Origin of the sequence: Sphingomonas sp. UV9 (assembly GCF_004101245.1) — a bacterium.
GTDB lineage: Bacteria > Pseudomonadota > Alphaproteobacteria > Sphingomonadales > Sphingomonadaceae > Sphingomonas.
On sequence record NZ_SCIN01000002.1, the window covers coordinates 682,854 to 737,964 of the forward strand.

At 66.7% G+C, this 55,111-nt stretch carries 55 protein-coding genes and 2 tRNA genes (2 of these 57 only partly in view); 26 read left to right on the forward strand and 31 right to left on the reverse strand.

Going from position 1 to position 55,111, the window contains the following annotated elements:
• The 3 genes from EQZ23_RS09515 to EQZ23_RS09525 all read left to right on the forward strand — a co-directional run.
• Positions 1-1,047, forward strand: the 3' portion of a protein-coding gene (locus EQZ23_RS09515; RefSeq protein WP_128454193.1) for an efflux RND transporter periplasmic adaptor subunit. 132 nt of this gene lie to the left of the window's left edge; the window shows 1,047 of its 1,179 coding nt (coding positions 133-1,179); the start codon falls outside the window, past its left edge; the stop codon is at positions 1,045-1,047.
• A 283-nt stretch (positions 1,048-1,330) separates the two neighbouring features.
• Positions 1,331-2,875 carry a DHA2 family efflux MFS transporter permease subunit gene (locus tag EQZ23_RS09520; protein WP_128454194.1) on the forward strand — a complete coding sequence of 515 codons (1,545 nt, stop codon included), beginning with the start codon at positions 1,331-1,333 and terminating at the stop codon, positions 2,873-2,875.
• Between the two features lie 129 nt (positions 2,876-3,004).
• Positions 3,005-3,280, forward strand: coding sequence for a hypothetical protein (locus tag EQZ23_RS09525; protein ID WP_128454195.1), 276 nt, complete (start codon positions 3,005-3,007; stop codon positions 3,278-3,280).
• A 12-nt stretch (positions 3,281-3,292) separates the two neighbouring features.
• Here EQZ23_RS09525 and EQZ23_RS09530 read toward each other — a convergent pair whose 3' ends face one another.
• Together EQZ23_RS09530 and EQZ23_RS19790 are read right to left on the reverse strand one after the other, a co-directional pair.
• The gene (locus EQZ23_RS09530; RefSeq protein WP_128454196.1) at positions 3,293-4,345 is read right to left on the reverse strand and encodes a lactonase family protein; all 1,053 of its coding nucleotides are present in this window, start codon (positions 4,343-4,345) and stop codon (positions 3,293-3,295) included.
• Between the two features lie 60 nt (positions 4,346-4,405).
• Positions 4,406-4,558, reverse strand: coding sequence for a hypothetical protein (locus EQZ23_RS19790; protein WP_164913414.1), 153 nt, complete (start codon positions 4,556-4,558; stop codon positions 4,406-4,408).
• Positions 4,559-4,682: 124 nt separating this feature from the next.
• Here EQZ23_RS19790 and EQZ23_RS09540 point away from each other — a divergent pair, with 124 nt between their 5' ends.
• Entirely contained in the window at positions 4,683-4,940 is a 258-nt protein-coding gene (locus EQZ23_RS09540) for a hypothetical protein (protein WP_128454198.1), read from the forward strand.
• 9 nt (positions 4,941-4,949) lie between these two features.
• On the opposite strand, the gene EQZ23_RS09545 is transcribed toward EQZ23_RS09540, so the two are convergent.
• From EQZ23_RS09545 to EQZ23_RS09570, 6 genes are all read right to left on the reverse strand, one after another.
• Positions 4,950-5,225, reverse strand: coding sequence for a hypothetical protein (locus EQZ23_RS09545; protein ID WP_128454199.1), 276 nt, complete (start codon positions 5,223-5,225; stop codon positions 4,950-4,952).
• Positions 5,226-5,308: 83 nt separating this feature from the next.
• Positions 5,309-6,718, reverse strand: a complete 1,410-nt coding sequence (locus EQZ23_RS09550) for a TolC family protein (RefSeq protein ID WP_128454200.1) — start codon at positions 6,716-6,718, stop codon at positions 5,309-5,311.
• Positions 6,719-6,728: 10 nt separating this feature from the next.
• Positions 6,729-9,905 carry a multidrug efflux RND transporter permease subunit gene (locus EQZ23_RS09555; RefSeq protein ID WP_128454201.1) on the reverse strand — a complete coding sequence of 1,059 codons (3,177 nt, stop codon included), beginning with the start codon at positions 9,903-9,905 and terminating at the stop codon, positions 6,729-6,731.
• Positions 9,906-10,079: 174 nt separating this feature from the next.
• The gene (locus tag EQZ23_RS09560; RefSeq protein WP_128454716.1) at positions 10,080-11,258 is read right to left on the reverse strand and encodes an efflux RND transporter periplasmic adaptor subunit; all 1,179 of its coding nucleotides are present in this window, start codon (positions 11,256-11,258) and stop codon (positions 10,080-10,082) included.
• A 95-nt stretch (positions 11,259-11,353) separates the two neighbouring features.
• Positions 11,354-11,752, reverse strand: a complete 399-nt coding sequence (locus tag EQZ23_RS09565) for a hypothetical protein (RefSeq protein ID WP_128454202.1) — start codon at positions 11,750-11,752, stop codon at positions 11,354-11,356.
• A gap of 365 nt (positions 11,753-12,117) precedes the next feature.
• On the reverse strand, positions 12,118-12,732 hold the full coding sequence (locus EQZ23_RS09570; protein WP_128454203.1) for a TetR/AcrR family transcriptional regulator: 615 nt from the start codon (positions 12,730-12,732) through the stop codon (positions 12,118-12,120).
• A gap of 171 nt (positions 12,733-12,903) precedes the next feature.
• Here EQZ23_RS09570 and EQZ23_RS09575 point away from each other — a divergent pair, with 171 nt between their 5' ends.
• Positions 12,904-13,350, forward strand: coding sequence for a phasin family protein (locus EQZ23_RS09575; protein WP_128454204.1), 447 nt, complete (start codon positions 12,904-12,906; stop codon positions 13,348-13,350).
• 105 nt (positions 13,351-13,455) lie between these two features.
• On the opposite strand, the gene EQZ23_RS09580 is transcribed toward EQZ23_RS09575, so the two are convergent.
• Entirely contained in the window at positions 13,456-14,454 is a 999-nt protein-coding gene (locus tag EQZ23_RS09580; protein WP_128454205.1) for an inorganic phosphate transporter, read from the reverse strand.
• Between the two features lie 108 nt (positions 14,455-14,562).
• A complete protein-coding gene (locus tag EQZ23_RS09585) occupies positions 14,563-15,681 on the reverse strand; it encodes a DUF47 family protein (protein WP_128454717.1) in 1,119 nt (372 codons plus the stop codon).
• Between the two features lie 196 nt (positions 15,682-15,877).
• On the opposite strand from EQZ23_RS09585, the gene EQZ23_RS19795 reads away from it, so the two are divergent.
• A complete protein-coding gene (locus EQZ23_RS19795; RefSeq protein ID WP_164913395.1) occupies positions 15,878-16,042 on the forward strand; it encodes a hypothetical protein in 165 nt (54 codons plus the stop codon).
• Between the two features lie 47 nt (positions 16,043-16,089).
• Here EQZ23_RS19795 and EQZ23_RS09590 read toward each other — a convergent pair whose 3' ends face one another.
• Complete coding sequence (locus tag EQZ23_RS09590; protein WP_128454206.1) at positions 16,090-17,415, reverse strand: MFS transporter; 1,326 nt, start codon at positions 17,413-17,415, stop codon at positions 16,090-16,092.
• 115 nt (positions 17,416-17,530) lie between these two features.
• Here EQZ23_RS09590 and pgsA point away from each other — a divergent pair, with 115 nt between their 5' ends.
• Genes pgsA through EQZ23_RS09605 form a run of 3 tightly spaced genes read left to right on the forward strand, consistent with a single transcriptional unit; the run spans position 17,531 to position 18,830 of the window.
• Positions 17,531-18,082, forward strand: coding sequence for a CDP-diacylglycerol--glycerol-3-phosphate 3-phosphatidyltransferase (pgsA, locus tag EQZ23_RS09595; protein WP_128454207.1), 552 nt, complete (start codon positions 17,531-17,533; stop codon positions 18,080-18,082).
• A 2-nt stretch (positions 18,083-18,084) separates the two neighbouring features.
• On the forward strand, positions 18,085-18,345 hold the full coding sequence (moaD, locus tag EQZ23_RS09600) for a molybdopterin converting factor subunit 1 (protein WP_128454208.1): 261 nt from the start codon (positions 18,085-18,087) through the stop codon (positions 18,343-18,345).
• Positions 18,342-18,830 (forward strand): molybdenum cofactor biosynthesis protein MoaE, encoded by a 489-nt coding sequence (locus EQZ23_RS09605; protein WP_128454209.1) that lies wholly within the window; start codon positions 18,342-18,344, stop codon positions 18,828-18,830. Before moaD ends, EQZ23_RS09605 begins: the two co-directional genes overlap by 4 nt.
• A gap of 397 nt (positions 18,831-19,227) precedes the next feature.
• Here the strand turns inward: EQZ23_RS09605 and EQZ23_RS09610 are convergent, their stop codons facing one another.
• From EQZ23_RS09610 to EQZ23_RS09620, 3 genes are all read right to left on the reverse strand, one after another.
• Positions 19,228-19,887 carry a fasciclin domain-containing protein gene (locus EQZ23_RS09610; protein ID WP_128454210.1) on the reverse strand — a complete coding sequence of 220 codons (660 nt, stop codon included), beginning with the start codon at positions 19,885-19,887 and terminating at the stop codon, positions 19,228-19,230.
• Between the two features lie 137 nt (positions 19,888-20,024).
• Positions 20,025-20,657, reverse strand: a complete 633-nt coding sequence (locus EQZ23_RS09615) for a fasciclin domain-containing protein (RefSeq protein ID WP_128454211.1) — start codon at positions 20,655-20,657, stop codon at positions 20,025-20,027.
• 237 nt (positions 20,658-20,894) lie between these two features.
• Entirely contained in the window at positions 20,895-21,797 is a 903-nt protein-coding gene (locus tag EQZ23_RS09620) for a hydrogen peroxide-inducible genes activator (RefSeq protein WP_128454212.1), read from the reverse strand.
• A 147-nt stretch (positions 21,798-21,944) separates the two neighbouring features.
• Between EQZ23_RS09620 and EQZ23_RS09625 the strand changes: the two genes are divergently transcribed.
• Both EQZ23_RS09625 and EQZ23_RS09630 read left to right on the forward strand, forming a co-directional pair.
• On the forward strand, positions 21,945-22,490 hold the full coding sequence (locus EQZ23_RS09625; RefSeq protein WP_128454213.1) for a peroxiredoxin: 546 nt from the start codon (positions 21,945-21,947) through the stop codon (positions 22,488-22,490).
• Positions 22,491-22,633: 143 nt separating this feature from the next.
• The gene (locus EQZ23_RS09630) at positions 22,634-23,152 is read left to right on the forward strand and encodes a carboxymuconolactone decarboxylase family protein (protein WP_128454214.1); all 519 of its coding nucleotides are present in this window, start codon (positions 22,634-22,636) and stop codon (positions 23,150-23,152) included.
• 158 nt (positions 23,153-23,310) lie between these two features.
• On the opposite strand, the gene EQZ23_RS09635 is transcribed toward EQZ23_RS09630, so the two are convergent.
• Complete coding sequence (locus tag EQZ23_RS09635) at positions 23,311-24,084, reverse strand: sulfite exporter TauE/SafE family protein (RefSeq protein WP_128454215.1); 774 nt, start codon at positions 24,082-24,084, stop codon at positions 23,311-23,313.
• Between the two features lie 165 nt (positions 24,085-24,249).
• Between EQZ23_RS09635 and epsC the strand changes: the two genes are divergently transcribed.
• Together epsC and EQZ23_RS09645 are read left to right on the forward strand one after the other, a co-directional pair.
• Entirely contained in the window at positions 24,250-24,954 is a 705-nt protein-coding gene (gene epsC, locus EQZ23_RS09640; RefSeq protein WP_128454216.1) for a serine O-acetyltransferase EpsC, read from the forward strand.
• Between the two features lie 16 nt (positions 24,955-24,970).
• Positions 24,971-25,312 (forward strand): DUF2794 domain-containing protein, encoded by a 342-nt coding sequence (locus EQZ23_RS09645; RefSeq protein ID WP_128454217.1) that lies wholly within the window; start codon positions 24,971-24,973, stop codon positions 25,310-25,312.
• Between the two features lie 145 nt (positions 25,313-25,457).
• Here the strand turns inward: EQZ23_RS09645 and pncB are convergent, their stop codons facing one another.
• Positions 25,458-26,762, reverse strand: coding sequence for a nicotinate phosphoribosyltransferase (gene pncB, locus EQZ23_RS09650; protein ID WP_128454218.1), 1,305 nt, complete (start codon positions 26,760-26,762; stop codon positions 25,458-25,460).
• 83 nt (positions 26,763-26,845) lie between these two features.
• On the opposite strand from pncB, the gene EQZ23_RS09655 reads away from it, so the two are divergent.
• Positions 26,846-27,433, forward strand: a complete 588-nt coding sequence (locus tag EQZ23_RS09655; protein ID WP_128454219.1) for an isochorismatase family protein — start codon at positions 26,846-26,848, stop codon at positions 27,431-27,433.
• A 167-nt stretch (positions 27,434-27,600) separates the two neighbouring features.
• On the opposite strand, the gene EQZ23_RS09660 is transcribed toward EQZ23_RS09655, so the two are convergent.
• Positions 27,601-28,896 (reverse strand): glycoside hydrolase family 130 protein, encoded by a 1,296-nt coding sequence (locus tag EQZ23_RS09660; protein WP_128454220.1) that lies wholly within the window; start codon positions 28,894-28,896, stop codon positions 27,601-27,603.
• A gap of 503 nt (positions 28,897-29,399) precedes the next feature.
• Between EQZ23_RS09660 and EQZ23_RS09665 the strand changes: the two genes are divergently transcribed.
• Complete coding sequence (locus EQZ23_RS09665) at positions 29,400-29,942, forward strand: Spy/CpxP family protein refolding chaperone (RefSeq protein WP_128454221.1); 543 nt, start codon at positions 29,400-29,402, stop codon at positions 29,940-29,942.
• 70 nt (positions 29,943-30,012) lie between these two features.
• Here EQZ23_RS09665 and EQZ23_RS09670 read toward each other — a convergent pair whose 3' ends face one another.
• The 10 genes from EQZ23_RS09670 to aroA all read right to left on the reverse strand — a co-directional run bounded on the left by EQZ23_RS09670 (position 30,013) and on the right by aroA (position 39,761).
• Entirely contained in the window at positions 30,013-30,771 is a 759-nt protein-coding gene (locus tag EQZ23_RS09670; RefSeq protein ID WP_164913415.1) for an EF-hand domain-containing protein, read from the reverse strand.
• A 76-nt stretch (positions 30,772-30,847) separates the two neighbouring features.
• Positions 30,848-32,173, reverse strand: coding sequence for a HAMP domain-containing sensor histidine kinase (locus EQZ23_RS09675; protein WP_128454223.1), 1,326 nt, complete (start codon positions 32,171-32,173; stop codon positions 30,848-30,850).
• Positions 32,174-32,217: 44 nt separating this feature from the next.
• Positions 32,218-32,943 (reverse strand): response regulator, encoded by a 726-nt coding sequence (locus EQZ23_RS09680; protein ID WP_128454224.1) that lies wholly within the window; start codon positions 32,941-32,943, stop codon positions 32,218-32,220.
• A 79-nt stretch (positions 32,944-33,022) separates the two neighbouring features.
• Complete coding sequence (locus EQZ23_RS09685; RefSeq protein WP_128454225.1) at positions 33,023-33,448, reverse strand: DUF4112 domain-containing protein; 426 nt, start codon at positions 33,446-33,448, stop codon at positions 33,023-33,025.
• A gap of 5 nt (positions 33,449-33,453) precedes the next feature.
• Entirely contained in the window at positions 33,454-34,893 is a 1,440-nt protein-coding gene (locus tag EQZ23_RS09690; RefSeq protein WP_240663454.1) for an ABC transporter substrate-binding protein, read from the reverse strand.
• Between the two features lie 14 nt (positions 34,894-34,907).
• Positions 34,908-34,991: transfer RNA gene (locus EQZ23_RS09695), tRNA-Leu, on the reverse strand.
• A gap of 110 nt (positions 34,992-35,101) precedes the next feature.
• A complete protein-coding gene (locus tag EQZ23_RS09700) occupies positions 35,102-35,380 on the reverse strand; it encodes an integration host factor subunit beta (protein ID WP_128454226.1) in 279 nt (92 codons plus the stop codon).
• A 160-nt stretch (positions 35,381-35,540) separates the two neighbouring features.
• Entirely contained in the window at positions 35,541-37,259 is a 1,719-nt protein-coding gene (rpsA, locus tag EQZ23_RS09705) for a 30S ribosomal protein S1 (RefSeq protein WP_056060414.1), read from the reverse strand.
• Positions 37,260-37,786: 527 nt separating this feature from the next.
• Positions 37,787-38,425: a (d)CMP kinase gene (cmk, locus tag EQZ23_RS09710; protein WP_128454227.1), complete on the reverse strand. Its 639-nt coding sequence runs from the start codon at positions 38,423-38,425 to the stop codon at positions 37,787-37,789.
• A gap of 1 nt (position 38,426) precedes the next feature.
• Positions 38,427-39,761: a 3-phosphoshikimate 1-carboxyvinyltransferase gene (gene aroA / locus EQZ23_RS09715; protein ID WP_128454228.1), complete on the reverse strand. Its 1,335-nt coding sequence runs from the start codon at positions 39,759-39,761 to the stop codon at positions 38,427-38,429.
• Positions 39,762-39,859: 98 nt separating this feature from the next.
• On the opposite strand from aroA, the gene EQZ23_RS09720 reads away from it, so the two are divergent.
• Together EQZ23_RS09720 and EQZ23_RS09725 are read left to right on the forward strand one after the other, a co-directional pair.
• Entirely contained in the window at positions 39,860-40,186 is a 327-nt protein-coding gene (locus EQZ23_RS09720) for a TIGR02300 family protein (RefSeq protein WP_128454229.1), read from the forward strand.
• A gap of 82 nt (positions 40,187-40,268) precedes the next feature.
• Positions 40,269-40,344: transfer RNA gene (locus tag EQZ23_RS09725), tRNA-Ala, on the forward strand.
• A 59-nt stretch (positions 40,345-40,403) separates the two neighbouring features.
• Here the strand turns inward: EQZ23_RS09725 and EQZ23_RS09730 are convergent.
• Positions 40,404-41,279 carry a LysR family transcriptional regulator gene (locus tag EQZ23_RS09730; protein ID WP_128454230.1) on the reverse strand — a complete coding sequence of 292 codons (876 nt, stop codon included), beginning with the start codon at positions 41,277-41,279 and terminating at the stop codon, positions 40,404-40,406.
• A gap of 109 nt (positions 41,280-41,388) precedes the next feature.
• Here EQZ23_RS09730 and EQZ23_RS09735 point away from each other — a divergent pair, with 109 nt between their 5' ends.
• From EQZ23_RS09735 to EQZ23_RS09755, 5 genes are read left to right on the forward strand one after another with little or no spacing between them, the layout of a single operon-like run.
• Positions 41,389-42,555: an isovaleryl-CoA dehydrogenase gene (locus EQZ23_RS09735; protein ID WP_128454231.1), complete on the forward strand. Its 1,167-nt coding sequence runs from the start codon at positions 41,389-41,391 to the stop codon at positions 42,553-42,555.
• A 34-nt stretch (positions 42,556-42,589) separates the two neighbouring features.
• Positions 42,590-44,191: a carboxyl transferase domain-containing protein gene (locus tag EQZ23_RS09740; RefSeq protein ID WP_128454232.1), complete on the forward strand. Its 1,602-nt coding sequence runs from the start codon at positions 42,590-42,592 to the stop codon at positions 44,189-44,191.
• A 4-nt stretch (positions 44,192-44,195) separates the two neighbouring features.
• Positions 44,196-44,681: a nuclear transport factor 2 family protein gene (locus EQZ23_RS09745; RefSeq protein ID WP_128454233.1), complete on the forward strand. Its 486-nt coding sequence runs from the start codon at positions 44,196-44,198 to the stop codon at positions 44,679-44,681.
• The gene (locus EQZ23_RS09750) at positions 44,678-46,516 is read left to right on the forward strand and encodes an acetyl/propionyl/methylcrotonyl-CoA carboxylase subunit alpha (protein ID WP_128454234.1); all 1,839 of its coding nucleotides are present in this window, start codon (positions 44,678-44,680) and stop codon (positions 46,514-46,516) included. Before EQZ23_RS09745 ends, EQZ23_RS09750 begins: the two co-directional genes overlap by 4 nt.
• Entirely contained in the window at positions 46,516-46,977 is a 462-nt protein-coding gene (locus EQZ23_RS09755) for a MaoC family dehydratase (protein WP_128454235.1), read from the forward strand. The genes EQZ23_RS09750 and EQZ23_RS09755 overlap by 1 nt, the downstream gene beginning before the upstream one ends.
• Here the strand turns inward: EQZ23_RS09755 and EQZ23_RS09760 are convergent.
• Complete coding sequence (locus EQZ23_RS09760; RefSeq protein ID WP_128454236.1) at positions 46,971-48,773, reverse strand: IlvD/Edd family dehydratase; 1,803 nt, start codon at positions 48,771-48,773, stop codon at positions 46,971-46,973. The two genes, EQZ23_RS09755 and EQZ23_RS09760, sit on opposite strands and share 7 nt — an antisense overlap.
• 39 nt (positions 48,774-48,812) lie before the next feature.
• Positions 48,813-49,958 (reverse strand): aldose epimerase family protein, encoded by a 1,146-nt coding sequence (locus tag EQZ23_RS09765; RefSeq protein WP_128454237.1) that lies wholly within the window; start codon positions 49,956-49,958, stop codon positions 48,813-48,815.
• A gap of 155 nt (positions 49,959-50,113) precedes the next feature.
• Here EQZ23_RS09765 and EQZ23_RS09770 point away from each other — a divergent pair, with 155 nt between their 5' ends.
• Positions 50,114-51,421: a sugar MFS transporter gene (locus EQZ23_RS09770; RefSeq protein WP_240663540.1), complete on the forward strand. Its 1,308-nt coding sequence runs from the start codon at positions 50,114-50,116 to the stop codon at positions 51,419-51,421.
• Positions 51,422-51,556: 135 nt separating this feature from the next.
• Here EQZ23_RS09770 and EQZ23_RS09775 read toward each other — a convergent pair whose 3' ends face one another.
• Positions 51,557-52,342: a FadR/GntR family transcriptional regulator gene (locus tag EQZ23_RS09775; RefSeq protein ID WP_128454239.1), complete on the reverse strand. Its 786-nt coding sequence runs from the start codon at positions 52,340-52,342 to the stop codon at positions 51,557-51,559.
• A gap of 108 nt (positions 52,343-52,450) precedes the next feature.
• On the opposite strand from EQZ23_RS09775, the gene EQZ23_RS09780 reads away from it, so the two are divergent.
• The 3 genes in view from EQZ23_RS09780 to EQZ23_RS09790 are tightly spaced (at most 54 nt apart) and all read left to right on the forward strand, a layout consistent with a single transcriptional unit that may run on beyond the window.
• On the forward strand, positions 52,451-54,001 hold the full coding sequence (locus tag EQZ23_RS09780; protein WP_128454240.1) for an aldehyde dehydrogenase (NADP(+)): 1,551 nt from the start codon (positions 52,451-52,453) through the stop codon (positions 53,999-54,001).
• Positions 54,002-54,055: 54 nt separating this feature from the next.
• A complete protein-coding gene (araD1, locus tag EQZ23_RS09785; RefSeq protein ID WP_128454241.1) occupies positions 54,056-55,048 on the forward strand; it encodes an AraD1 family protein in 993 nt (330 codons plus the stop codon).
• 2 nt (positions 55,049-55,050) lie between these two features.
• Positions 55,051-55,111: the 5' portion of a Gfo/Idh/MocA family oxidoreductase gene (locus EQZ23_RS09790; RefSeq protein ID WP_128454242.1), read on the forward strand. Its footprint extends 866 nt past the window's final position; only the first 61 of its 927 coding nucleotides appear in the window; its start codon is at positions 55,051-55,053; its stop codon lies beyond the right edge, outside the window.

Below are 55,111 nucleotides of genomic sequence, written 5' to 3' on the forward strand. Positions count from 1 at the left end.
GTGTTCCATTTCCTGCTCGCCGCGCCCGAGCAGGAAACCGACGATGCGTATGTCGCCGGCGACGTGGTGGCGATCACCGCGCGCGATCCGGGGCAGGTGACCGCGATCCATGCCGACAACACGCAGGTGGTGAAGGCCGGGCAGCCGTTGATCGACCTCGACGCCGCGACCGCAGACGTCGGCCTGGCGTCGGCGGAGGCGGAGCTGGCGCGGGCGGTACGCACGACCCGGTCGGACTTCTCGAAGGTGAACGAGACCGGCGCGGCGGTGGTCCAGGCCGAGGCCGAGCTGGCGCGGGCGCGGAACGATCTTGCGCGACGTCGCGGGGCGGCTGCGGAAGGCGCGATCTCGGGCGAGGAACTGAGCCATGCGGCGGATCAGGTGAAGGTGGCGGCGGCAACGCTGCAACTCGCGCGCAGCCAGCAGGCGCAGTCGCGCAGCGGCGTTGCGGGCACGACCGTGTCGAACAACCCGGCGGTGATGGCGGCGATCGCGGCGTATCGGCGCGCGGCGATTACGCGCAGCCACATGCATGTGGTCGCGCCGATCGACGGCGTGGTGGCGCAGCGGACCGTACAGCTCGGGCAGCACGTTGCGCCGGGGATGCCGCTAATGTCGGTGGTGCCGCTCGACCGCGTGTGGGTCGATGCGAACTTCCGCGAGACGCAGTTGCGCGATCTGCGGATCGGGCAAGCAGCGACGGTGACCGCGGACATGTACGGCGACGACCTGGTCTATCACGGGCGTGTCGTCGGGCTGGGCGCGGGCAGCGGCAACGCGTTCGCGCTGCTGCCGCCGCAGAATGCGAGCGGCAACTGGATCAAGATCACGCAGCGCGTGCCGGTGCGGATCGCGCTCGACAAGGGCGAGTTGCGGCGCAATCCGTTGCGGGTCGGGCTGTCGGTCAACACGATCGTCGATACCGCGGACAAGTCGGGGACGATGGTCGGGCGGCCGGCGACGGCAGCGTATAAGGGGCTGGCAACCGGCGCGGGCGATGCTGCGGTCGAGGCGAAGATCCGGCAGATCATTGCGGCTAACCGGTGATGATGGGGTGTTATCAAGGAGCGGCGTGCCGGACTGAACTCGGACTGCCCTTCCTTGTTCTCCCGCGAAGGCGGGAGCCCAGACTGGGCTCCCGCCTTCGCGGGAGAACAAGGAGCGGGCGTTACGCTGTTTTAGGCGCACCACCCCGGCGGAGGCCGGGGCCCAATTGGGGGACGACCGTGACTGCGCGCGTCCCTTCGTCACCTTGGCTTTCCCAATTGGGCCCCGGCCTTCGCCGGGGTGGTGTTGGCGTCGCGTATCGCTCTCAGCGGAGCGCCGCATAATGGCCGCGCCCTCGGGACCCGGCCCGGCGCCGCTGGTCGGCGGTTCGCTCGCGCTGACCGCGTTCGCGCTGGCGCTCGGCACGTTCATGCAGGTGCTGGACACCACGATCGCCAACGTCTCGTTGCCGACGATCGCCGGCAACCTCGGCGTCTCCAGCGATAATTCCACCTGGATCGTCACGGCGTTTGCCGTCGCCAACGGCGTGGCGGTGCCGCTGACCGGCTGGCTGATGGGTCGGTTCGGGGTGGTGCGGACGTTCTGCGTGTCCGTCTTCCTGTTCACGATCGCGTCGTTCCTGTGCGGCATCGCATGGGACCTGCCGTCGCTGATCGGCTTTCGCATTCTCCAGGGTGCGGTGTCGGGGCCGATGATACCCGGCAGCCAGGCGCTGCTGATCGCGATCTTCCCCGTCCACAAGCGCTCCACCGCGCTCGGCATCTGGTCGATGACGACGTTGGTCGCGCCGATCATGGGGCCGATCCTCGGCGGCTACATCTCCGACAATTATCACTGGAGCTGGATTTTCCTGATCAACGTGCCGTTCGGGATGTTCTGCGCCTTCGTGTGCTGGAACAAGCTCGGCAAGCGCGACACGCCGACGCGGAAATTACCTATCGACCAGGTCGGGTTGATCCTGCTGGTGGTGTGGGTCGGTGCGCTGCAGATCGTGCTCGATCTTGGCAAGAACGACGACTGGTTCGCGGCCGACCGGATCGTCATCGCCGCGGTCGTCGCGACGATCGGCTTTATCGGCTGGATCATCTGGGAGCTGACCGACGCCAACCCGGCGGTGAACCTGTCGCTGTTCAAGAGCCGCAACTTCACGATCGGGACGATCGCGTTCTGTCTCGGTTATGCGGTGTTCTTCGCCAACACGCTGTTGCTGCCACTCTGGTTGCAGACGCAGCTTGGCTACACCGCGACCTGGGCGGGGCTGGTCGCGGCACCGTCGGGTGCGGTCGCGGTGATCCTGACGCCGTTCGTGGCGCGGCTCAGCGGCAAGATCGACGCGCGCATCCTCGCCACCGTGGCGTTCGCGTCGTTCGGCTACTCCTATTATCTCCGCTCGGGCTACACGACGGGGGCGAGCTTCTATGATCTGATGCTGCCGCTGATGGTGCAGGGGATCGCGATGAGCACGTTCTTCCTGGCGATGCTGACGATCTCGCTCGATCGGATCCCGGCCGAGCGGCTGCCGTCCGCGACCGGGATCTCGAACTTCGCGCGCATCACCTCGGGCAGCTTCGCCGCGTCGATCATCACGACGGCGTGGGATCGCCGCGAGACGCTCCACCAGAGCCGGCTGTCGGAGGCGATCGGGACGGGTTCGCCCTACCAGATGGCGCAGGGTGCGTTGACTCGGATGGGGCTGACCGACGTCCAGGCGGCGGGCGCGATCACCCGGCAGATGGTCGCGCAGGCGTATCTGCTCGCGTCGACTGACCTGTTCCGCATGTCGGCCTGGCTGTGCCTGGCGATGGTGATCATCGTGTGGTTCACGCGCCGTGCCAGTCCTCCGCAAGGGCCGATCGCGGCGGACTGATCGCGAACTGTCATTTCCTTATGACCGGCGGTCGGCGGAACGATCGCCGAGAATAGAAACGTTATTGCAACCACTTGCCCCTAATGGTGTGTTTACCAGATACGAACTGCCTGTGGGGGGCCAGAAACCATGACGATCAAGAATACCGCTTTGCGGGCCGCAGCCTTGTGCCTTTTGTCCAGCGCGGCGCCGGCCTGGGCCAGCGCGCCCGTGACCTGCACCCAGTCCATCAGCAAGCCACGCCTGGTCTGCGACGAAGGCGCCTGCGTCCGCGTCTCGGTCGACGACCTGTGCGATGCGGTGCGCGCCTCCTATCCGGTCAAGCGCCGGACGCTGAAGCCGCTCCGGATCGATGTGAACCCGGTGCGCGACGAACTGACGCTGTTGATCGCCAGCGTCAGCTGACTCGGTTGAGCGTCAGCTAAGGAGGGCGAACGCGGCACCGGGAACGGTGACCGCGTGGTCGGTCGGGGCGAGCGTCCCGTCCGGCAGGATATCGAGCATCGTGACGCGGTGATCGCGTTCGTGGACGACGATCATCCGGCGCTCGGCCTCGACGATCAGAAAGAACCGCGGCGACGTGCCACCGCTGGCGACATGCTGGATCGGTGTCGCGTCGCCGTGCGTATCCAGCGCGAAGACCGTGATGCTCTCATGCCCGCGGTTGGACACGTACAGCCGATCGCCCGCGGCGTTGGCGCCGATATGCGCCAGGATGTTGGCACCCTGCCATCCGGCCGAGAGCGTCGACAGCGTCGCACGCGCGCGCAAGTCCGCATCGTCGACATCCAGCACGACCAGCGTGCTCGTGAGTTCGCAGGCGAGATACGCCGTGTGCGGATGGCGTGGATGAAACAGCATATGACGCGGACCCGATCCGGGCGGCGCGGCGAACGCCGTACGCGGCGGACCGAGCGTGCCCCGATCGACGTCGAAGGCGAAGGCGCGGACCTCGTCGGTTCCCAGGTCGGTGGCATACATCGTCCGGTTGTCGGGGCCGAAGCCGACCCAGTGCGCGTGCGGCGATTGCTGGCGGTCGGCGTTCGGCCCGCTGCCGCTGTTGGCGTGCACGATCGGCGGTGCGATCGGCATCCCGTTCGCATCCAACCGGTACAGCGCGGTGCTGCCGCTCGCATAATTGGCGACCGCGACGCAGGATTGGGCGGCGTCGAGCGCGACATGGCAGGGTGCCGAGCCGCCCGTGCTCACCTGCCCGAGGCAGGTCCACCCCGAATCCGCGCGCCGATACACACCGAGCATCCCGTCGTCGCGCTCGTCGACCAGATAGTGCAGGTCGAACCGCGGCGCATACGCACCGAACGACGCGTTGGCCGCCGCGGCGTAGGGCGCGCCGGCAGCGAGCCGACCCGCGTCATCCAGCAACGGATAGAGCCCGGCGCCGCCGCCGCCGGCATAGGTACCGATCCAGCAGGAGGCGGGCAGGGCGGGGAGTGTCTCGGGCGCGGTCATCCGGCGCGTCTAGCCCCGTTTCGCCGCTCCGTCACAGGTGCGCGCTGTCGGTCCGCGCGGTCACGCCTTGAGCACGGCAATCAATTGTTCGCGGTAAAATCGCGCCAGATCCTCGTGCATCCGAGCGACGTCGGCGTTGAGGGCACGGTGGGCAAGGACGGATTGATCGTCCATGCGGCGTTCGATCACGGAAGGGGGCGGCAGCATGTCCATCGCCACCCTGCTGAACTTGTTGTGTTGCAGTCGAATTTCGGGAGAGGGTTAATCGCCCGGCGTTCCGTCCAAAACCGTGTTCCGCGGGCTGGCATTGCCGTCGACCTTGGCCTACCGATCCGACATGGGCGATCTGGATAGACTGGTTCCTTCGGGGATCATCGAGCAATGGGTCTATCACCTGCGACGGCAGCGTTCGCGGGCGTCGGACGCGATCTGGCTGATAGACCAGGGTTTCACGCTGCACGACGGACAGGACGGCGTGCCGCAGAACGACGCGACCGCTCGCTGGCGCGCCGAACAGGAAACCGTCGTCGAGGAGGTGACCTCCCTGCTCGCGCTGTACGACGGGATCAACCTCGGCAAGGTCGATCTGGACTAAGCCCAAGGCTTAGTTGGCGTCGCGGTAGCTTTCCCGCATCAGCCAGCCGGTATGCTGGAGCGCCGAACTCTGCGGTGGCGCGGCGTCGGGCATTACGGCGACCTGCTCGGCCGACGCGGCAAGGAGCAGATGATGCTCGCGCAAAAGACTATGCGCCTTTCGCGCGGCATCGGACTGCGACCGGCGCGCAAGCCCTTGCTCCTGCTCGGCGCGATCCTGATGGTATCGAACCTGCGCGCGCCACGCCTGCACACACTCGGTCTCGGGTAGGCCCTGGTCGGTCATGATGATCTCCATCTGTCCCACCTGCTTGATGTACCTTAGTTGCTGGCGTGTTTCAAAAGTTAGTTAACGCGCCCGTTCGATCGTTATGTGGGCGTGGATGCGGCCTGCCAGCCGCCGCCGAGGGCGCGGAACAGGTCGACCTGCGCGCCGGCGATCCGTGCATCCGCCGCGGCGAGGTCCGTATCTGTGTCGGCCAGTGTCCGTTCGGCGTCGAGGACGTCGAGAAAGTCGATCTGGCCTTCGCGCTGGCGGGCGCGGGTGATGCGCGCGGCGGTGGCGGCGTTGTCGTGCGCGGATTGCAGCTGCGTGCGGCGATCGAGTTCGCGCGCGTAGTTGGACAGCGCGGTCTCGGTTTCCTCGAGCGCGGTCAGAACGCTGCCGTCGAAGCTGGCGAGTGCGCCGCGCGTGTCGGCTTCGGCGCCGGCGATGCGGGCGCGCGCGGCGGATTGGTTGACCGACCAGTTGAGCAACGGGCCGAGCAGCCAGCGGATCGGGCCGCCGGTGAACACGTCGCCGACGCTGAGCGCGGTCGAGCCTATCGATCCGCCGAGCGCAATCTGCGGATAGAGTTGCGACGTCTGGACGCCGATCCGCGCGGTGGCGGCGGCGAGCCGGCGTTCGGCGGCGTGGACGTCGGGGCGACGCGCGAGCAGACTCGCGCCGTCGCCGATCGGGATCGGCCGGTCGAGCCGCGGTGTGGTCGTGCGCGCGCCGGCGCTGGCGGGGAGATCCTGCGGGGTGCGGCCAGTGAGCGTGGCGAGGCGGAAGAGCGCGGCCTGACGCTCGGCTTCGATCTGCGGGATGTTCGCGGCGCGCTGATCACGCAGGGCGGCGATCCGGACCTGGTCGAGGCGCGCGGCGCGGCCGGCGTCGACACGCTTGCCGGTCAGCGTGTTCGACTTGTCGAGAAGGTCGACGATGCGCCGGGCGACCGCGAGGCGTTCGGCGGACGAGGCGGCGTCGACATAGGCGCGCGTGGTGGCGGCGACGATCGAGACCCGCACCGCGTCGGCATCGGCCTGCGCCGCGCCGACGTCGCCGCGGGCTGCCTCGACGTTGCGGCGGACGCGGCCGGCGAGATCGACCTCGTAGCTGACGTCGAGGCCGACATCGTAGGTGGCGCGCTCGCGGTCGAAGCCGGGCAGGTTCTGGAGTTGCGAGGTGCGCGCGTAATTGCCGCTCGCGCCGGCGTTCACCTGCGGCTCGCGGTCGGTCTTGGCGCCGCGCAGCGACGCGCGGGCACTGTCGAGGCGGGCGACGGCGACGCGCAGGTCGGTGTTCGCGGCCAGCGCATCCGCGACGAGGCCGTCGAGGACCGGGTCGCGGTACATCCGCCACCAGTCGGTGTCGGGCGCCGTCGCGACGGTCGCCGTGTTGGCGGTGACGAACGATGCCGACGCCTTGGGCGGGGTGATCGGCGGGACATAGTCGGGGCCGGCGGCACACGCGGCGAGCGTCAGCGCCGAGAGGCTCGCGAGAAGCAGGGACTTCATGAGGCTGGTCCTATTCGGCTGGCTGAAGCGTCGCGGCGGGAGCAGGGCGGCGGCGTTCGAACCGCAGCGCCAGCGCCCGTGCGACGACATAGAAGGTAGGGGTGAAGAGCAGCCCGAAGCCGGTCACGCCGATCATCCCGAAGAACACCGCGGTGCCCAGCGCCTGGCGCAGTTCGGCGCCGGCCCCGTCGGCGATCACCAGCGGCACCGCGCCGAGGATGAACGCGAAGCTCGTCATCAGGATCGGCCGCAACCGGTCCTTCGCGGCGCGCACCGCCGCCTCGACCGGGGACAGGCCATCCTGTTCCTCGGCCTGCTTGGCGAACTCGACCACGAGGATCGCGTTCTTCGCGGCCAGCGCGATCAGCACGACCAGCCCGATCTGCGTGAGGACGTTGTTGTCCATACCCCGCAGGTTCACCCCGGTCATCGCCGCGAGCAGGCACATCGGCACGATCAGGATGATCGCGAGCGGTAGCGTCAGGCTCTCATATTGCGCGGCGAGGACGAGGAAGACGAACAGCACCGCCATGCCGAAGACCAGCGCCGCGGTGCTGCCGGCCGCCTTTTGCTGGAACGCGATGCCGGTCCAGTCATGCGCATAGCCTGCCGGGAGCGTCGCATCGGCGAGCTTTTCCATCGCCACCAGCGACTGGCCCGAGGAATAGCCCTTGGCGGTGTCGCCATCGACCTCGACCGCGGGGAAGAGGTTGTAGCGCACCACGCGGTACGGACCGGTCTTGTCGCGGAACGTCGAGACCGAGCCGACCGGGACCATCTGGCCCGAGTTGGAGCGCGTCTTGAGGTTGGCGATGTCCGCGGTGGTGTTGCGGAACGGTGCGTCGGCCTGCGCGGTGACGCGGTAGGTACGGCCCAGCAGGTTGAAGTCGTTGACGAACGCCGAGCCGAGATAGACCTGCAACGCCTCGAACACGCGCTCGGGGGGGACGCCGAGCAGATTGGCCTTGGCGCGGTCGACATCGGCGAAGATGCGCGGCGTGGCGGTGTCGAAGAAGGTGTAGACCTGCGCGAGGCCCTTGGTCTGGTTCGCCTTGCCGATCAGGTCGTAGCTCGTCTTGCCGAGCTCGCCATAGCCGTGGCCGCCCTGGTCCTGGACCATCAGGCGATAGCCGCCGGCCGAGCCGATGCCCTGGATCAGCGGCGGCGGGACGATCAGCAGCCGCGCTTCGGTGATGTCGCCCGTCGCCTTCTGCGATTCCGCCATGATGCTGGCGAGCGTGACGCCGAGCTTCTTGCGCTCGGCAAAGCTCTTGAGCGGGATGTAGGCGGCGGCCGAATTGGGGGCGAGCGTCTGCGACGGGCCGTCGAACCCGGCGAGCATGACCGCGCCCTTGACGCCGGCGAGCGGCAGGATGCGTTTCGCGACCTTCTGCATCACCGCGTCGGTGCGCTCGACCGAGGAGCCGGGGGGCAGCTGGATGACGGTCAGGAAATAGCCCTGGTCCTGCGCGGGGACGAAGCCCGACGGGGTGACCATGAAGACGCCGACCGTGACCGCGATCAGCGCGGCATAGGCGATCATCATCCGCTTCGGCGCGGCGACGAGGCGCGCGGTGAGGCGGCCATAGCTGTCGCTCATCCGCTCGAACCCGCGGTTGAACGCATCGCCGGCCCGCCGCAGCGTGCGCGTCACGCGGTTGCCCGAGCCGGCAGGGGCGGTGGGCTTGAGCAGCATCGCGGCGAGTGCCGGCGACAGCGTCAGCGAGATGAGCAGCGAGATGATCGTCGCGGTCGAGATCGTCACCGCGAACTGGCGGTAGAACGCGCCGGACAGCCCGGTGAGGAACACCGTCGGGATGAACACCGCGCACAGCACGAGCACGATCGCGACGAGCGCACCCGACACCTCGTCCATCGAGGTGCGCGCGGCCTCCAGCGGCGAGAGCCCGTGTTCGAGGTTGCGCTCGACATTCTCGACCACGACGATCGCGTCGTCGACGACGATCCCGATCGCGAGGACGAGACCGAACAGCGAAAGGTTGTTGAGGCTGTAGCCGAACGCGGCGAGAACCGCGAAGGTGCCGATCAGCGAGACCGGGATCGCCACGATCGGGATGATCGCCGCGCGCCATTTCTGCAGGAAGACGAGGATGACCAGCACCACGAGGATCATCGCCTCGAACAGCGTATGCTTCACCGCGTCGATCGACTGCGCGATGAACTCGGTCGGGTTGTAGATGACCTTGTATTCGAGGCCCTTGGGAAAGCGCTTCGACATGCTTTCCATCTCGGCGGTGACGGCCTGCGCGGCGCCGAGCGCGTTCGAGCCGGGGCGCTGGAAGACCGCGGCGATGACCGTGGGCTTGCCGCTGAGATAGGTGTTGGCGCCGTAATCCTGCGCGCCGAGCTCGACGCGCGCGACGTCCGAGACGCGGACCTGGCGCCCTTGCGCGTCGGTGCGGATGACGACATCGGCGAACTGCTTGGGATCGGTCAGGCGGCCTTGCGTCTCGACGTTCAATTGGAACGCGCTGTTGCCCTTGTCATAGGGGGGCTGGCCGAGCGTGCCGGCGGCGACCTGGACGTTCTGCGCGCGCAAGGCGGCGACGATTTCGCCTGCGGTGAGGTCCAGCGCGGCGGCACGGCCGGGGTCGATCCACACGCGCATCGAATAATCGCGTGCGCCGAACAGCTGCACGTCGCCGACGCCGTCGATGCGGCTGAGGCGATCGCGGACCTGCGTCAGCGCGTAGTTCGAGATGTAGCCGCGATCGAGCGAGTTGTCGGGCGAGACGAGGTTCACGACCATCAGGAAGTCGGGCGAGGTTTTCCGCGTGACGACGCCCAATCGCTGGACGTCCTCGGGAAGGCGCGGGACCGCGACCGCGACACGGTTCTGGACGAGGACCTGCGCGGCATCGAGGTCGGTGCCGATCTTGAAGGTGACGGTAATCGTCACCTTGCCGTCGCCGGTCGATTGCGACGACTGGTACAGCATGTTGTCGACGCCGTTGATCTCCTGCTCGATCGGCGCGGCGACGGTTTCGGCGACCGTCTCGGCCGATGCGCCCGGATAGGTCGCGCTGACGGTGACGGTGGGGGGGACGATGTCGGGATATTGCGACACCGGCAGCGACATATAGGCGATCGCGCCGACGATCGTGATGATCACCGCGATCACGCCCGCAAAGATCGGCCGGGTGATGAAGAAGCGCGAGAAGCGCATGGTTTGTGTCCTCGAAGAAGAGCGACGCGCGCGCCACAACACCACCCCGGCGGCAGGGCCCCATCGAAGTATTACTTCGATGGGAACCCAGGCCGGGGCCCAGTTGGGCGAACCGCAATGATTAGGTCGAAACGCTATCCCACCTGGGCCCCGGCCTTCGCCGGGGAACGGTGGTTACTTGGAGAGCGTGGCCTCACCCGAGATGGGCTGGGCCGAGGCCGGCGCAGCGGCACCCGTCGCGACCGCGATCCGTCCTGCCTTCGGCGCAACCGTGGCACCCGGCATCGCCATCTGCGTGCCCTGGATGATGACCCGGTCGTTCGGCCCGATCCCCGAGCGGACGATCCGCAGGCCATCGACCACCGGCCCCAATTCGACCGGCTTCTGGCTCACGACGTTCTTCGCATCGATCGTCAGCAGGACCTTGCGCGCCTGATCGGTCTGGACCGCGTCGTCGGGCACCAGCAACGCCTGTCGCGTCCCCGCACTGGCGAGGCGCATGTTGCCGAACATCCCCGGCGTCAGGAAATAGCCGGGGTTCGCAAACACCGCGCGGCCACGGATCGTGCCCGAGCGCTGGTCGAGCCCGTTGTCGGTGAAGTCGAGCTTGCCCTTCCAGCGATGCTCGGTCTCGTCCTGCAGCTGGATCTCGACCGCCGCCGGTGCCGCACCGGGTTGCCGCGCGCGCTGCGTCTTGAGGTAGAGCGCCTCCGACCCGTCGAAGTTGAAGTAGATCGGATCGAGCGCGTTGATCGTCGTCAGCACCGTGCCACCGGTGCCTTCGCCGCCCGCGACCTGGTTGCCCGCATCGACTCGGCGATCGGAGATGCGCCCGCCGATGGGCGCGCGAACCTGCGTGAAGCCGACGTCGAGTGCGCGGGCGCGTTCGCGGGCCTGCGCGGCGGCGAGCGCGGCGGTGGCGGCTTCGAGCTTACCGCGCAGCGCGTCGACTTCGCCCGCCGAGACGGCCTCGTCGGCGACCAGTCGCTGCGCGCGGCCGAGGTCGGTACGGGCGAGCGACAAGGCGCTTCTTGCACTCGCGACGTTGGCGTGCGCTTCGGCCAGCGCAGCGGCGAACGGGCGCGAGTCGATCGTGAAGAGCAGCTGTCCCTTGCGGACGATATCGCCGTCATGGAAGTGGACGCCGGTGACTTCGCCCGCCACGCGCGGCCGGATCTCGACGCTGCGGCTCGGCGCGAACCGGCCGACATAATCGTCCCACTCGCTGACCTGTCGCACCAGCGGCGAGGCCACCGTGACCGCGGCGGGCGGGGGCGCGGCCATCGCCGCGTCGGGATGATCGAACAGCTGCACGCCAACCGCACCGAGCAGCGCGATCGGCACGAGCACCATCGCGCCGCGCTGCCATGCCGGGCGTCGATGACGATCCGAGGGCGGCGTCGACGCGATGTCCGCATCGTTCGCCGCGGTGGTCGTTGTAAGTTGGTTCACGCCGCGATGCTCCGCTTCTGCTGCGCGCCGACGCGCATGCCGGTGACGCTCTCGACGAGCGTTTCGATCTGAGCCTCGGCAAAGCCGGCGGCGAGGAAGTTCTGGATCTCGGCCATCGGCAGCGCGAAGCCGCGGCGCCAGGCGTACACCGCCATCCGCCGCAACGCCTCCAGCCGGGGATCGGCGAGCCGCGACGCGGTGCTCAGCCCGAACAGGCTGCCCATCGCCCGGGACACGCGGCTGGGACCTGCAAGGCTGCGCAACGTGTCGCGCTTGGCGAGCGCGATGACGCTCCATTCCAGCGGGGAAAAGCCGGTCGGGGCAGCAGCCGCCACGGTCTGTGCGCGGCTGGTGACGGGCGAGGCGAACATGTTGTCGAGGTCGAGATAAGCCATGGGATTGTCCCCCTTTTGATTTTTCGGGCAAGCGCCGGCCTTCGTCGGTGGACGGTCCACCGACGTCAGCTGATCGCAAGGCGTGCGCGGTCGTTGCCGGCACATCGTCATGCCGCGCTTGCCCGCTTGAATTTTTGTGAGTCCGGTCGGCCGAAGCCGTCTGCGTGTTAAGTGGTGACCGTGGTCATGGGTTGCTGTCCCCGGTTGCCCCTTCCGAAGTAGGAAGGAGCTTCGATACCAGTCGGTATATAAACCTGAGGTTCATCTCGTCAACAGACTTTTGTACCGGACGGTATTTTTTATTGAGACCGTAGCAAAGCGTGGCTTGAATGTCGGCCGGCCTGACCTGCATTACGCCAGCGGATTTACTTGGTCGGCCACACCGAAAGGCTGGTCTCGACGAGCTGGTTGAGCTCGGTGCAGGTGGCACCCGATCCGGCCTGGATCGACAGGCCCTGCATGATCGCGAACAAATACCGCATCAGCGCGTGCGACTCGAGGCCGTCGGGGAACTCGCCTGCGGCCTTGGCTTCGTCGAAGCGCTTCATCAACGCGGCTTCGGACGACGCGCGACGCTTGGCGACTTCGGCCTTGATCGGCTCGGCTTCGGCGCTGCATGCGACGCTGCTGATGACGCTCAGGCACCCCTTGGGATCGCAGGTGCTCATCTGCATCTGCAACGCGCCCCGGAGCAGCCTTTCCGCTACGGCACGTGCGGTCGGCGCCTCGAGCGCGGAGGTCATATAGGCCAGCTTCTCGCGCTCGTAGAGGTCGAGCGCCTTGTGGAACAGCGCCTCCTTGTTGCCGAACGCCGCGTAGAGACTGGGCTTGGTGATGCCCATCTCCGCGGTGAGTTCGGCCATCGACGCGCCCTCATACCCGTTGCGCCAGAACACGCGCAACGCACCCGCCAGCGCCACGTCGAGATCGAACTCGCGGGGGCGGCCCTTGGGGGCGGTGAGCGTGCAAAGCCTATTCATACCGTTCGGTATATAGGGTAAATGCGCAAAAGGTCCAGTGACTGGAACATGTTGCCGGGGCATTTGTCCCCTGACCGACGCCGGCGTGCTGGAGGGGCGATTTGTGCAACCAAAAGCCGGGGCACCGGTTGAAACTTCGACCAAACGGCAACGCAACATAGGAGAGAGACGATGGCGGACGATTTCAAGCAGGCAGTCGACGATGGGGCAAAGGCCAGCAAGGCGGCGACCGACCGCGCGGCGAATGCGGCCAAGGGCGCGGCGGATACCATGCGCGAGACTACCGAGAAGGCGCGCGATGCGTTCTCCGAAAAGGTCGTCGATCCGGCACGGCGCGCCGGTGAGGCGATGACGGAGACGGGCGGCAAGATCGCCGAGGGCGGTGCGACGATCGGCAAGACGATGATCGACCAGGCCGAGCAGAACGCGCGCGAGGCCTTTGCGGCGATGCGCGAGGCGGCCAGCGCCAAGGACCTCACGCAGGTGATGAAGATCCAGGGCGATTATCTACGCGAACAGAGCCAGCGCAGCATGAGCCAGGCGCGCGAGATCAGCGAACTCATCATGAAGTTCGGCAAGGATGCGGTGGCGCCATTGCGCGGCGACGGACCGAAATAGGCGGGACGTTGCAACCGGGGTGGAGCGGCGTACGGACGAGCAAGAACGCCGCCGCTCCGTCGATATGACGGAGACGGCGGCATCAAGCCTTAACGATATCGGTGGTCAGACGAACAATCCGACCAGCAGATACGTGCCCGCACCGATCAGCCCCGCGGCTGGCAGCGTCAGTGTCCAGGCAACGACGATGTTGCTCGCGACGTTCCAGCGGACGGCGGACAGTCGCCGCGCGGCACCCACGCCGACGATCGAGCCGGTGATGGTGTGGGTCGATGACACGGGGATGCCCCAGAAGGTCGCGGCGAACAGCGTGATCGCGCCGCCGGTTTCCGCGCAGAAGCCCTGTGCCGGGGTCAGGCGCGTGATTTTCGAGCCCATCGTGTGGACGATCCGCCAGCCGCCCGACAGCGTACCCAGCGCCATCGCCGCCTGGCAGGACAGCACGACCCAGAGCGGCACGTGGAATTCGCCGCCGAGCAGGCCCTGCGAATAGAGTAGCACGGCGATGATGCCCATCGTCTTCTGCGCGTCGTTGCCGCCGTGGCCGAGCGAATAGAGCGCGGCGGAGATCAGCTGCAGCTTGCGGAAACGCTTGTCGACGCCGAGCGGGGTGAGCTTGAGGCTGGTCCACGCGACCGCGAGTACCAGCACCAGCGCGAGCATCAGGCCGATCGCGGGTGACGCGAAGATCGCGACGACGGTCTTGATGACGCCGCTCCAGACGATCGCGCCGAAGCCGATCTTGGCGATGCCGGCACCGAGCAGACCGCCGATCAGCGCATGGCTGCTGCTCGAGGGAATGCCGAGCACCCAGGTGATGACGTTCCACGCGATCGCGCCCATCAGCGCGGCGAAGATCACCTGCGCATCGATGACGTGCGCCTGGACGATGCCGGTGCCGACGGTCTGCGCGACGTGGAGCCCGAAGACGGCGAACGCGATGAAGTTGAAGAACGCTGCCCAGAGCACGGCATATTGGGGCTTCAGCACGCGCGTCGAGACGACGGTGGCGATCGAGTTCGCCGCGTCGTGCAGGCCGTTCAGGAAGTCGAACAGCAGCGCGATGCCGATGAGGCCGATGAGAAGCGGGAGCGAGAGGATCATGCGGGCAAGTCCCACTTATCCTGTTCTCCCGCGAAGGCGGGAGCCCAGGGTACCAATCGATGTGGTGGATGGGATTCCTGGACCCCCGCCTTCACGGGGGAACTGCAACTACGCATGGTCGATGACCAGCCCCTGGATCTCGTTCGCGACGTCTTCGAAGCGGTCGACGATCTTTTCCAGGCTGCTGTAGATTTCGCGGTTGATGATGAACGTCATCGGGTCCGCCGAGATCTTCGAGGCCTGGAACAGCGCGCGCAGGCCGGTGTCGTGGATGTCGTCGGCATGGCCCTCGATCTGGATCAGCCGTGCGGTCAGGTCATGCAGCCGGCCCGAATTGGTGCCGAGCGAACGCAGCAGCGGGATCGCCTCCGCGGTGATCCGCGCGGCCTCGACGATGATGCCGGCCATGTCGCGCATTTCGGCCGAAAATTCGGTCACCTCGTACAGCGCGATCGCGTTGGCGGTGCCGTTCATCTGGTCGATCGCGTCGTCCATCACGCCGATCAGATCGGTGATCGCGCTGCGGTCGAACGGCGTCACGAACACCCGGCGGACGTCCTGCAGGACCTCGCGCGTGATATCGTCGGCCTCGTGCTCGCGCTTGACGATCTCGGCGATCTGACCCTCGATCGAGCCTTCGCCGTGAAGCAGCCGTGCGAGCGCATCGGCGCCTGCGACCAAAGTCGCGGCATGCGCGTCGAACAGTTCGAAGAACCGCCCCTGCTTCGGCATCAGCGACTGGAACCAGCCCAGCATCGGAATTCTCCTTTTCGCACTCTTGCGCACGACGGGTAAAATACGTTGCGCGAACGACCCCGGGATCGGCGGCTCGCGGAAAGCAGCGATCAGCGCCTTCAGGCCGGGCTCATTGACAGCGTCTGCGGCGCGATCAAGCGTAAACCAGCGGGTATCGCGCTGATGGCGCTCGGGCCAATCGTCCACTTGTTCGACGAATGCGAGCGGAAACACCGTCACGACCATGTCGCGGTAGCGCCCTGTGCGGCGGCGTTTGCGATAGGCAAACTGACCGACGGGGGAGGGGCAGGGGATGCCGCGGATACCGGCTTCCTCATACGCCTCCTGCGCGGCGGCCTCGTGGCTGGCGAGACCGACGATCGGATTGCCCTTGGGGATCACCCAGCGACCGGTGTCGCGTGAGGTGATCAGCATCACGCGGGCATGGCCGTCGCTGTCGATCACATAGGGAAGTGCCGCAATCTGCTGGATAATTCTGGTCCTTCTGGCCGCGGATTCGCGCGGTATCGGGGGCAAGCTTAGACGGCGGGGGGTGGCATGCACAGGGGGCCGCGGGCAGGGCTGGGCGTGTCGTCGGCGGCGCGATTCCGTCCCATTCCCGGACGGGGCCTATTTAACCATTTTTGCGACTGGTCGAAGTAGTAAACGCCGCGTTAACGTTTGCATCATGACCAGACGCCTAGTCCTCACCAACGAAGCCGCTCGCCATCCGCTGCGTCGGTCGTTGCCGCCGCCGGTGATCGTGGTTGCGAAGAACGACGATCAGGACGTGAAGCTGTTTTTCCTGAGCTTCGCGGCGTTCTTCACGTGCTTCTACAGCTTCATTTTCTGAGGTGACGGGCGACCAATCCTCCCCCTAGCGGGGGGGGCGTTCGGTAGTTACTGCTTCAGCGTCGGCAGGCATCCGGCGGCATCATCGTCGCATGCCCGGTGCAGTTTCTGCGCGAGCCATGCCGAGACGAGACACATCGCAGCGACCAGGAACAGCATGTCCTCCGGCGAAACGCCCATCGCGGTGATGCCGATGACCAGGATCGAACCGATCGTCATCGCACCCGAATTGACGACGTTGTTCGCGGCCACGGTGCGCGCGGTCTGGTCCTTCTCCACGGTCGTCGTCAGGAACGCATAGAGCGGCACGACGAACATCCCGCCGGTGATAGCGATCGCCAGCAACGTTCCGAGCACGGGCAGCGCGCCGGGCTGACGAATAAAGCCCGCCCAGTCGTAATATTGCCCGGCAGGAGCAGGCGTCCAGGTCCGCGCGAGGAACGAGAACAGCACGACGAAACCGCCCATCGCGATCACCGAGGCGGGCGAGAACTTCGCGGAAATCCGCCCGCGCAGCATCGAGTTGATCACCACCGAACCGATCGCCACGCCGACCGAGAACACCGCGATCACGAAGCTTGCAACTCGCTCGTCGGCGGTCAGCACATTCTTCACCAATGGCGGGAAGACGATGATCAGCACCGCGCCGATCGTCCAGAAGAAGCTGATCGCGACGATCGCCAGGAACAGCCGCGGGATGTGCAGCGTCGCGCTGATCAGTCGCCAGGACGCCGTGAACGGGTTGTAGTCGAGCTTCAGCGGCGGGCCCTCGCGCGGTGCCGGCGGCACCTGACGACCGGCGAACCAGCCGACCAAAGCGACGATCAGGACGCTGGCGGCGGCGCCCTCGATCGGGATCCAGCCCGCCGTCACCGTGCCCAGCAGGATCGCGAGATACGTCCCCGCCTCGACCAGTCCGGTGCCGCCCAGCACGTCGCAGGGCTTCAGATGCTGCGGCAGGATCGCGTATTTGATCGGTCCGAAGAACGTCGAATGGACGCCCAGGCACAGCACCGCGCCGAGCATCAGCCCGATCCCCAGCGACGGGTGTCCGGCGCGCGCGACCATCAGCCCGGTCGCCCCCAGGATCATGATGCCGATCTCGACCGTCTTCACGATCCGGATGATCCGCGCCTTGTCGTGGCTGTCCGCCAATTGCCCGGCCAGCGCGGACAGCAGGAAGAACGGCAGGATGCCGAGTCCCGTCGCCAGCGCGTTGAAATTCGCCTCCATCTTGGGGTCGTTGAAGACCGCATAGGTGGCGAACAGGACCATTGAAGTCTTGAACAGGTTATCGTTGAACGCGCCGAGAAACTGCGTGGTGAACAGGGGCAGGAAGCGACGTTGCTTCAGCAACCCGAGGGCATTGAGCATGACGGGAAATAGCCCTGACCGTTGCGAAAATACGACAAACCCTTAGCCCAGCGTCATCCGCGCGCCAACGTTTAAACCGGTTTCGCCGCGCGACCGACCGGTATAGAGGTGGCGGGTGCTAAGCTTGCCTAACCTCCTGACATTGTCGCGGATCGTCGCGGTGCCCCTGCTGGTCTGGTTCCTGTGGTGGCCCGACTGGGAGGCCGGCTACGGCATCGCCTTTGTGCTGTACTGCCTGATGGGCATCACCGATTATTTCGACGGCTATCTCGCGCGGTCGAGCGGGGCTGTATCGCGGCTGGGGATCTTCCTCGATCCGATCGCCGACAAGATCATGGTCGCCGCGGTGATCCTGATCCTGGTCGGCACGCGCGATATTCCCGGCGTCCACGTGATCGCCGCGCTGGTGATCCTGCTACGCGAGATCGCGGTATCGGGGCTGCGCGAGTTTCTGGCGCAGGTGCAGGTGTCCGTCCCCGTGTCGCAATTGGCGAAATGGAAGACGACGCTGCAACTCGTGTCGCTCGGCGGCATCATTCTCGGCGGCGCGGTGCCCGAGATGGTCTGGGTGCATAATGTCGGCATCGTCGCGCTGTGGGGCGCGGCGGTCCTTACCGTGTTGACCGGGTGGGATTATCTCCGCGTCGGCCTAAAGCACATGGACTGACGATGGCGAAGATTCGGATGGTGTATTTCGCCTGGGTGCGCGAGCGCATCGGCACAGGCGAGGAAATGGTCGAGCCGCCCGCAAGCGTGGTGACGGTCGGCGATCTGGTCGACTGGCTGGCGGAGACGAGTTCCGGACACGCCGAAGCGTTCGAGAACCGCTCGCGGTTGCGCGCTGCGATCGATCAGGATTTCGTGCCGCTGGATACGCCGATCGGTCGGGCGCAGGAGATCGCGATCTTCCCTCCGGTGACCGGCGGATGATCCACATCTCGGTCCAGCAATCGCCGATCGATATCGCGGCGGAAATGACGCGCGCCGAGGCGGCAGGGGCGGGGGCGGTCGCAACCTTCACCGGGCTGGTCCGCGCGGACGACGGCGTCGGAACGCTCGAGCTGGAGCATTATCCGGGGGCTACCGAAGCGACTTTGCTGAAGGTTGCCGAGGGAGGGGTCGCGCGCTGGCAGCTTAGCGCGGCGATCATCGTCCACCGCGTCGGGCCAATGCATCCGGGCGAGCGGATCGTTTTCGTCGCGGCGACGGCGGCGCACCGTGGCGCTGCGCTGGAGGCGTGCGCGTACCTGATCGACCGGCTGAAGACGGATGCACCGTTCTGGAAACGCGAGACCCGTGGTGCGGATGCGCAGTGGGTCGAAGCGCGGGATGGCGACCATGCGGCCGCGGCGCGGTGGGAAGCGCGGGATGGCGACCATGCCGCCGCGGCGCGGTGGGAAGCGCGGGACGGCTGACTGAGAGGTCGTGCCGGCCTGGCTTCGGAATCCCCCGAGTTGCTGATCGCATTTCCGAGCCAGCAGCTCACAGGCGGAGGTGCACCTCCCCGGCGGAGGCCGGGGCCCAAATGGGGGCCGGCTGTAACGGTGGACGGCCCCTAATGACAAAGACGTTCCCAATTGGGCCCCGGCCTTCGCCGGGGAGGTGGACTTTGTTGCAGCGAAAACAGAGCTGACCGGCGCGCTCGTGAGGCCACCCTTGGCAAATTCCAAAACTTGTTCTCCCGCGAAGGCTGGAGCCCAGTCTGGATCTCCGCCTTCGCGGGGAAACAATCTCTTAACAGGCAGATACAATTCGGGCCGCCGCCCCTTTTCAGAGACCGCGGCCCGCAGAGTAATCAGCTTAGCTTCGTACTTAGCCGAGCTTCGGAACGCTCATGCCGTTGGTCAGGTGGACGACGCCGTTCGTCTCCTTGATGTCGGCCGTATCGACGTACGACTTGATCCCGGCGGTGTCGGTCAGCTCGATATTGCCATTCGGGCCGATCGAGGCGATCAGCGGCTGGCCGGCGAGCGTCGTCAGCGTGGCCTTGCCACCGCCGGCCGTGATCTGCGCCTTCAGCTGCTCCGACGTCACCGCACCGGCAACGACGTGATACTTGATGATCGTCGCCAGCGTAGGCGCCGACTCAGGCTTCAGCAGCGAGTCGAGCGCGCCGGCCGGCAGGCGGGTGAACGCCTCGTCGCTCGGCGCGAACACGGTGAACGGGCCGGGGCCTGCCAGCGTCGTCTGCAGCTTGGCCGCAGTCACCAGCTTGGTCAGCGTCGCGCGGTTCGGCAGCGTCGGCAGCGCAGCGGCGATCGTGGTGGTCGGCGCTGCGGTCGGTGCAGCGGGGGCTGCGGTCGCCGTAGCGGGGGCTGCGGTCGGAGCCGCTGCTGCTGCGGCGGCCGGTGCGGCTGGCGCTGTCTGTGACTGCGTCGCGGTCGTTTCGACCGGTGCGGTCTGGGCAGTCGCACCGGCAGCGAAGATCATGCTCGATGCGGCGGCAATCAGAAGGTTGGTCTTAACAGTCATGTGCGACTCCAAATATAGTGGATGGTGCGATTAAAAACTCGAACGAAAAACCTAGGTATGAGATCGGCCCGTCTTCAATGTTTAGGCGGGCAAGCCGCGCCATCGATGCGACGAACCGAGCTCGGTAGCCGTTCAAGTTAACTTAGTTTGGGCACGATTACGCCGTTGACCACGTGCACGACGCCGTTCGACTGGCGGACGTCTGCGGTCTCGACATAGCTCTTGTTGCCGTTGACGTCGGTCAGCGTGATGACCGCGCCGACCAGCGTCGCGGTGATCGGATCGCCCTCGACCGTGGTCAACGTCGCCGTGCCACCGCCGGCGGCGATCCGCTGGCGCAGATCGTCGGCGGTGATCGCGCCCGGGACAACGTGATACGTCAGGACCTTCGCCAGCGAGGCCTTGTTTTCCGGCTTCAACAGCGTGTCGACCATGCCCGGTGCCAGGCGGCCGAACGCGTCGTTGGTCGGCGCGAATACTGTGAACGGGCCGGGTCCCGACAGCGTGCCGACCAGATCGGCGGCCTTCACCGCAGCGACCAGCGTCGACAGATTGGGGGCGGCCGACGCGTTGTCGACGATCGTCCGGGTGGCCATCATCGGCACGCCGCCGACGGTCGGGTTGGCGTAAGCGGGCGGACCGTTCGGCACCGCCAGAGCAGGGTTCGCAGGATCGGTCGCCGCACTGGCCACGTCGTCCTTCGATTTGCCACTGCATGCAGCAAGCGCCAGCGCGCTCGTGATCAGCAGTAGCGGAAGCGTCTTCGACATTATCGGGTCTCCAGCGGGAACTCGAGAAAGATACGATCGAACGCGGAGTTGGTTGCGCAAGCGTGTCGATCTCGTGGGAGCGGGTATATACCGGCAATGACCACTACAGTCCCCCATCCCTGAAAGAGAGGGGCAGGCGGGGTGTAGGCCCGCTCGTGTCGCTAACGTCGCCTGATACGGAAGCCGACCCACCCCAACCCTCCCTTTCAGGGATGGGCGGAAAAGGGAGAAGCAGTCTTATTGCACGTCCGCCAAGGCTTTCGCCATCAACCGGAAGTCCTTCTCCCGCGGACTCGCCCGGCGCCAGACCAGTGCGATCCGCCGCACCGCATTGATCTCGTCGAGCGGCCTCGCGGTGATGTTGGTGTTGTCCAGGATGCCCGCCTTCAATGCCATCTCGGGCAGCATCGTGATGCCGAGGCCGTTATCCACCATCTGCACGATCGTGTGCAGCGACGTACCGAGCATCGTCGCCTCCGCGCGCAACTCCGGTCGGTTGCACGCGCCCAGCGCATGATCCTTGAGGCAATGCCCGTCCTCGAGCAGCAGCAGCCGGGTCTCGTCGATCGCGGACGCCGGGATCGCCGGCAGCGCGGACGGTACCTCGCCCGATGGATAGGCGACGAACAGCCGATCCTCGAACAGCGTCTCCGACGTCACCTCGCCGCATGCATAGGGAAGCGCGAGCAGCACGCAGTCGGTCCGGCCATTGTGGAGCCCCTCGCACGCCGGCCCGCTCGGCTCCTCGCGCAGGAACAGTTTCAGGTCGGGATAATCCTTGCGCAGCCGCGGCAGGATGCGGGGGAGCATGAACGGCGCGATCGTGGGGATGACGCTCATCCGCATGTCGCCCGACAGCGGCTGGCCGGCGGCACGCGCCATGTCGCCCAGTTCCTCCGCCTCACGCAGCACGCGCCGTGCCTTGTCGGCGATCGAATCGCCCAGCGGGGTGAACCGCACGACCCGCCGCGTGCGCTCGACCAGCACAACACCGATCAGCGTCTCCAGTTCGCGCAGGCCTGCGGACAGCGTCGATTGCGTCACGAAGCACGCCTCCGCCGCGCGGCCGAAATGGCCGTGATCCTTCAGCGCAACCAGATATTGCAACTGTTTCAACGTGGGTAGATAGGTGGCTGCCATTAATCGCCTCAATCGATCATCGGATGATAAATAGAGTGTTGGATCGATAACACCAGTCCCCATATACCGCACTGCACAACAAACGAGCGGGCCACCCGCCGCCCTTGAGGATGCCTGGAGCCAAAGATTTTTCAGGAGGCTTCCATCATGTTGACCATCGGCGACCAGTTCCCATCGATGACCATTCCCGTCCAGCAGGGCGTTGCCGCGCTGCCAGCGGGTGAGACGCTCGACCTGACGACCGCCTATCCCGGCAAGTGGAAGGTTCTGTTCTACTGGCCGAAGGACTTCACCTTCGTCTGCCCGACCGAGATTGTCGGCTACAGCGACATCCGCAGCGATTTCGAGGATCGCGACGCCGTCCTGATCGGCGCGTCGACCGACACCGCGCACGTCCACCTCGCCTGGCGCAAGTCGGACGCGGATCTCGCCGCAGCGGACTTCCCGTGGCTGGCGGATAACGGCGCCAAGCTCGCCGACGCGCTCGGTATCGTCGACAAGAACGAGCATGTCGCATTCCGCGCCACGTTCATCATCGATCCCGACAACGTCATCCAGGCGGTCCAGGTCAACGGCCTGAACGTCGGCCGCAACCCCGCCGAGACGCTCCGCGTGCTCGACGCGCTGCAGACCGACGAGCTCTGCCCGTGCAACTGGAACAAGGGCGACGACGTCCTCCAGCTGGCCGCGTAATTCTATCGAGCGGGGCGGACTTCTATTCTGGGAAGCGCCGCCTCGCTCCTTATTCCGTCACCCCAGCGAAAGCTGGGGTCTCTTCGTAACGGGGAGACCCCAGCTTTCGCTGGGGTGACGCTTTTCTGGACGGGAATACCATCATGTCGCTCAAGGAATTCGCGGGCACGCTGCCCGACTACGCCAAGGATATCCGTCTCAACGTCGGCTCGCTGCTGAACGAGACGCACCTCAGCGACCAGCGCAAATACGGCCTGCTGCTCACCTGCGCGCACGGCTCGGGCTACAAGCCGCTGGTCGAGGCCGCCGAGGCCGAATGCGCGCCCAAGCTCTCGCCCGAGGCCGCCAACGCAGCCCGCGCCGCCGCCGCCGTGATGGCGATGAACAACGTCTATTACCGCTTCACGCATCTTGCCGGAAACCAGGAATACCGCAACATGCCGGCCAAGCTGCGCATGAACGTGATCGGCCAGCCCGGCATCGACAAGGTCGATTTCGAGCTGTTCAGCCTCGCGGTATCGGCGATGAACGGCTGCGGCATGTGCATCGACAGCCACGAGCAGATCCTGAAGAAGGCCGGCGTTACCGCGGAAGCGATCCAGACCTCGGTCCGGATCGGCGCGGTAATGGCGGCGGTAGCCACGGTCCACGCCACGTTGTGAGCTGACCGCGGCACCAGATACTTCGTCATGCCGGGCTCGTTCCGGCTCCACCGTTCCGCACATGTCTCAAGGTGTTGGTTTGCGGCATGGTGGACCCCGGAACAAGTCCGGGGTGACGAGGTATTCGGGGGAGCGTCCCTGACGGCCCCCTCTGGCGCTTAGTGCCAGATCGCGCGGTACAGGCCGAACAGGCTCGTGATCGTCAGGATCACGCCGACCATCAGCATCAGCGTCTTCGCCGGTACGCGCTTGGCCAGCATCGCCCCGAACGGAGCCGCCAGCACGCCGCCGATCAGCAGCCCCACGGTAGCCTGCGTAAACGCCGCCCAGCCGAGCTGCGTGATGAACGTCGCCGAGATCGTCGCGGTCAGGAAGAACTCGGCGGTGTTGACCGTGCCGATCGTGGTCCGCGGGCTCGCGCCCTGCACAAGCAGGTTCGACGTCACCACCGGGCCCCAGCCGCCGCCGCCTGCCGCGTCCAGAAAGCCCCCGACCAGCCCGAGCGGCTCGACGATCTTCGGCTCCTTCTGCTTCGGCGGATAGCGAAGCCCGCGATACAGCAGGTACACACCGATCGACGTCAGATACGCCAGGATGAACGGTTTCGCCGTGCTCGCGTCGATGTTCGACAGCACATACGCGCCGAGCACCCCGCCGATCACGCCCGGGATCATCAGCCGCAGGAAGAGCGTCCAGTTGACGTTCTTGTGGAGCACATGGCTGATCCCCGATACCGCGGTCGTGAATGTCTCGACGGTATGCACCCCCGCCGACGCCGCGGCGGGTGGCACGCCGACCCAGAGCAGCAGCGTGTTCGAAATCACCCCGAACGCCATCCCGAGCGCGCCATCGACGATCTGCGCGGCGAACCCGACCAGGATGAACGGCAGCAGCGTTTCGAAGCTCAAGGTTGTCAGGTCGAACATCGGCATCCTCTCGATATCGCCGCAAACTGCAACGCGCCGGCTTATCCCACAACAAAGATAGGCTTTACCCCGATCCCGATGGCCTAATCGGGGCGACTCGTCGCCGCGGGGCCGGTTCTGGAAATCAGCCGGTTGATACCCTAGATACGGAGATCGCGAAGGGGACTGCCGATGTCGAGCGGATTACTGGCCTATCTGGATTCGATCCGCGCCCGCGATCCGGCCCCGCATTCGCGCGCTGAGATCATGCTGTATCCCGGCGTCTGGGCGCTCGGCTATCACCGCATCGCGCACCGCCTGTACAAGGCGAAGCTCTATTTCTTCGCGCGCTGCGTCAATCACTGGTCGCGCTTCACGACCGCGATCGACATCCATCCGGGCGCGACGATCGGTCGCAATTTCTTCATCGACCACGGCTTCGTCGTGATCGGGGAGACCGCGGAGATCGGCGACGACGTCACGATCTACCAGTGCGTCACCTTGGGTGGCACCAGCCCCGACAACGGGGTGCAGGGCAAGCGCCACCCGACCATCTCCGACGGCGCGATCATCGGCTCTGGTGCGCAGGTGCTGGGGCCGATCACGCTCGGCAAGCGCTCGCGGGTCGGCGCCAACGCGGTTGTCACGCGCGACGTGCCCGAGGGCACGACCGTCGTCGGCATCCCCGCGCGCGCGACCACGATCGAGGGGGGCAATGCGCCCGAGATGCCGCGATTCGTGCCTTACGGTACGCCGTGCAGCGAGATGTTCGATCCCGCCACGCAGAAGATGGAGATGATGCGCTGCGAGCTGGAGACGATGCGCAAGCGGCTCGACGCGCTGCTCGCCGACGGCCAGGTCGAGGACCGCCTAGAGGACCGCCGCGACCGCGCATGATGAAGCAGTATGCCTGATGGGTATCGTCACCCCGTTCCCGACCCCTTCCAAAGCGACCCAGATCGGCTTCGAGCGCCTCGAACTGACGCGCATCCTTGACCTTTACGGCCGGATGGTCGCGGCGGGCCATTGGCGCGACTATGCGATCGACCTCGGCAAGGATGCCGCCGTCTTTGCCGCCTTCCGCCGCGCCGCTGAACGTCCCGAATTCAGGATCGAGAAGCGACCCTCGCTGCGTAACAAGCAAGGCATGTGGGCGCTGATCGGCGAAGCGGGGGTGGTACTGAAGCGGGGGCACGAGCTTGGGCCGGTGCTGGCGCCGATCGAGCGGCGGTTCATGAAGCTGGTCGAAGACTGAGGCAACCCATCCATCCTCCCCCGCCAGGGGGAGGTGGCTGGCGTTTGCCAGACGGAGGGGGAGGAAAGGAAAACCCTTGTTCCGTGTCCTCCCCCTTCGTCGCCTTCGGCGCCACCTCCCCCTGGCGGGCGAGGATTCTAGACATTTAGACCAGGACCGGCGCCGCGGCCCGATCCGCTTCCCCGAACACCCGAAGATAGCGTGCGATCTCCGTCGGTTCGCCCGTCGCCTTGGCGGGATTGTCCGATAGTTTCACCGCCGGGCGGCCGTTGGCCGCGATCACCTTGCAGACCAGCGAAATCGGCTCCAGCGCGGTCGCCTCGTCCGGATCGCAGCCGCGGAAGTCGTTGGTCAGGTTGGTGCCCCAGCCGAAGCTCATGCGTACCCGGCCGTGGAAATGCCCGTACACCTGCTCGATCGTGTCGATGTCCATGCCGTCCGAAAAGATCAGCAGCTTGGTCTTCGGATCCACACCCTGTTCCTCCCACCACCGGATGATCTGCTCCCCCCCCGCGATCGGCGGCGCGCTGTCGGGGCGAAAGCCGGTCCACTCGGCCAGCCAGTGCGGCGCGTTGCGCAGGAACGCGGTCGTGCCGAACGCGTCGGGCAGCGCGATCAGCAGGTTGCCGTTATAATGCTGTCGCCAATGCTCGAGCACGCGGTAGGGCGATTCGGCCAGTTCGGCGTCGCTCTCGGCCAGCGCGGCGGTCACCATCGGCAGTTCGTGCGCGTTCGTCCCGATCGCCTCGAGGTCGGCATCCATCGCCAGCAGGACGTTCGACGTGCCGATGAACCGGTGCCCAAGCCCTTCCTTCAGCGCCTCGACGCACCAGCGCTGCCACAGAAAGCCGTGCCGCCGCCGCGTGCCGAAGTCCGACAGCACGAGGTCGGGCAATTCGCGCAACCGCTCGACCTTCTCCCACAGCTTGGCCTTGGCGCGCGCATAGACGATGTCGAGCGCGAACCGCCCCCGATCGCGCAGGGCCGCGCGCGACTTCAGTTCGTTGATGATCGTCAGCGCCGGGATTTCCCACATCGTCGTGTGCGACCATGGGCCCTCGAAATGGAGCTCGTACTGGCCGTCGACTTTGCGCAGATCGTACGCCGGTAGCTGGAACTCGGCGAGCCAACCCAGAAACTCCGGCCCGAACATCTTCTGCTTCCCGTAGAAGCTGTTGCCCGCGAGCCAGATCAGCTCCTTCTTCGCAAACCTGAGCGTCCGCGCGTGATCGAGTTGCGCGCGCAGTTCGGCCTCGTCGACGATCTCTGCCAGCCGCACGGTCTTCGTCCGGTTGATCAGCGCGAAGGTGGCGGTGACGTCCGGATATGCCTGGCGGATCATCTGCAACATCAGCAGCTTGTAGAAATCGGTATCGAGCAGGCTGCGCACGATCGGATCGAGCCGGAAATTGTGATTGTACGTCCGGGTGGCGATATCGGTCACGGCCATGCGCGTGGGCTCCTGCGTTGCTTGGCGCTGCGGGTGTCCGAGAAGACGCGAGTGTGTCAAGCAGCGGCCAAAGGAGACGGGCGATGGCGCGGTTCGTGGTCGTGGTGGATACGCAGTGGGATTTCATGGCGGAGCAGGGCGCGCTGAGCGTGGCGGGAGCGGCGGCTCTGGTCGCGCCGATGCGGGCGTGGCTAGCCGCGCTGGAGCCCGGCGATACCGCGGGCGTCCTGTTCACCTTCGACACGCATTTCGTCGAGACCTATCCGACATCGCCCGAGGCGGAGATGTTCCCGATCCACTGCGTTCGCGGCACGCAAGGGTGGGGCAACATGCTCGATGTGGCATCGGTCGATGCGGCGATTCCGGCGTGGCGGATCGAGAAGGGGGTGTTCGACATGTGGGCCGAGCCGGGGCTGGCGATCGAGGACGCGCGCGATGCGGGACGGCCGACGATCCCGCGGGACGAGTTTTTTGCAGGGCTCGCCGCCAAGGGGATCAACGAGGTCACGGTGATCGGTGTCGCGGCGGACTATTGCGTCCGCTGGGCGGTCGAGGGACTGATCGCCCGCGGCTTTGCGGTCACGGTTCCCGCCGGGCTCACGCGGGGTATCGAACGCCAGATCGACGTGGTCGCGTCAGAGGATTTCGCCGGCAAGGTCGTCGTCGTTTGACCTGCAGAAACGATGGATGAACGATCCTCCCCCGCCAGGGGGAGGTGGCAGGCGGAGCCTGACGGGGGGGGCGGTAAGGGAGAACCGCTGCTCCGTGTTCTCCCCCTCCGTCTGGCAAGTGCCAGCCACCTCCCCCCGCCAGGGGGAGGATTGGTGGAGTCCGGTGCTTACGCCATCGCCGCAATCAACCGCCCGACATCGACCGTCGCGAACGAGGCGAAGTTGTCGGCCACGCCGAACGGCAGCAACAGCGTGCGGCCATGCACGATCCCGCCACAGCTATAGACGACGTTGGGCACATAGCCGTCGCGTTCCTTGGGGCTCGGCACGATCAGTGGCTCGGTCATCCGCTTGAGCAATTTGGTGGGGTCGGCCTTGTCGAGCAGGCACGCACCGACGCAGTAATTGCGGACGCTGCCGACGCCGTGGGTCAGCACCAGCCAGCCCTCGTCGATTTCGATCGGTGAGCCGCAATTGCCCATCTGGATAAATTCCCACGGCCATTTCGGCTCGACGATCCTGGTGCCGCCCTCCCAGGTCAGCAGATCGTCCGAGGTGAGGTACCAGATGTTCTCGTTGTCCTGCCGCCCGAGCATCGCATAGCGGCTATCGATTTTCCGGGGGAACAGCGCCATGCCCTTGGTACCGGCGACCGCGCCGCGCATCGGTTGCATCTCGAACGTCTTGAAGTCCTCGCCGCGGAGCAGTTCGCAGCGCGTCTCCGAGCCGCTGAACGCGGTGTAGGTGCCGAGATACTGGACCTCGCCGGCATCCTCGAACCGGACCAGCCGCAGATCCTCGATCCCCTGGCGCTGGCTCGGCAGGATCGGGAAGAGCACGGTCTCGGACACCGCGCGACTGTTGCCGCATTGCAGGCGGGTGGGGCCGCCATCGGTCGCGCCCTGGTCCGACGGCTCGATCCGCGGCGGCACCGCGGTCCGGCTGGCGGGATCGACCGAAAAGCCGTCCTGCGGCGACCAGCTGCCGGTGCGGAACGTGACCGACGATACGTGACCCTCGCCGATCCCGCGCAGCGACAGGATAAAGCGGAGGCCATCGTCGGGCGCACCTGTCTGGTCGGGATGCAGGACCATGCTCGGGTTGAACAGCGCGGCGGCCTCGAACGAGTATTCCTCGCTCAGATACGCACCGATCAGCACCTGCTGGTCGCGCGTGATCGCGCGCGTGTCGTGCACCACCGCCATGACCTCGCCGAAGCGGTGGAGCAGGAGGTCGTCGACGTCGCGGTGACGCTCGTCGAGCGACTCCGTGACACGCTTGCGTTCGGCGTGAAGCTCGTCGTGCGTGAGCGACAGGACGCGGTCGATCACGCGCTCGGCACGGGGATGGCCCTCGACCTTGAACGGGCCGGGATATTCGACGTTGAACGGGCGGATCACGGTCCGCGATGGATCGGGTCGAAGCTGGATGCTGGAGAAGGCGACGAGATCGGGTTCGGCCATAAACGGCTCCGGTTTGGCGGACAGACGCGAGGTGGTGAGGCACGAACGTGTCCGCCATGAACGTCGAAACCGGTGGCATGGCTACATGAAAACGACGTCACGCAGCCGCGCCCGGCGGTATCGGCAACGTAAGCGAAACATGGGGGACAAGTTTGGCGGCCAGACCGCGGGTCCGATCTTTCGGCGATCGACGCGGACGGGGGCAGAGCTTGCAGACGCTAACATCACGGGCGCGAACATCACGGGCGCAATCATCACGGGCGCAATCATCACGGTCGGGGTCCTGCGCGCTCGGCCAGCATGCACCGCGATCGCGGCACCGCGACATCAAGGAAGAGCCGATCCAGCGCTCGGCCTGCCGGCGTTGCGGCGCGACGATCGTCAAGTCCGCGGTCAGCCGCCGATGGATCGTTTCCGGCTTGCTCGGCTGAGCCGACGGCCTTGACAGTACCAGGGCCAACACGAGGGCCAACACGAGGGCCAACACGAGGGGGAGTATCAGCATGAAGACGACGAAATGGGTGGGGCCCTTGATGGGCGCGGCGATGCTGGCGTTGCCGGTGTCGGCAGCCGCGCAGGATCATGGCGGACATGGAGAACGCGGCCCGATCTCGAGGACGATGATGGCGCAGATGCAGGCGCGCGAGGCCGATGACATCGCGCTGCTGCTGAACCTGCGCGCCAACCAACGCCCGGCCCTTGCCGCATTCCTGGGCTCGATGACGCCGCCGCCGCCGCCATGGGTAGGGGAGGGCCGGTCGGCGCGGGACGGGCCGCAAACCATGCCGCCAAGGGAGGGTTTCGCCCAGCACCTCGACCGGATGACGCAGGATACGGCGCGGCATTCGGCCGAAGACCTGCAACGCATTGCGGCGGCCCGCAAGTTCTACGATGCGCTCGATCCGACGCAGCGCCGGGCGTTCGAGGCGCTGCTGCGATTGCGGCATGGCAGGGGCCCGGGGTTCGGTCCGATGGGGCAGGATCCAATCAGGATGGGCGGGGACGGTCCACCTCACCCGATGGGCAGGATGCCGCCGCGACCTTGATCGGTGGGGCCTGACGAAGTCGCGTCGGTGTCGCTCTTCGTCATAACGCTCTTCGTCAGAAGCGGCGACGTCAGGGCTCGCGCGGTTCCGGTGGCGGGACGACCGGCTGGTCCGAGCCATTCCGCCACGTCTCACCGCCCGCGCGTGGCAGTTCGCCGCGGGTCAGCGCGCCGTCGCGGTTCCGGTCGAGCGCCGCGAACCGCGTCGTCGCAGCCTTGGCGAACTCGCCTCGATCGACGCCCCGGTTGAGATTGACGTCTGCCGCGATCACCGGCTCGGGCAGGTCGAAGAATCCAAAGCGGGCCGCGCCGATGCGCTCGTGGACGATCGCGCTCTTCTTGCCGTTGCCGTCGCCGCTGCCGAACTGCATGGCTTGGCCCGCTGCCCCGCCACCACCGGGGCCGCCACCGCCGCGACCTCTTTCGCCGCCGCGTCGCCCGCCGCCCTCTGAGGCGGGGCCACGCCCACCCGATCCGACCCGAATTTCGGGAACCAGGACATTCTCGTAATAGGCGATATCGTCGGGATCGATCTCGCCGTCCTTGCCGCGATCGAGCACCGCGAAGAACTGCGCGGCGTCGCGCTGGAACTCGGCCAGTGTGATCCGTCCGTCGCCATCGGCATCGGCGCCGGTAAACCACAGATCCTGCGCCGCCCCCGATCGCAGCGACGCGCGAAACGGCTCGCCCATCGGGCTGATGAAGAGCTGGCCCCTGCCACGTTCGATACCGCCATGGGCGCGGTTGCGCCCGCTCCCGCGAGCCGGCGGACCCGGCGTGGCGCATCCCGCGAGCATAGCGGCGACGCCGATCATCAGGACGATACGCATGCAAACTCCCGTGCTGCCAGATGGTGCGTCAGACACGCCGATCATTGCCGCGATGTGTCCGGCGCAGACGGCCGGCTCAGACGGGAAGCGTCACGACCGCGACAAGCCCGCCGCCGGGCCGGTTGGCGATGGTCGCGTCGCCGCCATGCCCGCGTGCGACCGCGCGAACGCTGGCGAGGCCGAGACCGCTGCCGCCGGTGTCGCGGTTGCGCGAGTGTTCGGCGCGGAAGAACGGTTCGAAGGCGCGCGCCAGGTCTTGCGGCGCCATCCCCGGTCCGGTGTCCGATACTTCGATGATCGCGAGACCGCCGTCGCGGCGCAGGCGCACATCGGCATGTCCGGCATATTTGACCGCATTGCCGACCAGATTGGCGAGCACGGCCTTCAACGACGGCGCATCGCCTTCCATCGTCAGCGCAGCGCCGGGATGCAGGACGACGGAATCGCCGCGGTCGGAAAATTCGTCGGTGACGCTTTCCGCGAGCGATCGCAGATCGAGCCGCTGACGGCGGACATGGCGGGTCATGTCGCGGACGAAGGCCATGGCGGAGCCGATCCGCTGGCTCATTTCCTGGATATCGATCTCACTCGACGCGCGAATGTCGTCCGGCGCCTTTTCCAGCCGCAGCGACAGCCGCATCAACGGCGTCCGCAGATCGTGCGCGACCGCGGCGATCAGCGTCGTCCGATCCTCGACATACCGGTTCAGCCGTTCCTGCATCAGGTTGAAGGCGCTGGCGGCCTCGGCGATCTCCGGTGGACCCGTCACCCGCAGCGGCTCGGCGCGCGGATCGCGCCCGAGCCGCTCGGCGGCGGCGGCGAACAGCCCGATCGGCTTGGCGGCGCGACGAGCCGAGGCCCAGGCGATCGGCGCGGCGACCGCCATCGCGACGAGGAACCACAGGATGATCCGCATCCGCCAGGGCCCGATCGTGCTGCGCGTCGGGCGTATCACCAGCCACCGTCCGTCCGGTGCCTCGATCGAGACGACGAAGGGCCCGAACAACGCGTTGTCGAACGACGGCGGCAGGCCCGGCCGGCGGGCGATGCCGATCGGCAATGGCGGGCGCAGGGCGCCGGCGAACAGCGGCATCGCCGACCGTTCGGTCTCCACGGTCACCTTTGCGAGCGGCAGCCCGAGATCGGTGGCGATCGAAGCCGCGAGCCGACCGTCTCTCGGGTTGTCGGTCGGGCGCGGTGGACCGGTCGAGATCTCCGCCTTCAGCAATCCGCCCGGATCATGGCCCGTTCGCGCGACCGCGGCGACCCGGCTCGCCGTGAAGATCACCGGCATCGGCGGCGGGATCAGCAGGACGACCGCGAAGTTCAGCACCTGCACCAGCATGACCGTGCCGAGCATCAGGGTGAAGATGCGCAGGAACAACGGCCAGGGGCGCTGCATGCTGCCTTTGGCCGCCGGGCCCCCCTCCGGCGAGCGGCGCTGAGTCACTGGCGCGCCACGCGGGGAACGAAGAAATAGCCTTCGTTGCGGATCGTCCGGATGATCTCGTCGCCGCGCGACCGGAGCTTGCGTCGCAACCGGCTGACCTGGACGTCGATCGCGCGATCGAACGCCTCGGTGTCGGGGCCGCGGGCCGCCTCCAGCAACGCGTCGCGTGCCAGCACGCGGCGCGGGCGCTCGACGAAGACGCGCAGGACCGCGAACTCGCCATCGGTCAGGTCGATCAGCGTGCCCTCGGGATCGAGCAATTCATGCGCGGCGAAATCCACCCGCCAGCCGAGGAACCCGAACGACCGGCCCTCGCCCGCATCCTGGATCTCGCGTGACCGCAGCGCGGCGCGGACGGTCGCCAGGATCTCGCGCGGGCTGCACGGCTTGGACAGGTAATGGCTCGCGCCGATCTCCAGCCCGAGGATCCGGTCGGGTTCGTCGCCCAGCGCGCTCAGCAACACAACCGGCGGCGCGCCCGGGCCCGTCAGCCGACGGCAGACGGACAGGCCGTCTTCGCCGGGCATCATGACGTCGAGTAGGATCAGCGACACGGTGCGCCGGGCCAGCACCGCGTCCATGTCGCGGGCGTTCGTCGCGGTTTCGACCTGATAGCCGTGCATGCCGAGGCTCTCGGCGAGCAGGGTGCGGATCATCTGGTCGTCGTCGACCACCAGCAAGACGGGCTTGGCCGCATCGGGAAGAACGGAATCGGGAGACATAACCTGATCCTAGTCCCGGCATGTGTTCGGTATGTTTCCGCCCGGACACACCGCAAGCGTCGAGCCGGCCCGCTCCCGATCAGCCGTCGAGCGTAGTGGTCGAGGGGTAATGCTTGTCGAGATGGCGCTTGATGATCCGCAGGTTGCGGGTGTTCGAGCGGAAGAAGAAGTCCGGCACCGCGCCGACGAACGGAATCATGCCGAGCGCCCAGTCGACGCCGATATTGCCGAACATCCGCGCCATCTGGAGCTTCGACATGCCGATATTGCGCGCTTCCCATGCCATCCAGCCGCCGATCGCCGCGGCGATCGTGCTGCCGGCGAACGGGATGAGATCAAGGATCACGTCCATCCCGACCCTGCGGTTGGTGCCGGGAATGACGAACAACCCTTCCATTACGCGCTCCATCGCCTCGACACGGCGGCGGACGGACAGGGCATCCTTGCCCATCGGCAGGGTTTCCAGGATCGAGCCTGAGGTGATGCGGGTGACGCGCGGGTTCATGACCTTTAGTTGGTATCGGCGCGCAACCGGTTCAACGGGTGCCAAGCGCGCACATTGGCCTGCCACTGCCGCAGCCGTGGCGACACCAGCGACCAGCGCAGCGGCCGGGCCAGCGGAATGAACGCGACGTCCTCGTTCAGCGCCGCGTCCGCCGCTGCGATCCGCGCGCCGCGCTCCCCCAGCGAAGGCGCCTCCCGCGCCGCTTCGAGTGCCGTCTGTGCCGCATCGCCGCAGACCACGCATGCCGTCGCCAGATACCAGCGCGCGCTGTCATAGGGGGCGACCGCATCGACGAGCTTCAGGTCGGCGGCGTCGCGCATGCCGACCCGCGTCGGCGTGATCCCAATCGCGATCAGCGATGCGGCGACGTGCGCATAGAGCAGCGTGGCGCCGGGACCGGCGGGCAGCGCGATCCGCATCGCGATCGGCCCCCCGGTCCAGGCCGCGACCCGTTGCCGAGCCGCGGCGCGGCGCTCGTCCTGCGTCAGTAGCGTCCAGGCGGGAACCTGCGGCAGCGTGGCGGAGTCCAGACTGTCCGGCAGGATGCGATCGGCGGGGTCCCAGGCGGGGGCGATCGCCGCGGTCAGCGCGGTGCGATCGATCGCCTCGGCCACCGCCGTGCGGTTCGCCGGGTCCGCCAGAAAGCCGTCGCGGCGGACGATCGCAAGACCGAACAGGCCGGCGGCGGGATCGACGCGGACGTTGGCTGCTGCGATGTCGGTCGTCGCCAGCAACGGCCAGTCGACGAAACTGCCACCGCTCACCAGGTCGGAGTCGCGATTGGCGAACCGGGCGATCGCGCGCGCGGCGCGTTCGCCGATCAACCGGACGTCTTCCTCGGGCTTGGCCTCGCGCTGGTCGTCGGGATCGGCCTGGTTGGGATCGAACGCGGGGCGCAGCAACGGTGCGCGGCCACGGCGCAGGACGCGGAACGGACCGCTCCCGCCTGTGGGTCGCAGGCGCAGCAACGCGAGTTCGGGTTGCGCGAACAGCTTCAACAGGTCGGGGCGGGGGCGCGACAGCCGCACTTCGATCACCTGCGGCGTCATCACGACGATCTCGTCGATCGCGGTCAGGAACGGCGCGAGCGGATTACGCGAATTCGGCGCGATCTGGCGTTCCAGCATCGCCACCACCTGATCCGCGGTCACCGGCGTGCCGTCGCCCCAATCGCCTTCGCGCAGGCGGAAGATGTAGCTCATGCCGCCGTCGATCACGATCCAGCGCTCGGCCAGACCCGGTTCGATCTGACCACCGGCGTCGAACCGCACGAGCCCCTGCGCGGTGGAGTCCATCATCAGTCGGGAGGGGGTGTCGAGCAGGACTCGACTGGCGTCGGCGACGCGGGGTGGCGCGCCGATCGCACTCGCGACGACGACGCCGGTATCGGGTCGGCGATCGCACCCACTCAGCGCAGCGGCAGACAACGCGATCGCGCCCGTCAAAAAGGCAGCACGAATGGTGCGGACGGCGGGACTCGAACCCGCACTCCTAGGGAGGGAGATTTTAAGTCTCCTGCGTCTACCGGTTTCGCCACGTCCGCACACAGTGCCAACAAGACGAGGTCGCTCGCCGGGTCAACCCATGTCGGGCATATTAAGCGCTGTCAGGCGTTATCAGGGGACTCACGCGCCCCACGCCTGCACGTCCACGTCACACGTTGAGGCGGGCGCGCATTTCCTTGCCGGGTTTGAAATACGGGACGCGCTTTGCCTCGACGTCGACGACTTCGCCGGTGCGGGGGTTGCGGCCGGTGCGGGCCTCGCGTGCGCGCGTCGAGAAGGCGCCGAAGCCGCGCAGTTCGACCCGGCCGTCGGCGGCCAGTCGCTTGGATATCTCGTCGAAGAACGTGCTGACGATCAGCTCGACTTCGTTCGGTTGCAGGTCCGGATGCGCCTCGGCGATCTTCAAGACCAATTCAGATCGAATCATTCGAGCCCCCGCCCATTCTAAGAGCTTGAAAGTTGATACAAGTCAATCTGCGAGTCATTAGCACCAATTGAGGGACAGTCAAAAACCAAAGTGTCCCAAACAAGAAAAAGCCCGGCATGTTCGCGACATGCCGGGCCAAATCTTCGCTAAGCCGTTGAGCTTACTTCTTCTCGGCGTCCGTGCGAGCCTTGAGAGCCTCGCCCAGGATGTTGCCGAGGGTCGCGCCGGAATCCGACGAACCATACTGAGCGACAGCCTGCTTCTCTTCGGAGATCTGCATCGCCTTGATCGAGAAGGTCGGCTTCTTCGAACGATCGAAGCCCGTCACCATCGCGTCGAACTTCTGGCCGACCTGGAAACGCTCCGGACGCTGCTCGTCGCGATCGCGACCCAGATCCGTGCGCTTGATGAAGCCGGTCGCGCCATCGTCGCCCTGCTGCACTTCGAGGCCCGCGTCGCGGACTTCGAGAACGGTGACCGTGACGATCGCGTTCTTGTTCAGCTTGTCGCCTGCTGCTGCGATGCCGCCGGCCGAAGGCCCGCCACGCTCGAGCTGCTTCATGCCGAGCGAGATACGCTCCTTCTCGGCGTCGATGTCGAGCACGACGGCCTCGACGGTCTCACCCTTGCGATGCAGGTTGAGCGCGTCCTCGCCCGAAACGCCCCAGGCGATGTCGGACATGTGGACCATGCCGTCGACGTCGTTGTCGAGGCCGATGAACAGACCGAATTCGGTCGCGTTCTTGACTTCGCCCTCAACGGTCGAGCCGATCGGATGCGCGGCAGCGAAGGCCTCCCACGGATTGGCCTGAGCCTGCTTGAGGCCGAGCGAGATGCGACGCTTCTCGGAATCGACTTCGAGGACCATGACGTCGACTTCCTGCGAGGTCGACACGATCTTGCCCGGATGGACGTTCTTCTTGGTCCAGGACATTTCCGACACGTGGACCAGGCCTTCGATGCCCGCTTCCAGCTCGACGAACGCACCATATTCGGTGATGTTCGTGACGCGGCCGGTGAGCTTTGCGCCGACCGGATACTTGACCATCGCGCCATCCCAGGGATCGCTCTCCAGCTGCTTCATGCCGAGGCTGATGCGCTGGGTGTCCTTGTTGATGCGGATGATCTGCACCTTGACGGTGTCGCCGATGTTCAGGACTTCGCTCGGGTGACCGACGCGCTTGTAGCTGAGATCGGTGACGTGCAGCAGGCCATCGATGCCGCCGAGGTCAACGAACGCACCGTAATCGGTGATGTTCTTGACGACGCCGTCGATGATCTGGCCCTCGGCCAGGCTCAGGATCAGGCCCGAACGCTGCTCTGCGCGCGTCTCTTCCAGAACGGCACGACGCGACACGACGATGTTGCCGCGCTTGCGGTCCATCTTCAGGATCTGGAAGGGCTGGGGGATGTCCATCAGCGGGGTGACATCGCGCACGGGGCGGATATCGACCTGCGAACCGGGCAGGAACGCGACGGCGCCGTTCAGATCGACGGTGAAGCCACCCTTCACGCGGCCGAAGATCACGCCCTCGACGCGGGTCGTCTTCGAGAATTCGGTTTCCAGCTTGTCCCATGCGGCTTCGCGGCGCGCACGATCGCGGCTGAGCATCGCTTCGCCGTGGACGTTCTCGACGCGGTCGACATAGACTTCGACTTCGTCGCCGACCTTGAGGTCAGCCTTCTGGCCCGGCGCTGCGAATTCGCGAAGCGGCACGCGGCCTTCCGACTTCAGACCGACGTCGATGACGGCCATGTCGTTCTCGATGCCGGTCACGGTGCCATGCACCACGCGGCCCTCGAAGCTGTCGGCGTCGCCGAGCGTTTCGTTCAGCATCGCCGCGAAATCGTCGCGGGTCGGCATTACCTGGGTTGCCATAGAATTCAGTAATCCTAGTCTGTTTCCGGCCAAGCGGTTGGGTCCGCTGGTCTTGGCCTTCGTTGCCGCGACGACCGAACGTCGACCGCGGCATCCGGACGGCACGAGGTGCGGAGGACGTAGACGCTGAATGCGAAAACGGCGCGTGAGACTCGTAAGTCTCCGCGCCTTCCTCCACGAGCATCGCTCGCCGGACGTTTCCGTGTAGACGAAACCGGCTCTCGGAGCAAGTTCGCCTCGTAGGGAGCCGCCGCGCTACAGGTCGCAATAGTGGGGGCGCTGGAATCGAAGCGCCAACGCCCGCGTCCTTGTTCTCCCGCGAAGGCGGGAGCCCAGTCTGTTTCCCCGCCTTCGCGGGGAAACAGACTGGTTCACGGTAGCTCACCCCAACGCCGGCACCACCCCGGCGGAGGCCGGGGCCCAATTGGGGGGGGCGCCAGTTGCGGACCGCGCTTGGTTACTGCGGACGTTCCAATTGGGCCCCGGCCTTCGCCGGGGTGGTGCGCTCGCCCAGGTGGGCAGAAACCTTAAACCGAAGCGGCCTTCTTCGCCCGCTGTGCCTCGACCAACGCCACCGCCCGCTGCACGGACGCCTCGATCGACAGAAAGCTCGTATCCAGCAATGCCGCATCCGCCGCCATCACCAACGGCGCGGTAGACCGCCCGCTATCCCGCGCATCCCGCGCCCGGATATCCGCCAGCACACGATCCTTGCTCGCCGTCCCGCCGCGCGCCTGCAACTCGGCATGCCGCCGCTGCGCCCGGATGTTCGGCGTAGCCTTCACGAACAGCTTTGCGTCCGCATCCGGCGCGATCACCGTGCCGATATCGCGCCCGTCGAGAATCGCGCCACCCTCCTGCGCCGCAAACCGCTTCTGCCGGTGCAGCAACGCCGCGCGCACTAGCGGATGCGCCGACACCACCGATGCGAGCGCACCGATATCGTCATCGCGCAACGCCGGATCGCTCAGCACCGCATCGCTGAAATCGCACGCCGCCACCGCGTCGGCTTCGGCTTCCGGATCCAGCCCCATCCGCGCGACGCTCAGCGCCACCGCGCGGTACAGCAGCCCGGTATCGAGATACGGCAGCCCATAATGCTTGGCCAAGGCCCGCGCGATCGTGCCCTTGCCCGATGCCGCCGGACCGTCGACTGCGATGATCATCTTAATTCCCCTGGCCGGTCAGCACGTCGAGCGACCGGAAGAACACGGGATAGCTCGTCGCCACCGGCGATACGTCATCGATCGTGATCGGCTCCGCGCTCCCAAGTCCAGCCACGACCATGCTCATTGCGATGCGGTGGTCGAGTTTCGAGGCGATCCGAGCGCCGCCGCGGATCGCAGCGCCACCGGAGCCGGTGATCGCCATGCCGTCCTCATATTCCTCGCACGCCACGCCGCACGCTTCGAGCGCGATCCGCATCGTCGTGATCCGGTCCGATTCCTTGACGCGCAGCTCATGCGCCCCGCGGGCGACGGTCGTGCCGGTCGCGAACGCCGCGGCAACGAACAGCACCGGATATTCGTCGATCATGCTCGGCGCGAGATCGGCCGGCACCTCGATCGCAGTCAGCGGAGCATGCCGGACCCTCAGGTCCGCGACCGGCTCGCCGCCGACGGTACGCGGGTCCAGCTCGGTAATGTCCGCGCCCATCATGCGCAGCGCGGTGACGATCCCAATCCGCGTCGGGTTCAGCCCGACATTGCGCACCACGATATCCGATCCCGGCACGATCGACGCCGCGACCAGCCAGAAGGCGGACGACGACGGATCGCCCGGCACGACGATATCCTGCGGCCGCAACTCCGCTTCGCCGGTGATCGAGATCACCCGGCCCGCATCGGTCTCGTCGACCGTCAGCTTCGCGCCGAACCCGGTCAGCATCCGCTCGCTATGATCGCGCGTCGCGACCGGCTCGATCACCCGCGTGATCCCCGGCGTATTGAGTCCCGCCAGCAGGATCGCCGACTTCACCTGCGCCGACGCGACCGGCAGCGTGTATTCGATCGGCACCGCGGGGCACATCCCGCGCACCATCAGTGGCAGCCGCCCGCCCGGCGACGACGTGATGTCCGCGCCCATCTGCGACAGCGGCTCGATCACGCGCCCCATCGGTCGTCCTGACAGCGAGGCGTCGCCGGTAAAGGTGCAGGTGATCGGATGGCTCGACACCAGCCCCATCAGCAGCCGCGTCGACGTGCCAGAATTGCCCATCTCCAGCGCGGTCTCGGGCTGGAGCAGACCGCCGACCCCGACGCCGTCTACCGTCCAGATGCCATCATCGCCGCGCTCAATAGTAGCACCCATCGCCCGCATCGCCGCCGCAGTGGCGAGCACGTCCTCGCCCTCCAGCAAGCCTTCGATCCGACTGGTGCCGACCGCCAGGCTCGCGAACATCAGCGCGCGGTGGCTGATCGACTTGTCGCCGGGGACCGCGATCGAACCGGTCAAAGGACCGCGCGAAACCACGTCTAAGGGTTGGGGAAGGGGGTGTGCCATGGGGCCGGGCTTTTGACAGTGGCCTTGCTCTATGGCAAGGCGCGCCCACTTTGCGAGGGCATCCCTCACAATCTATCCATTCGAAAGGTTCTATCGGCATGATCAAGCCGGAATGGGGCACGAAACGTTCGTGCCCGAAATGCGCGACGCGTTTCTACGACCTCGAAAAAGCCGACCCCGTGACCTGCATCGAATGCGGGTATGCGTGGGAGCCCGAGCCTATCCTGAAGTCGAAGCAGCCGTTGCCGTTCGAAGTCGCCAAGCCCGACACCAAGAAGCCGGACGCGGATCTCGAGGATGACGAGGAAGAGGACATCGCCTCGATCACCGGCGAGGACGAAGAGCCTTCGGCCGACGACGAAGTCGATCTCGGCGGCGACGACGACCTCGGCGTCGAGACGCCGCAGGACGAGCACGAGCGTTGATCTAGAATATTTTGGCAGGCGGTGTTTACGCCGCTTGCCAACCCGGGCGGGTCCGGTTAGTGACCCGCCTCCCAACGGGAATGGGGCCGTAGCTCAGCTGGGAGAGCGTTCGCATGGCATGCGAAAGGTCAGGGGTTCGATCCCCCTCGGCTCCACCATTTCCGTTGATGACCGGTCCGCCGGTACGCCTTAAATCTAGAGACCGACGTCGCCCGGATCACGCCGACGCCGCGTGCATTTCCCGGAACGCGTCCTCGATCGCCTGGACCATCGCGCTTCCCTCGATCCGCGAGCCGGAGTCCGGCGCCACCAGCAAACCCAGCCGTCGCGTCGTGTCGAAGCCGGTCAGCGGGATCATCGCGATCCCCTCGCTCGCAAAGCAGCGCGGCATCACCGTCATCCCCAGCCCGGCGCGGACATAGGTCAACGCGCGGTCGTCGCTGACGGTACGCGCGGCCATGAACGGGCGGACGCCGCGCGCGGTGAAGAAGCGACTCGTTTCGGCCAACGCTTCGCAATGGCGGCGGACGATCATCGTTTCCTCCGCCACGTCGGCGACCGCGAGCGTGGTGCGTCCGGCCAGTCGGTGGTCGTTCGATACCGCCACTGCGAACCCTTCCTCGAACAGCACGAAGCCGCGCGCATCGTCGCCGATCGCACCGAGCATCACGTCGATCCGTCCGCGATCGAGCAGCGCGACCAGTTCGCTGCTGCGTCCTTCGACCACTTCGAGGCGCTCGGTGGCAGAGGCTCCCCGTGCCCGGCCGAGTGCAGCCGCGATCCACGACGGCGGCAGCGTGGTCGCGATCCCGAGGCGGACGAGTTTGGTCGGAACAGTGTCCTGCAAGTCCCGCTCGGCCGCCGCGAATTCGGCCTCGATCCGGCGGGCATGCACCGCGAACCGGGTGCCCGAGGGGGTGAGCTCGATCCGCCGGTTGGTCCGCAAGAACAGCGTCTGGCCGAGCGCCGTCTCCAGCTTGGCGATGCCGACCGACAGCGTCGGCTGCGAAATCCGGCACTGGGCGGCGGCGCGCGTGAAATTGCCCTGGTCGACGACCGCCAGGAAATAGCGCACCACGTACCGTTCAATCATAGCCGGATCACCATAGACCGGATCTATCGCATGTGTTCGGTCGTATCAATTTCTCGACACGCGCCCAGTGGAGTATCAAGGTCGCAACACAAGGTCTGGAGAGGCTGCAATGATACCCGATTTCGATTTCGCGCTCGGCGAATCCGCGGACATGATCCGCGAGAGCACACACCGCTTCGCCACCGACAAGATTGCGCCATTGGCGGCCAAGATCGACGCCGACGACTGGTTCCCGCGCGAGTTGTGGCCGGCGATGGGCGAACTCGGGTTGCACGGCATCACAGTCGAGGAGGAATATGGCGGCCTCGGCCTTGGTTATCTCGAGCATGTCGTCGCGGTCGAGGAAGTCAGCCGCGCCTCCGCGTCGATCGGCCTCAGCTACGGCGCGCATTCGAACCTGTGCGTCAACCAGATCCGCCGCTGGGGCAACCCGGAGCAGAAGGCGAAGTATTTGCCCAAACTCGTCTCGGGCGAGCATGTCGGCAGCCTGGCGATGTCCGAAGCGGGCGCCGGCTCCGACGTCGTCTCGATGAAGCTGAAGGCGGTCAAGACCGACACCGGCTATATCCTCAACGGCACCAAGTTCTGGATCACCAACGCCGCCTATGCCGACACGCTGGTCGTCTATGCGAAGACGGGTGAAGGTTCGCGCGGGATCACCGCGTTCCTGATCGAGAAGGACATGCCCGGTTTCGCGATCGGCCAGAAGATCGACAAGATGGGGATGCGGGGCTCGCCGACCGCCGAACTCGTCTTCACCGATTGCGAAGTCCCGGCGGAGAACGTCATGGGGCCGGAGAATGGCGGCGTCGGCGTGCTGATGTCCGGCCTCGACTACGAGCGCGCCGTACTCGCGGGGATCCAGCTCGGCATCATGCAGGCGTGTCTCGACGTGGTGATCCCCTACGTCCGCGAGCGTAAGCAGTTCGGGACGCCGATCGGCCAGTTCCAGCTGATCCAGGCGAAGGTCGCCGACATGTACGTCGCGCTCAGCTCGGCGCGCGCCTATGTCTACGCGGTCGCCAAGTCGTGCGATGCGGGCAAGACGACGCGGTTCGACGCGGCGGGCGCGATCCTGCTGGCGAGCGAGAGCGCGGTGAAGGTGTCGCTTGAGGCGATCCAGGCGCTCGGCGGGGCAGGATATACCAAGGACTGGCCGGTCGAGCGCTTCATGCGCGACGCGAAACTGCTCGACATCGGCGCAGGCACGAACGAGATCCGCCGCATGCTGATCGGCCGCGAACTCATCGGCGCCGCGCCCAAGGTGATGCAGTGAGGGCGATCCTGAACCCCTGCAGGGTAAAGGGTAAGTGACCGCCCCCGTCCTCACCTCCGCGCTGTCCCCCGAGAGCGAAACCTTCCGCACGAACGCCGTCCACAACCGCGCGCTCGCCGAGACCCTCCGCGATGACGTCGCCCGGACAGCGCTTGGCGGCAACGCCAAGTCCCGCGAGCGCCACACCGCACGCGGCAAGCTCCTCCCCCGCGACCGCGTCGAGCGCCTGCTCGACCCCGGCTCGCCGTTCCTAGAAATAGGTCAACTCGTCGCCAACGGCCTTTACGACGATGAAGTCCCGGGCGCAGGCGTGATCGCCGGGATCGGCCGCGTCTCCGGTCGCCAGTGCATGATCCTGTGCAACGACGCGACGGTGAAGGGCGGCACGTATTTCCCGCTCACCGTGAAGAAACATCTGCGCGCCCAGGAGATCGCACAGGAGAATCTTCTTCCCTGCATCTACCTCGTCGACAGCGGCGGCGCGAACCTGCCGCATCAGGCAGAGGTCTTCCCCGACCGCGATCACTTCGGCCGCATCTTCTTCAACCAGGCGCAGATGTCGTCGCTCGGCATCCCGCAGATCGCCTGCGTCATGGGCAGTTGTACCGCGGGCGGCGCGTACGTTCCCGCCATGTCCGACGAGACGATCATCGTCCGCGGGCAGGGGACGATCTTCCTCGCCGGCCCCCCGCTGGTGAAGGCCGCGACCGGCGAAGTCATCTCGGCCGAGGAACTGGGCGGCGCGGACACGCACGGCCGCCGCTCGGGCGTGGTCGATCACGTCGCCGAGAATGACGAGCACGCGCTCACGATCGTCCGCGATATCATCTCGACGCTGCAACCGCAGGCGCAGACCGTGGTCAATCTCCAGCACCCCCGCCCGCCCAAATTTGCGGCCGAAGAGCTGTACGGCATTGTGCCCTCGGACGTCCGCGCGCCCTACGACGTCCACGAAGTCATCGCGCGCCTCGTCGACGGCAGCGAGTTCCACGAGTTCAAGGCGCTCTACGGCACGTCGCTCGTCTGCGGCTTCGCGCATATCTGGGGCATCCCCGTCGCAATCCTCGCCAACAACGGCGTGCTGTTCAGCGAGAGCGCCCAGAAAGGCGCGCACTTCATCGAACTCGCCTGCCAACGCCGCATCCCGCTGCTGTTCCTCCAAAACATCTCGGGCTTCATGGTCGGCGGCAAGTACGAGGCGGAGGGCATCGCCAAGCACGGCGCCAAGCTCGTCACCGCCGTCGCCACCGCCACCGTCCCGAAGATCACCGTCCTGATCGGCGGCAGTTTCGGCGCGGGCAATTACGGCATGTGCGGCCGTGCCTATTCGCCGCGCTTCCTGTTCACCTGGCCCAACAGCCGGATCAGCGTGATGGGCGGCGAGCAGGCAGCCTCGGTCCTCGCCACCGTCCACCGCGATGCCGACGGCTGGACGCCGGAAGAGGCCGAAGCCTTCAAGGCGCCCGTCCGCGCCAAATACGAGGACGAGGGCAATCCCTGGTACGCCACCGCGCGGCTATGGGACGACGGCATCATCGACCCCGCGCAGACCCGCGACGTGCTCGGCCTCGCCTTTGCCGCGACGCTAAACGCTCCCATCCCCGAACGCCCCGCGTTCGGCGTGTTCAGGATGTAACCCGATGATCCTGCTGTCACTTCTCCTCGCCGCCGAACAAGTCACCCCGGTCCAGCCGATCGTCAAGGGCACCGGCCTTCCCCCCGCCGTAATGACCGAGGAGGCCGGCGTCATGGCGCCGATCGACGCGCTCTTCGCCGCGCTTGCCGCCCGCGACGGCCAGGCAATCCTCGCGCAGGTCCGCCCCGACGGCGGCGCCACGGTCGCCGAGGAAAAGCCCGACGGCACCCGCTCGGTCCGCCGCATGAGCTGGCCCGAGTTCGCCGCCTCGATCAAGCCGGGCCCCGAACGCTACGCCGAACGCCTGACCGATCCGGCGGTCGATATCGACGGCGACATCGCGATGGTCTGGTCGCCGTACGTCTTCACGATCGACGGCAAGGTCGCGCATTGCGGCACCGATCATTTCGACATGGTCCGCGAGGCCGGCCGCTGGAAGATCGCCAACGTCACCTGGTCGTCGCGCACCACCGGATGCCCCGCGCAATGATCGCGTCGCTCCTGATCGCCAATCGCGGCGAGATCGCCTGCCGCATCATCCGCACCGCGCGGGCGCTCGGCATCCGCACGATCGCGGTCTATTCCGACGCCGATGCAAACGCGCTCCACGTTCGCCAGGCCGACGAAGCCGTCCACATCGGCGCATCCCCCGTGCGCGAAAGCTATCTCGTCGGCGACCGCATCATCGCCGCCGCGCGAGGCACCGGCGCCGAGGCGATCCACCCCGGCTACGGCTTCCTCTCGGAGAATGCCGACTTCGCGCAAGCCGTGCTCGACGCCGGGCTGGTCTGGGTCGGCCCCAATCCCGACAGCATCCGCGCAATGGGCCTGAAGGACGCCGCCAAACAGCGCATGATCGCCGCCGGCGTGCCCGTCACGCCCGGTTATCTCGGCGAGGACCAGTCCCCCGAAAAGCTCCAGCGCGAGGCCGACGCGATCGGCTATCCCGTCCTCATCAAGGCGGTCGCGGGCGGTGGCGGCAAGGGCATGCGCCGCGTCGACACCGCCGCGGAGTTCGCCGACTCCCTCGTCTCGTGCCAGCGCGAGGCGGCGTCGTCGTTCGGCAACACCGACGTCCTGATCGAGAAATACATCCTCTCGCCGCGCCATATCGAGGTGCAGGTCTTCGGCGACACCCACGGCAACGTCGTCCACCTGTTCGAACGCGACTGCTCGCTCCAGCGCCGCCACCAGAAGGTGATCGAGGAAGCCCCCGCACCCGGCATGGACGCCGCGACCCGCGACGCGATCTGCGCGGCGGCGGTGAAGGCGGCCAAAGCGGTCGATTATGTCGGTGCCGGCACGATCGAATTCATCGCCGATGCCAGCGAAGGCCTGCGCGCCGACGGCATCTGGTTCATGGAAATGAACACCCGGTTGCAGGTCGAGCACCCCGTAACGGAGGAGATCACCGGGCAGGACCTCGTCGAATGGCAGCTCCGTGTCGCCAGCGGCGAGCCGTTGCCGAAGCGCCAGGACGAACTGGCGATCGACGGCTGGGCGATGGAAGCGCGGTTGTACGCGGAGGACCCCGCCAAGGGTTTCCTCCCCTCGATCGGGACACTCGAACGCTTCGATCTCGGGAGCAGCGCCCGTGTCGATACCGGGGTGGAGCAGGGCGCCGAAATCTCGCCCTTCTACGACCCGATGATCGCCAAGGTCATCGCGTGGGGCGAGGACCGCGAGACAGCGCGCGAAGCCTTGGCGGACGCACTTGATGGCGCGGTCGTCTGGCCGGTACGCTCCAACGCGGGGTTTCTCGTCGAGGCGCTCGACCACCCCGACTTCGTTGCCGGCACGCTCGACACCGGACTGATCGCCCGCGAAGGCGACGCGCTCATGCCGCCGACGCATCCTACCGAAGAGGCGTTGGCCGAGGCGGCCGGCGCGCTCGTGTCGGCCGATCCGATCGCGGGTTTTCGTTTAAATGCCGCCCCCCGCCGCAGCGCGACGTTCCTGCTGGACGGCGAACCGGTCGAGGTCGAGCTCGACGGACATGCCGGAACGATGCCGGCCTTCGAAGACGTGCTCATCTCCGAAGCCGGCCAGACGTGGCAACTGAAACCTTGGCGTGCATCCGGAGTGGCGGCTGGCGCGGCGGCGGACGGCGCGATTTTGTCGCCAATGCCCGGCCGCATCATCGCGGTCGACGTGGCGGCGGGCGATACCGTCACCAAGGGCCAGAAGCTCGTCACGCTCGAGGCGATGAAGATGGAGCATTCGCTGACCGCGCCGTTCGACGGAACGGTCGCCGATCTCACCGCGATCGAGGGCGGGCAGGTGACCGAGGGCACGCTGCTCGTCCGTATCGAGAAGGACAACTGATGGCAGGCCGCTATTTCGAAGACTGGACGATCGGCGACCGGATCGAGCACGAGATCCGCCGCACGGTGACCGAGACGGACAACCTCCTGTTCTCGACGATGACGCACAACCCGCAGCCGCTCCACCTCGATATCGAGGCGGCCAAGGCGAGCGAGTTCGGCCGGATCCTCGTCAACGGCACCTTCACCTTCGCGCTGATGGTCGGGCTGTCGGTCGGCGAGACGACGCTTGGCACGCTCGTCGCCAATCTCGGCTACGACAAGCTCGTGCATCCGAAGCCGGTATTCATCGGCGACACGATGCGCTGCCAGACCGAGGTCACCGACCTCAAGCCCAGCAAGTCGCGCCCGAACGCGGGCATCGTCACCTTCACGCACCGGCTGATCAACCAGCGCGACGAGATCGTCTGCCAATGCCTGCGCACCGCCCTGATCGAGCGGCGCGCAGTCACACCTCAGTGATTGTCGCGCGGTAGGCCCATCGTCTGCGCGATACGCTGATACTTCTCGGCGCCTTCGAGGATCGCACCGGTCTCCATCTGGCCGACGGTCGCACGCTGGATTTCCTGCCAGGGCGTCTGCGAGCGCGGGAAGGCATAGCCGCCCGCCTCGGTCAGCGCGCGGCGACGCTCGGCCAGTTCCTCGTCGGAGATAAGCACGTTGGCGCTGCCCTTGGCGAGGTCGATGCGGACCCGGTCACCGGTTCGGATCAGCGCAAGCCCGCCCATCGCCGCCGCTTCCGGCGAGGCGTTGAGGATCGAGGGAGACCCAGACGTCCCCGACTGGCGACCATCGCCAATGCAGGGGAGGGCATGGACGCCTTCACGGATCAGGTACGCCGGCGGCCGCATGTTGACGACCTCGGCGGCGCCCGGATAACCAATCGGGCCGGCGCCGCGCATGAACAACAACGTGTCGGTCGTGATCCCGAGCGAGGGATCGTCGATCCGGTGGTGATAATCCTCCGGCCCGTCGAACACGACCGCGGGGCCCTCAAACGCTTCGAGATCGTCCGGATTGCTGAGATAGCGCGCACGGAACTCCGGCGAAATGACGCTGGTCTTCATGATCGCCGAATCGAACAAATTGCCGCGCAACACGATGAAGCCGGCATCCTCGAGCAATGGCGTCGCGAACGGGCGGATGACCCGCTCGTCCTCGATCGTCGCGTCGCGGCAATTGTCGCCCATCGTCTTGCCGTTGGCGGTCATCGCGTCTTCGTGGATCAGCCCCTGCTTCATCAGCTCGGCGACCACCGCGGGCACGCCGCCGGCATGGTAGTAATCCTCGCCGAGATATTCGCCGGCGGGCTGGAGGTTGACCATCAGCGGCACCTTGTGGCCGTGCGTCTGCCAGTCGTCGATCGGCAGGTCGACGCCGATGTGGCGCGCAATCGCGGCAAGATGGATCGGTGCATTGGTCGAGCCGCCGATCGCCGAATTGACGACGATCGCGTTATGGAACGCGTCCTTGGTCATGATGTCCGACGGCTTGAGATCCTCGGCGACCATGTCGACGATCCGCTTGCCGGTCTTGTACGCGACCTCCTGGCGGTCGCGGTACGGTGCGGGGATCGCGGCCGATCCGGGCAGCTGCATGCCGAGCGCCTCTGCCAGGCTGTTCATCGTCGTCGCGGTGCCCATCGTGTTGCAATAGCCGGTCGACGGGGCGGACGAGGCGACGAGCTTGATGAAGCCCTCATCGTCGATCGCGCCGGTCGCGAGCAGTTCGCGCGCCTTCCAGACGATCGTGCCCGAGCCAGTCCGCTCGCCCTTGTGCCAGCCGTTGAGCATCGGCCCCACCGACAGCGCGATCGCGGGAATGTTGACGGTCGCCGCGGCCATCAGGCAGGCCGGCGTGGTCTTGTCGCAGCCGATCGTCAGCACCACGCCGTCGAGCGGATAGCCGTAGAGCACCTCGACCAGCGCCAGATAGGCGAGGTTGCGATCGAGCCCGGCGGTCGGTCGCTTGCCGGTTTCCTGGATCGGGTGGACCGGGAATTCGAGCGCGATGCCGCCCGCTTCACGGATGCCTTCGCGCAGCCGTTCGGCGAGCACGAGATGGTGACGGTTGCAGGGCGAGAGGTCGCTGCCGGTCTGCGCGATGCCGATGATCGGCTTGCCAGAGCGCAGTTCCTCCAGGCTCAGCCCGAAGTTCAGATAGCGCTCCAGATAGAGCGCGGTCATGTCGATGTTCTCGGGGTTGTCGAACCACGCGCGGCTGCGGAGCTTGGGGGTAAGATTGGGCAAGTCGGTCATCGGGAGCTTTCTGGAAATCGGATGTCAGGGGGGCCGGTATCAGCGGGCGACCGACACGCGGTAGATCATGCGGTGGTGATAGGGCTTGCCGGGATCGACCCGCGCCGAGCCGAATGCGGGCTGGTTGGGCGTGTCCGGAAACTTCTGTGGTTCGAGCGCGAGGCCGTCGCCCATCCGGTAGACATGGCCCGACTTGCCGATCAACGACCCGTCGAGGAAGTTGCCCGAATAGAATTGTACGCCGGGCTCGGTGGTCAGTACTTCGAGCACGCGGCCCGAAGCCGGATCTTCCACGCGCGCCGCGAGGCCGGGCTCCGGCGTCGCGCCCTTGTCGAGCACGAAATTGTGATCCCAGCCATGGCCGATGACGATCTGCGGATCGCGGCCGTCGCGAATGCCGTCGGACAGCGCGCGGCCCTTCGTGAAGTCGAACACCGTGCCCGCGACGGGCTTCAGTTCGCCGGTCGGGATCAGCGTCGCGTTGACCGGGGTATAACGCCGCGCGGGGATCGTCAGCCGCTGGCCATAGATCCCGGTCGCCGATCCTTCGCCGGCCAGATCGAACAGCGCGTGGTTGGTCATGTTGACGATCGTCGGCGCATCGCTGGTCGCATCGAAATCGATCGTCAGCGCGCCCTGGTCGTCGAGCGCGTAGGTGACCTTTGCCGCCAGCGTGCCGGGATAGCCCTGGTCGCCCGCCGGGCTGGTCAGCGTCATCACGACCTTCGCCTGCGCGCCGTTGGTGACCGAAGCGATCTTCCACACCAGCTTGTCGAACCCGACGGTGCCGCCGTGCAGCGTGTTGGTCTTGTCGTTGAGCGGCAATTGATACGTCTTGCCGTCGAGCACGAAGCGACCGCCCGCGATGCGGTTGGCATAGCGGCCGATCGTCTGGCCCCAGAAATTGGGTGCGCTGGCATAGCTCGCGGCGTCGTCATAGCCGAGCGTGATGTCCGCCATCTTGCCGTTGCGGTCGGGCGCGTACAACGACTGGAGGGTCGCGCCGAGCGTCATGATTCGCGCACTGACACCATTGGTGCCGGTCAGCGTGACGGCTTCGATCGCGGTACCGTCGGGCAATTTGCCGAACGATTCCCGCTTCGCCGACGCGGCCGACGCGGCCTGCGTCGATACCGCCGTCAGAACGGCCGCCATGATGATCCCCGTTTTTCCGATTGCGCGCATTCCGGTTCCCGTCCTTAATCGCTCGACGCCGTTGACGCGCCTTGTGCGGCTATATAGTCGGACAATATATTTCTGAGCAAGCCATGCGGGAAAAGACTGTCATTCAGTCACCGACACGGCACGGAGGGTGAACGATAATGGCGATGCCGATACAGATGCAACGACCCGTCGAGGGCGCAGCGACCCAAAGTCCGGCGGGCGGCGCGCCAAGCTATCGCTCCGCACTGACGCTGCTCGCCAGCCTGTTCTTCATGTGGGGCTTCATCACGGTCATCAACAACACGCTGCTGCCGCACCTGCGCAGCGTGTTCGACCTCAGCTACACGCAGACCACGCTGATCGAGAGCGTCTGGTTCATCGCCTATTTCTTCGCGTCGATCCCGTCCGCCAAGCTGATCGAGCGGGTCGGCTATCAGCGCGCGATGGTGTTCGGGCTCGGACTGATGGCGGTCGGTGCGCTGATGATGGTGCCCGCCGCGCGACTGCCGAGCTACGGCGTCACGCTGTTCGCTCTGTTCGTGATCGCGAGTGGCATCACCCTGCTCCAGGTCGCGGCCAACCCTTACGTGGCCGTGGTCGGTCCGCCCGAAACCGCATCGTCGCGACTGAACCTCGTGCAGGCGTTCAATTCCGCCGGTGCGACGCTCGCCCCGTTGTTCGGCGGCTATCTGATCCTCGGTCGCTCGACCTCCGGCACTGCGGTTGCCGGCTCGACTGCGGTGCTGACGCCGGCCGAGCGGCTTGCCGATGCACAGTCGGTGGTGCTGCCCTATCTGATCGTCGCCGCGGTGCTGGTCGTTCTCGCGGTCGTGATCGCGCGCTTCCCGCTGCCGGCGATGGGGGCCGCGACGCAGCGGTCTGCGAAGGCGGACCGCAAGGGCCTGTCGCTCTGGTCGCACCGCAACCTCGTGCTCGGCATCCCGGCGATCTTCATCTACCTGATCGCCGAGATCGGTGTCGCCAACCTGTTCATCAATTTCGTCAGCCAGCCGCAGATCGGCAACCTGACGCACGAGCAGGCCTCGCATTACCTGTTCATCCTGTGGGGCGGGATGATGGTCGGCCGGCTGATCGGTAGCGTCGTGATGCGCACCATCCCCGCCGAGCGCGTGCTGGCGATGGCGAGCATCGGCGCGTTCGTCGTGATGCTGGTCGCGACCTTCACCACCGGCCATGTCGCGATGTGGGCGCTGATCTCGGTCGGGCTGTTCCACTCGATCATGTTCCCGACGATCTTCACGCTCGGCATCCGCGGTCTCGGGCCACTGACCGAGGAGGGCTCGGGTCTGCTGATCATGGCAATTGCGGGCGGCGCGCTGGTGATCGTCCAGGGCTGGCTCGCCGACACCTACGGGTTGCAGATCTCGTTCCTGCTGACCGCGGCCTGCGAACTCTACATCCTGTTCTACGCGGTGTGGGGCTCGAAGGTCACTAACGCACTGCCGGATCAGGCGACCCGCTAGACCATATTCCTCCCCCGCCAGGGGGAGGTGGCGCCAAAGGCGACGGAGGGGGCGGACACGGAGCAGAGGTTTCCGCTCACCGCCCCCTCCGTCAGGCTGCGCCTGCCACCTCCCCCTGGCGGGGGAGGATCATGATCAGCGCGCCATCGCCAGTTTCGTATCCTCCAGCGCCAGGTCGACCAGCGTCCGCATCGCCGCGCTGGCGCCGTTCGCATCGCCCGCGGCGATCGCGTCATAGACCAGCATGTGATCGGGAATCGGATTGCGGGGCAGGGCGCGCGCCCGCTGCTTGAACTGCGTCGTCCAGTTGACCGCGGCACCGATGCTTGCGCTCAGCACGATCAGCGCATCGTTGCGCGTCGCGGTCAGCACCGCGTCGTGAAACTCGCGATCCGCCGCGCGCCCGGCTTCGGTCGCCAGCGTATGCCGCCGCATCGCCGCCAGCGCATCCTTCATGATCTTCAGGTCGGTCCGTTCGCGGCGTTCCGCGGCAAGCGCCGCCGCGGCCGGCTCGACGATCGCGCGCAATTCGAACAGCCCGCGGACAAAGGCGATGTCGGGCTCGCCGGCAAACGCCCAGGCGAGTACGTCGGGATCGAGCAGGTTCCACCGGCTGCGCGGCAGGACGCGCGTGCCGATCTTCGGACGGCTCTCGACCAGCCCCTTGGCGGTCAGCACCTGCACAGCCTCGCGGTAGGCACTGCGCGACACGTCGAGCGTTTTCGAGAATTCGACTTCGCCCGACAATGTATCGCCAGGCGCGTACTCCCCCGACAATATCGCGGTGCCCAGCTTGTGCGCGACCGCGCCGTGAAGCCGCCGACCCGTGCCGCGCGGAACGCGGACGACCGGCGTTTCGTCGTCGCTACCGCCCTCCACAGGATCCTCGATACGATCCCCGATACGATTGACGTTCGTCATAACGCTTGCTCCCTGGACACGGCGTAACAGTCCCTGCGCGATCAAGGAACGACAAAGATTGCCAAAGCCCGGCGCCGCTTATATGTCGGAGTATAGGGAGTGGATACTATGTCAGACACAAGCACAAGCCAGACCGGGCGCTCGGCCTTTCGTTCCGTCGAGGCCGCCACCGGTGTCGCCGTGGGTGATCCCATCGCGGTCCATGGCCCAGCCGACGTCGCGGCCGCCTGCGCCGCCGCCGACGCCGCTTTCGATACATATCGCGCGACCGGCAATGACGCGCGCGCCCATTTTCTGGAGCGGATCGGCGAGGAGATCGTCGCGCTCGGCGATGACCTGATCGTCACCGCGATGCGCGAGAGCGGCCTGCCGCGTGCGCGGCTCGAGGGCGAGCGCGGCCGGACCGTCGGCCAGCTCAAGCTGTTCGCGGGCGTCGTCCGCCGCGGTGGCTGGATGGGTCTACGGATTGACCCGGCGATGCCCGATCGCGCGCCGTTGCCGCGTCCCGACCTGCGGTTGCGGATGATTGCGCTCGGCCCGGTCGCGGTGTTCGGCGCGAGCAATTTCCCGCTGGCCTTCTCGACCGGCGGTGGTGACACCGCGTCGGCGCTTGCCGCCGGTTGCACCGTGGTGGTCAAGGGTCACCCGGCGCATCCCGCGACCGGCGCGATGGTCGCCGGTGCGATCGATGCTGCGGTTGCAGCCTGCGGATTGCCGAAGGGGGTGTTCTCGCATCTGGTCGGCCCCGGCAACGATCTCGGCAGCGCGCTGGTCCAGGATCCGCGCATCGCCGCGGTTGGGTTCACGGGATCGCGCGCTGGCGGCCTGGCGCTCGTCAAGCTGGCGCAGGCCCGCGAAGTCCCGATCCCGGTCTATGCAGAGATGTCGAGCATCAACCCGGTCGTGCTGCTGCCCGAAGCCCTGAAGGCTCGTGGCGCAGCGCTCGGGACGGCGTTCGTCGGGTCGCTGACGATGGGCGCGGGGCAGTTCTGCACCAACCCCGGCCTCGTGCTCGCGATCGAAGGCGAGGGGCTCGACGCGTTCGTCTCCACCGCCGCCGCCGCGCTTCCTGACGCGCCTGCCGCGACGATGCTGACCGGCGGTATCCACGCCGCCTACGAGCAGGGCATCGCCGCGCTTGCGGGCCACGACGCGGTAAAGGAAATCTCCCGCGGCAAGGTCGGCGAAGGCGTCGCACAAGGGCAGGCGGCGTTCTTCGAGACGACCGCCGCGCAGTTCCTGAGCGACAAGGCGCTGGGTCATGAAGTGTTCGGCGCGTCGTCGCTGCTGGTGCGCTGCACGAGCGAGGACGAACTCCACGCCGTTCTCCGCGCCGCCGAGGGTCAGCTCACCGCGACGATCCAGATGGATGCGGGCGATGCCGACATGGCGTCGCGGCTGATCCCGCTGCTTGAGCGCAAGGCCGGACGCATTCTCGCCAACGGCTGGCCGACCGGTGTCGAGGTCGCGCATGCGATGGTGCATGGTGGTCCGTTCCCGGCGACCTCGGACGGCCGCACGACCTCGGTCGGCAGCCTCGCGATCGACCGCTTCCTGCGGCCGGTGTCGTACCAGAACCTGTTGCCCGAACTGCTGCCGGAGGTGCTGCGTGACGGCACGACCGCGTCGCGGCTGATCGACGGCGTTCCCGCCAACTAATCGAAATATCGGGGGCGAACCGTAACAACGGCGTCCCGCTTAGGAGAGAAATTGATGACTTTGCGCCTGTTGCAGCATGTTGGCGTCGACGGCACGCGATCGGTGATCGCCGCCACCAGCGAGGGGGCCGCGTTCGTGACCGGCGTCGACAGCGTCCGCGCCCTGGCCGAGCGCGCGATCGCAGCCGGCACCGATCTCGCCGGGGCGGTTTCGGCTTGCGGAACGGGCGACAGCGTCGATATCGCTGCCGAACTCGCCGCCGGTCGCCTGACCTCGCCGATCGATCATGTCGATCCCGCGCATCTGATCATGACCGGCACCGGCCTGACGCATCTCGGCTCGGCCGAGGGCCGCGACAAGATGCACCGCGCCGCCGCGGATGCCGAGAAGCAGACCGATTCGATGCGGATGTTCCTCGAAGGCGTCGAGGGCGGCAAGCCCGCAGCAGGAACACGTGGCCAGCAGCCCGAATGGTTCTACAAGGGCGACGGCTCGGGTCTCGTCGCACCCGGTGCGCCGCTCACGATGCCCGACTTCGCCGAGGATGGCGGCGAGGAGCCCGAGCTTGCCGGGATCTACCTGATCGGCCCCGACGGCACGCCGTTCCGCCTCGGCCTGTGTCTCGCCAACGAGTTCAGCGACCATATCACCGAGCGCCACAATTACCTGTGGCTCGCGCATTCGAAGCTGCGCCAGGCGTCGCTCGGACCCGAATTGCTGGTCGGCACCCCGCCCGAGCATATCGAGGGCGCGAGCCGTATCCACCGCGACGGCGCGTTGCTGTGGGAAAAGCCATTCCTGTCGGGCGAGGCGAACATGTCGCACAGCATCGCCAACCTCGAGGCGCATCATTTCAAATATGACCTGTTCCGCCGTCCGGGCGACGTCCACGTCCATTTCTTCGGCACCGCGACGCTGTCGTTCGCCGACGGCGTGGCGACGCGCGAAGGTGATGTGTTCGAGATCGAGGCCGCACCGTTCACGCTCCCCTTGCGCAACACACTGAGCAAGGCCGCACCGCAGCCCGTCGTCGTGAAGGCGCTCTGAGAATGGCCGCCATCCGCATTGCCGTCGTCGGCATGGGCAAGATCGCGCGCGACCAGCATCTCC

What these genes read in the sequence shown, in the direction of transcription:
- aroA (WP_128454228.1), bottom strand. Translation starts at nt 39,761, where the DNA reads ATGGCACACCCCCTTCCCCAACCCTTAGACGTGGTTTCGCGCGGTCCT.
- EQZ23_RS09755 (WP_128454235.1), top strand. Translation starts at nt 46,516, where the DNA reads ATGGCAGGCCGCTATTTCGAAGACTGGACGATCGGCGACCGGATCGAG.
- EQZ23_RS09700 (WP_128454226.1), bottom strand. Translation starts at nt 35,380, where the DNA reads ATGATTCGATCTGAATTGGTCTTGAAGATCGCCGAGGCGCATCCGGAC.
- rpsA (WP_056060414.1), bottom strand. Translation starts at nt 37,259, where the DNA reads ATGGCAACCCAGGTAATGCCGACCCGCGACGATTTCGCGGCGATGCTG.
- EQZ23_RS09645 (WP_128454217.1), top strand. Translation starts at nt 24,971, where the DNA reads ATGGGTATCGTCACCCCGTTCCCGACCCCTTCCAAAGCGACCCAGATC.
- EQZ23_RS09540 (WP_128454198.1), top strand. Translation starts at nt 4,683, where the DNA reads ATGGGCGATCTGGATAGACTGGTTCCTTCGGGGATCATCGAGCAATGG.
- EQZ23_RS09760 (WP_128454236.1), bottom strand. Translation starts at nt 48,773, where the DNA reads ATGACCGACTTGCCCAATCTTACCCCCAAGCTCCGCAGCCGCGCGTGG.
- araD1 (WP_128454241.1), top strand. Translation starts at nt 54,056, where the DNA reads ATGACTTTGCGCCTGTTGCAGCATGTTGGCGTCGACGGCACGCGATCG.
- cmk (WP_128454227.1), bottom strand. Translation starts at nt 38,425, where the DNA reads ATGATCATCGCAGTCGACGGTCCGGCGGCATCGGGCAAGGGCACGATC.
- EQZ23_RS09570 (WP_128454203.1), bottom strand. Translation starts at nt 12,732, where the DNA reads ATGAATAGGCTTTGCACGCTCACCGCCCCCAAGGGCCGCCCCCGCGAG.
- EQZ23_RS09750 (WP_128454234.1), top strand. Translation starts at nt 44,678, where the DNA reads ATGATCGCGTCGCTCCTGATCGCCAATCGCGGCGAGATCGCCTGCCGC.
- EQZ23_RS09605 (WP_128454209.1), top strand. Translation starts at nt 18,342, where the DNA reads ATGATCCACATCTCGGTCCAGCAATCGCCGATCGATATCGCGGCGGAA.
- EQZ23_RS09675 (WP_128454223.1), bottom strand. Translation starts at nt 32,173, where the DNA reads ATGCAGCGCCCCTGGCCGTTGTTCCTGCGCATCTTCACCCTGATGCTC.
- EQZ23_RS09565 (WP_128454202.1), bottom strand. Translation starts at nt 11,752, where the DNA reads ATGGCTTATCTCGACCTCGACAACATGTTCGCCTCGCCCGTCACCAGC.
- EQZ23_RS19795 (WP_164913395.1), top strand. Translation starts at nt 15,878, where the DNA reads ATGACCAGACGCCTAGTCCTCACCAACGAAGCCGCTCGCCATCCGCTG.
- EQZ23_RS09560 (WP_128454716.1), bottom strand. Translation starts at nt 11,258, where the DNA reads ATGGTGCTCGTGCCGATCGCGCTGCTCGGTGCGGTTGGCGTGCAGCTG.
- EQZ23_RS09735 (WP_128454231.1), top strand. Translation starts at nt 41,389, where the DNA reads ATGATACCCGATTTCGATTTCGCGCTCGGCGAATCCGCGGACATGATC.
- EQZ23_RS09670 (WP_164913415.1), bottom strand. Translation starts at nt 30,771, where the DNA reads ATGCGTATCGTCCTGATGATCGGCGTCGCCGCTATGCTCGCGGGATGC.
- EQZ23_RS09525 (WP_128454195.1), top strand. Translation starts at nt 3,005, where the DNA reads ATGACGATCAAGAATACCGCTTTGCGGGCCGCAGCCTTGTGCCTTTTG.
- EQZ23_RS09590 (WP_128454206.1), bottom strand. Translation starts at nt 17,415, where the DNA reads ATGCTCAATGCCCTCGGGTTGCTGAAGCAACGTCGCTTCCTGCCCCTG.
- pncB (WP_128454218.1), bottom strand. Translation starts at nt 26,762, where the DNA reads ATGGCCGTGACCGATATCGCCACCCGGACGTACAATCACAATTTCCGG.
- EQZ23_RS09545 (WP_128454199.1), bottom strand. Translation starts at nt 5,225, where the DNA reads ATGACCGACCAGGGCCTACCCGAGACCGAGTGTGTGCAGGCGTGGCGC.
- EQZ23_RS09665 (WP_128454221.1), top strand. Translation starts at nt 29,400, where the DNA reads ATGAAGACGACGAAATGGGTGGGGCCCTTGATGGGCGCGGCGATGCTG.
- EQZ23_RS09780 (WP_128454240.1), top strand. Translation starts at nt 52,451, where the DNA reads ATGTCAGACACAAGCACAAGCCAGACCGGGCGCTCGGCCTTTCGTTCC.
- EQZ23_RS09720 (WP_128454229.1), top strand. Translation starts at nt 39,860, where the DNA reads ATGATCAAGCCGGAATGGGGCACGAAACGTTCGTGCCCGAAATGCGCG.
- EQZ23_RS09660 (WP_128454220.1), bottom strand. Translation starts at nt 28,896, where the DNA reads ATGGCCGAACCCGATCTCGTCGCCTTCTCCAGCATCCAGCTTCGACCC.
- EQZ23_RS09730 (WP_128454230.1), bottom strand. Translation starts at nt 41,279, where the DNA reads ATGATTGAACGGTACGTGGTGCGCTATTTCCTGGCGGTCGTCGACCAG.
- EQZ23_RS09530 (WP_128454196.1), bottom strand. Translation starts at nt 4,345, where the DNA reads ATGACCGCGCCCGAGACACTCCCCGCCCTGCCCGCCTCCTGCTGGATC.
- EQZ23_RS19790 (WP_164913414.1), bottom strand. Translation starts at nt 4,558, where the DNA reads ATGGACATGCTGCCGCCCCCTTCCGTGATCGAACGCCGCATGGACGAT.
- EQZ23_RS09685 (WP_128454225.1), bottom strand. Translation starts at nt 33,448, where the DNA reads ATGAACCCGCGCGTCACCCGCATCACCTCAGGCTCGATCCTGGAAACC.
- EQZ23_RS09580 (WP_128454205.1), bottom strand. Translation starts at nt 14,454, where the DNA reads ATGATCCTCTCGCTCCCGCTTCTCATCGGCCTCATCGGCATCGCGCTG.
- EQZ23_RS09765 (WP_128454237.1), bottom strand. Translation starts at nt 49,958, where the DNA reads ATGCGCGCAATCGGAAAAACGGGGATCATCATGGCGGCCGTTCTGACG.
- EQZ23_RS09655 (WP_128454219.1), top strand. Translation starts at nt 26,846, where the DNA reads ATGGCGCGGTTCGTGGTCGTGGTGGATACGCAGTGGGATTTCATGGCG.
- EQZ23_RS09625 (WP_128454213.1), top strand. Translation starts at nt 21,945, where the DNA reads ATGTTGACCATCGGCGACCAGTTCCCATCGATGACCATTCCCGTCCAG.
- EQZ23_RS09635 (WP_128454215.1), bottom strand. Translation starts at nt 24,084, where the DNA reads ATGCCGATGTTCGACCTGACAACCTTGAGCTTCGAAACGCTGCTGCCG.
- EQZ23_RS09620 (WP_128454212.1), bottom strand. Translation starts at nt 21,797, where the DNA reads ATGGCAGCCACCTATCTACCCACGTTGAAACAGTTGCAATATCTGGTT.
- EQZ23_RS09615 (WP_128454211.1), bottom strand. Translation starts at nt 20,657, where the DNA reads ATGTCGAAGACGCTTCCGCTACTGCTGATCACGAGCGCGCTGGCGCTT.
- EQZ23_RS09630 (WP_128454214.1), top strand. Translation starts at nt 22,634, where the DNA reads ATGTCGCTCAAGGAATTCGCGGGCACGCTGCCCGACTACGCCAAGGAT.
- moaD (WP_128454208.1), top strand. Translation starts at nt 18,085, where the DNA reads ATGGCGAAGATTCGGATGGTGTATTTCGCCTGGGTGCGCGAGCGCATC.
- EQZ23_RS09775 (WP_128454239.1), bottom strand. Translation starts at nt 52,342, where the DNA reads ATGACGAACGTCAATCGTATCGGGGATCGTATCGAGGATCCTGTGGAG.
- EQZ23_RS09680 (WP_128454224.1), bottom strand. Translation starts at nt 32,943, where the DNA reads ATGTCTCCCGATTCCGTTCTTCCCGATGCGGCCAAGCCCGTCTTGCTG.
- EQZ23_RS09575 (WP_128454204.1), top strand. Translation starts at nt 12,904, where the DNA reads ATGGCGGACGATTTCAAGCAGGCAGTCGACGATGGGGCAAAGGCCAGC.
- EQZ23_RS09770 (WP_240663540.1), top strand. Translation starts at nt 50,114, where the DNA reads ATGCAACGACCCGTCGAGGGCGCAGCGACCCAAAGTCCGGCGGGCGGC.
- EQZ23_RS09550 (WP_128454200.1), bottom strand. Translation starts at nt 6,718, where the DNA reads ATGAAGTCCCTGCTTCTCGCGAGCCTCTCGGCGCTGACGCTCGCCGCG.
- EQZ23_RS09745 (WP_128454233.1), top strand. Translation starts at nt 44,196, where the DNA reads ATGATCCTGCTGTCACTTCTCCTCGCCGCCGAACAAGTCACCCCGGTC.
- EQZ23_RS09555 (WP_128454201.1), bottom strand. Translation starts at nt 9,905, where the DNA reads ATGCGCTTCTCGCGCTTCTTCATCACCCGGCCGATCTTTGCGGGCGTG.
- EQZ23_RS09520 (WP_128454194.1), top strand. Translation starts at nt 1,331, where the DNA reads ATGGCCGCGCCCTCGGGACCCGGCCCGGCGCCGCTGGTCGGCGGTTCG.
- EQZ23_RS09610 (WP_128454210.1), bottom strand. Translation starts at nt 19,887, where the DNA reads ATGACTGTTAAGACCAACCTTCTGATTGCCGCCGCATCGAGCATGATC.
- epsC (WP_128454216.1), top strand. Translation starts at nt 24,250, where the DNA reads ATGTCGAGCGGATTACTGGCCTATCTGGATTCGATCCGCGCCCGCGAT.